Consider the following 50,191-nt stretch of genomic DNA (forward strand, 5'->3'; position numbering starts at 1 on the left):
ACTCATGACACTTAAATCGCTGTTTACCGTTATGAATGTGACCGTTTTTGACTGTTTTGGAGGAAGCACAGTTGGGACAACCAGGCATGAGAAAAAGAACAACGTCAGGTCTATCTCTATATCATTACATCTTTGGCACTACCTAAAAAGGAATTAATTTCCCCCACACTTAGCGGTTGATTTCGCTCCAATTCAAAATCTTCTGGCTCAGGTTTTCTTGTAGGTGGTTCCAGTAACCAGCGGCGGTGAGACTCTAATTTTTTGATTTGGGGATAACCGTATCCTGCATATGTATGTTTCACTTTTTTCGAGAGGAACATCTGCTTATGCTCTTTCAATATTTTGCCGATTTGAGTTATATGAACGTAGTCTTTAAACCACAAAAGCTCTAGAATATTGGGGTTGTTGTCAGCAGATAGTTCTAAAAACTTTTTTAGCTCATAAATGCTAGTATCTTTGGTAAGATACGTAAAATTTCCTGGTTCTTCTGCCCAACCTTTGTCCTTTTGTTCTATTTGCGAAAAGCCCAAATAATACGGTTTGGTGGCGATAAAAATGCCGCGATAGTCATAATCAGAGGTTTCAGTTGATAATCCGTAACCTCTGGAACCAGTTAAGGCAATAATAATAGTTCTATTTTCAACTTCTTGACGATTCATAGATTAATTACCGCTGGCTGATTGATAGTAATTATTGGAGACATCTTGTATGCGCTACGCCTGGTAAGGAAAATTGGTCGTGGTTGCATTGGTTTTGAGCAGGGATTGCGATCGCGCTAACCTGTTGAGCGTCGCTTCCATCACAGCTGTAGTTTGACCGGAAACAGTAAACACCAGCGCCTCGCGGTAGACTCGCTGCGCTGCATGGCGGCTGTAGTTCGCAGCACCCCTGGAAACGGTTACAGCAGCATGGGCGCATCGCACTGCTAAGTCAATTGCCCAAACTCGAATTTGCAAACGTTCTGTAAAAGGCTCAGGGGGATGCCTGATAGCAGTTCTACAGTCGTTAAGTTCCCGGTCGAGTGCCGCTAAAGCTTCGGTAATAAAGGCATTTTGCTTGGATTGAGAGGCACTTTCCAAGATATCAAGGCCTGCTCTGGCGCATCCCAAAGCAAAAAATCCGTGGTGGAGGACATTCTTTTTGTCGTTTTCGTGTATCCAACCCGCAGGCTTGAGAGAAACGATATGCGATCGCATCAAAAACCAACTTTTTAACGTTGCGGTGACAGTGTTGGTTGAAGTCATTGCTGCTAGTTCCATTGACTTACTGAATGTTATTGAACCTCTAGATTCCTGATACATTTCCGCAAAAGGCAAAACGCCGAATACAGCACCACCATCGGGGAGTGTTGCAGCAACAATAAACTCTTGAAATAAATTCCAACCTGTTACCCAAGGCACTTGTCCATCTAACAGATATCCCCCTTCGACTTGCAAAGCTTTCACAGTTGCTTCGCCCTGACGACGCAGTTGCGAGAATCCGACACCCACTAAAATCTCACCGTTGCTCATGCGGGGAAGATACTCTTGTTTTAGGGAAGAGTTTTCACTGGCGGCGACCATCCCAGCAGCGCTTTGATGTTGAGTTTGTAAGAACGCCAAAGCCCCAGAATATCTTGCTACTAGCTCTTGGAAAGTCCGAAAAGTCTCTTCACTGGCTTCCGCACCTTCCCACTGTCGGGGAACTCGCAACGCCAATAAGGAACGTTCTCCGAGTCCTTTTAATGCCTCTCGTAGTGCTTCTGGGTTGCTATCAATTTCTGCGGCTAATGGTGCAACTGATTTTTGCAGGTAAAACTCAGCAATGTCTAGAAGGTGTGGCTGTTTATCCATGCTTGTAAGTTAGCGACTTTGTGCCTACTTCGTCCACAATAATCTCAGGCGACTTTTAAAGCCACCACGTTCGGCGCGTCGTCTTTCTTGTTCTGCAAGAATTGAAGAAGTATTTATCTGATATTCTGTACATAATGTATCAATTACTTCGTAGAGATCAGCTAGTTCTTTCACTAAGTCTTGATGAGTGGCAACCGATGCTTCTTCTGCTTCTTCGATAAGTTTATTTCGTAAAGCCTGAAGGTACTCTGTCTGTGACATTACCTCGACTTCGCACTGCTTCCCTGCTTCGTGGATAATTTCGGGAATACGGTCTCGCACTAGCTTATTGTACTTTTGACGCATACAGGGTAATGATAACTATGAAAAACATTTTACTAGGAAAATATCTTACTCTAGATTATTTTTGCGCTTGTACTCAGACTTATCAAAAATACGCCACGCAAATCAATCCTTTCCCTCAAAATAGTGAACAAACGCTTCCTGCACTGCAAAGATTAAATGAATTTATTTTAAATCCAATTATTGATTTTTTCGGTATTGATAATTTTCAGCTAACGTATGGTTTTTGCTCTAAAAATTTGAAAAAATATCTAGAAAGCAAAGATCCAGTTACAGGTCTGAAAAATGGGCGTGTTGCTCCTGAACTAGATCAGCACATGGCGCATGAAGTGAATAAAAATGGTAAATATTATTGTAAACGGCCGGGTGCTGCTTGTGACTTTTTTATTTTGGGTTCACCTAGTAATGAAGTAGTAGATTGGATAGTCAGCGAAAAATTACCGTTTGATTCTTTATATTTTTATGGAGTAGATAGACCAATTCATATCAGTTATGGTTCTGAACACAAGAGAGACATAAGGACGTTCACGCCATCGGGACAACCGACACAAAAGGGAATTGAACATTGGGTTAAGGCAGCTAAGGAATTGCAAGGATAGCTTAAGAATCGAATAGAAATAAATACTTGAGGAGAGGCCCCTGCCTCGCGTTTGTGATTCGTAAAGTTGATGACACATAACCTAGTTATAGGTTATATATCACTCCATTTATGGAGGCGGTCGTCTTCAGAAAGACATTCCCAGGCAGTAGGTTCCCAACCCCCTTACCTAAAAAGAACTACGAGAAAATTTACTCCCATCCCCTTGTAGGTGTGGGGTTGGGGGAGAGGTTAGATTGGATTAAATCTAAGATAGAACCGCTATAATTGGCTTTTGTCTTTTGTCTTTTTTTACGATAAGATTGTACTAATTTTATCTGATAGGGATCGGCATCTTTGCGCCAATAAAGACGATAATTCTTAATTTCCGCACAATTTTTTTCTAGAATATGCTGCCAACCTTTAAGGTTTTTAATCGCACTAGGATCGTCTAAAAGTCCCCAATTTTCTTCTTGCTGAGTAAGCCTGAAAAATTTTTCGTAGTTTGGATAGTCGGGAGTGACTAAACTTTCTTTTCGGTGCAGAATTGGAGGGTCGTTGATTTTTTTATAATTCTTATGTCTGACGCTTAAATCTCTGAGATCAATCTGCATACTGGTGTGCAGAATTGGATGAGGTTCGGCGTCAAATTCGGGGTAAAATAAGTAAGATATTTTTGGTTGGTTGGTGTAAAACTTGATTAAGGTGGCTCCATCTAATCGGCCGATTGTGCGATTGGCGCAGCCTTCGTAGAGGCGCAACAAAGGGTCGAGTTCCGAAAAAGCGGATACGTGAACTAGAAAGGAACTGGGAAAAAGGGGGGCGTGTTTAAACCCTGTGGTATAGCCAACGACGCTTTGTTGGCAACAGTTAGCAATTACACCAGGGTCGCCTAAACTAAATAGCATTTCTTCAGCCATTTCCCAAGCTTCTTCGTAGGTGTCAAATAAACCTTTTATGTCATTTCGGATTTCTGAAGTAATGTGTTTGGATTTGTGCGATCGCGCAAATTTACTGAGTGCAAGATAAACTAAAAGGTCAAGGCGGCGTTTATGCGCGATCGCATCCCACTCTTTTTGGTCGGTAGCTTGTAAAATTACCTGAAATGCACGACGAAAATTACCAAATTCCGCCCTCAAATCTTCTAATTCTGCTACTTCACTTTTAACTGGCAAACGGCCGCGTTCGGTGACAAAAGTCATTAGCGGCGCTAACATTTCCTGATAATCTTCAAATCGCTTGATATTGGCGCGAACTCTGGGAGTAGTAGCGCGGGAACGAAAGCGCGAGGCGCGGTATGTTTCGGCAAGGCTTTCATCTCGAAAAACAAAGTAAATTCCCAGCGCAACTGGCACCGAATCGACACTGAGAACCTGGTCAATATAAGTTTTAAGTTCTTCCTGTTGGTAGTATTTCTGAAAAGTATGGCGGCGAGTTATCACCCCATCGCCATAAGCAACTTGTCCCGTTTCTCTATCATCAATTAAAACAAGTGCGGCAACAATTAAAACTTTTCCTGTTAGTTCCCACGCTTTTATTAACGCTTCTCGACGCTCATCTGTGCGTTCAATTACATTGATTACATAGCCGATATTGACGATATCTGCTGGGGTAAGAGGAGTATCAGGAGAATAATAAGGGTCCCAACCTGCGCTGGTGTAGCCTTTTTCTGAGATGTAGGTGATATCGCTACCATGACCGCAACCGTAATCAAAAAAAGTTGTATCTTGATTAAATAAGTCAGCTTCCATTGCGAGACGCACCGGACGAGAAATATTTTTGCGGATAATTGCGGCTTTGTGACGTTCTATTTTTGGCAGTTGAAAGGGCGATATTGGTGCTAGGCGAATAATTTGATGTCCCTGAATTTCGACACCATAGTTTTCTAAACATTGCAACCAACCCCGAAGAGTTCCAATCGAAGAAGTTTTGTTTAAAAGCCGCAGTTCTTCTTCCTGGCGGGTGAGGTTAGCGAATTCTTTGTAGTGGGGATAGTCTGGGGTAACAAAGGTTTCTTTACGGTGGAGAATGGGAGGATTATCGCTGGTGCTGTAGTCGCGATCGCTTATACTCCTATTTTGGACGTCAACCTGGATGCTGGCGTGTAACGCGGGATGGGCATCGGTATCAAATTCAGGGTAGAACAGGTAAGATATTTTAGTCGGCTGCTCTATGTTGAACTTGATAATGTTAGCGCCATCAATACGATTAAAAGTTCGCCTTGCATAGCCTTCGGAGAGTCTCAGCAGAGGATGAAGGTGCGAAAGTGCTGATACATGAACGTAGAGCGCTCCCGGCAAGAGTTTACCAATTTCACTGACTTGGCAGCAGTAAGCAATGATACCGGATGCGATCGCATCCAACAAAATTTCAGCAGCAGTTTCCCCAACTTGCTCGTAGTTGTCGCGCAAGGCATTAAGATCAGTTTCGACAGCGGCGGCGATGTTTTCGAGTTGGAAGCGATCGCTAAAATTGTGAAGGACGAGGTAAGTGAGGATGTATTCGCGCCAATGTGCTTGAGTCAAGCATAGAAACAGCAACGCATCCCACTTTTCAACAACTTTATTTCTCATGCTCTCACCATTTCCCCGAAAAACATGATACATACACTGTAAAATTAATGTGTTAATTAAGACCTTGAAGAATTATTAATTGCTCTTAGATCATCTTTTCAACTTGGGAATACGTAGAAAAGCTTATCAATTTATACTCACTTACTTGATATCTTTCTCTACCAGTCACAAAGATCCTGATTCAAAGTATAGAATTCCATAAAACAATCAATCAGTATTTTCTTCCACAATTAGTAAGGAACTTTAAAATGCAAATCCAAGCATTAGCAGCCCAGCAGCAAGGGGCAACTCTCCAGCCCTATCAATTCGCCGTCGAACCCCCACAAGCGCACGATTGCGTCATCAAAGTGTTAGCTTGCGGCATCTGTCACTCAGACCTGCATATGATTGATAACGACTGGGGATCATCCAAATATCCTCTAGTGCCTGGTCACGAAGTCATTGGCGAAGTAGTGGAAATTGGTTCGCAGGTGAATCATATCAAGACGGGAGACAGAGTAGGTGTTGGCTGGCAACGTTCCTCCTGTCTGCAATGCCGCGATTGTCTCAGAGGAAATGAAAATCTCTGCGACGAAAATCAAGGATTAATTGTCACCGGGCCTGGTGGCTTTGCTGACTATCTGATGGTGGATTCTCGCTTTGCCTTCCCGATTCCAGCAGGCATTGAGACAAAATTAGCAGGGCCCTTATTGTGCGCCGGAATCACAGTCTACTCCGCTTTACGCAGTGCGGGAATGACCTCCGGGCAAGAAATTGGCGTGATTGGCGTTGGTGGTTTGGGTCATTTGGCGGTGCAGTTTGCCAGCCGTTTAGGTAACAGCGTCACGGTCTTTACTACCTCAGACGACAAAGCTGAATTTGCCCATCAGCTAGGGGCGCGTCACACAGTTGTTGTCCCTGTTGGAACGCCACCAGCACCCACCCAGAAGCTAAACATTCTGCTGAGTACGGTTCCTGCTTCTCTTGATTGGGCAGCTTATCTGGAACACCTTGATTCTGATGGAACTTTAGTTTTGGTAGGCGTTCCCTCTGAACCGCTAAATGTGCCTATGGGGGCAATGCTAAATAAGCGTCGCCGGATTATGGCATCTCCAATTGGGGGACGGGCAATGATGCTGGAAATGCTTTCTGTGGCAGAGAAATATGGGATTCAACCGCTGGTTGAAGTGTTTCCTTTTGAACAAGCTAATGAAGCAATGCAAAAAGTGCGCGATAACAAGGTGCGTTACCGGGCTGTGCTTGCGAAGTAATAGAATTTAGAAGAGTTGTGAGTTATCGCAATTCTATTTAATTTCTAGAGACGTTGTATGCAACGTCTCTACATTTTTTAAACGAACCGCCGAGGCGCAGAGGACGCAGAGGAAGAGAAGGGAGAAGTTTAGCAATGAGTTATGATGGCTATAGGAGTTTTGAATTAATAAGTTACTAAGTCCTAATTTTAAAAATTTTCCAATTACGTTGCATTGAGTGCGTAGGGGTTTGTTCCTCTATTAAATTTTTAGTTACTAATTACCAATTACCTTGCCTTGAGTTACTATTGCCTACAGAAAAATATTTTTGCGCCTGAATATCTCAGCGCATTGCAGGGGCAGATTCTAGCTTGTCCGTATTTTGCGGTTAACAACTTAAACCGCGACTTTGTGGGAACTAAAGGATTTTCGATTGTATTTCAGCGCTCAGGTGTTGCGGAAGTTGAGAGACTTTTTCCCTTTTTTAACCCTTATTTAAGTGTGGCTTTGCGTTCGACGTGCAACGCCTTTTATCTCAATCCTTTGATGCTTAAAGAGGGTTCTCGTGTAGATCCGCATATCGACCGCAGCCTGCGCTCTTATTGCAAGACTATCGAACCGCCAGATAGAGTAAGTGTACTTTATATCCAGGTGCCACCGGATCTTGTTGGAGGGGAGTTAGTGCTACGCTCTTCAAAGCGAAATGTAGGACAAATCCGCCCTCAAGTTAATACTTTAGTAGATTTTCAGGGCGATTTAACTCACTCAGTTAATCAAGTTACAAGTCCAGGGTTTCGCCTGAGTTTGGTTTGCGAACAGTACAGTTTGTCTGAGAAGGAACTTGAAGATATTCCTGAGTTTACGATTGAATCGAGGGCGAAAAAAATGAAAAAAGAGAAATTATGAAGCTGCTAATATACGCCCACACCCTGAAGGGTGGCGCTATACAAGCAAAGCCTGTCTGTATAACCGCGACTTTAGTCGTTAGGTATTTTTACTAAACTCTAGAATTTGCTGGGCGGTAATTTGGGGTTGTTCGAGGTGGGGAACGTGACCGCAATTTTGGAGCCAGATTAGTTGAGATTGGGCGATCGCGTTCCTAAACTTCTCTGCATCTCCCGTCCCCAAAATCCTGTCAGAGTCACCCCACAAAATCAGCGTTTGCTTGTCAATTTTGGCAATTTTATCGCCCAAAAAGTTGTAACCGCCACTCTTGGTAAAGGCAATTAAAGCATCGTGCCAACCAGCAGAATCTAGGTGCAAAGCGGCACACAGTTGGGCATCGAGGGAGGCAAGAGTTTGATCGTGGTAAGCATTGCGTGAAATGCGATCGCGTACTTTCGGATTCCGCAAAAATGAAGTAGCTAGATAGGCGATGGGCGGAACTAAGAACCTGCCAATATTGGGCGCACTGGCAAAACCAGCGCTATCAATCAGCACCAACTTTTGCACAGCTTCCGGGTAGGTAAGAGTAAAATCTATCGCCGCCGCGCCTCCCATAGAAGCACCCACCAAAATTATTGGCTCTTTTATCAGCGTTTTCCAAAAATAGTAGAGATGGGTTTTAATGGCAGATGGGCTAAAGGGTAATTTGGTCAAGCGTTCCGTAAACCCGAAACCCAATAAATCCAGCGCCCACGTCTCATTTTGAGCCGCCAGCAGCGGTAAGAGGCGGCGAAACTCGAATACAGAGCTATCGAAGCCGTGAAGTAGCAATATCGGCGTGCCACCGCTACCCTGGTGGACGTAGGTAGTAGCGATCGCTTGTTGCCCAAGAGGAGTAGCGATCGCGTGACACTCAATGCTTTGAGCCAGCGCAATCGAGGTAGATTCAGAGAGTTGCGCGATCGCGGATGGTAGAGAACTGGTAAACATGAATTTTAGTTTACCGTGGAGAAGGGCGATCGAAAAGTCACCCTAGAAGAAATGGAGATCAAACCTTGAAAAATCAGTATTCGCAGAATTGGCAAACACTCGTAGCAGGGATTCTTGCAGCATTAGTGCTTCTCATTGGTCTCAATTCTTTTATTATCATCACCCCAGGCCAAGCCGGAGTAATCAGCATCCTCGGTAAAGCCCAAGATGGAGGTTTGTTAGAGGGAATCCACATCAAACCACCACTGATTTCAGTAGTAGACGTGTACGATCTGACAGTGCAAAAATTTGAAGTTCCGGCGCAAAGTTCCACCAAGGATCTTCAGGATTTATCCGCTAGATTCGCCATCAACTTCCGCCTCGACCCGATAAAGGTAGTTGAGGTAAGAAGGAAACAAGGAACCTTAGAGAATATCGTCTCGAAAATTATTGCGCCCCAGACTCAGGAATCCTTCAAAATTGCCGCCGCCCGGAGAACAGTTGAAGAAGCAATTACCAAAAGAAATGAACTGAAGGAAGACTTTGATACTGCCTTAGGGGAACGGTTAGATAAGTACGGAATTATTGTGCTAGATACCAGCGTAGTTGACCTAGCTTTCTCCCCAGAATTCTCTAGAGCAGTCGAAGAGAAACAAATCGCTGAACAGCGGGCGCAACGAGCCGTCTACGTAGCGCAGGAAGCTGAACAAGAAGCCCAAGCAGAAATCAATCGCGCCCAAGGTAAAGCGGAAGCTCAAAGACTCCTCGCTGAGACACTTAAGGCACAAGGAGGTGCATTAGTTCTTCAGAAAGAAGCAATTGAAGCTTGGAGACAGGGAGGTTCCCAAATGCCAAAAGTTTTGGTAACGGGTGGTAACTCTAATAGCAGTATTCCATTCCTTTTTAACCTGGGTAATCTTCAGGATACATCCGCCCCTCAGTAGATAGTGTTAAAAGATTGACACAATGTTTGAGTTTTTATCAGATCCCCCTGTTTAAAGGGGGAGGAGGGGATGTAGAGCCTTTTCGCTTAACGTCTTGATCCCTCCAACCCTCTTTTAAAGAGGGTTAAGAAAATTTGTAGGGTGGGAATTATCCACTCTGAAAAATGCTGAACAATTAAACTGAAATTATGAGCATCTTCACACTACAATCTGTTAAAAAAGACTTTGGCATCAAAGAAATCCTAAAAGATGCCAGTTTTAGCCTCGATCCCACAGATAAAGTTGGATTAATTGGCACCAACGGCTCTGGAAAATCTACGCTGTTGAAGATAATAGCTGGTTTAGAACCGATTGATGACGGCCAACTTTTAGTTAACTCTGGAGTGCGAATTGTTTACTTACCGCAACAACCAGATTTAAACGAAGATAATACAGTTTTAGAGCAGGTTTTTGCTGATAGCGGCGAACAAATGTCCCTCGTGCGGGAATATGAGGAACTGTCAGATAAACTGGCTCACAATCCAGAGGATAGCCAGCAGCTAATGTCGCGCTTCTCTGCTGTCATGCAACGCATGGATGCTACTGGTGCTTGGGAACTAGAAACGAACGCGAAAATCATCCTCACAAAACTAGGAATAGAAGACTTTAACGCTCAAGTTGGTAGTTTATCTGGCGGATATCGCAAACGCATTGCCTTAGCAGCCGCCTTGCTATCAGAACCCGATGTGTTGTTGATGGATGAACCGACCAACCATTTGGATGCTTTATCTGTTGAGTGGTTGCAGAGTTACTTAAATCGCTATCGAGGTGCAATTCTGTTAATTACTCACGATCGTTATTTTCTCGATCGCGTCACCAATCGTATCCTCGAAATCGATAGAGGAGAACTCTACACATACGCCGGAAACTATTCTTATTATCTGGAAAAGAAAGCTCTGAGTGAAGAATCTGCCATCAGCAGTCAACGCAAACATCAGGGCGTACTTCGTCGCGAATTAGAATGGCTAAAAAGAGGGCCAAAAGCGCGTAGCACCAAGCAGAAAGCCCGGATTGATCGCATCCACGATATGCAAAATCTGGAGTTTAAACAAGTTCAAGGAAAAGTTGATATTGCTACTCCTGGTCGTCGGATTGGCAAAAAAGTTATTCAGGTAAAAAATGTTTCTAAAGGCTACGATGGACGCACTCTAATTAAAGATTTTACCTACGAATTCAGTCCAGAAGACCGCATCGGCATTATTGGCGGCAATGGTGCAGGTAAATCTACTTTAATGGATATGATCACCGCACGCATTCAACCGGATTCAGGCAGCGTTGAAATAGGCACAACAATTCACATCGGCTACTTTGACCAGCACTCTGAAGAATTACTCGAAGCTTTGAACGAAAATCAGCGAGTAATCGACTACATAAAAGAAGTCGGGGAATACGTCAAAATTGCCGACGGAACTCAGATTACAGCCTCGCAAATGTTGGAGCGTTTCTTATTTCCTGGTAATCAACAATATGCCCCAATTAATAAGCTTTCCGGCGGTGAAAAACGTCGTTTATTTCTGTTGCGCGTTTTGATGAGCGCTCCCAATGTCTTAATTTTGGACGAACCGACAAACGACTTAGATGTGCAAACCCTCGCAGTGCTAGAAGACTATCTGGAAGATTTCAACGGATGCGTAATTGCAGTATCCCACGATCGCTACTTCCTCGACCGTACTGTAGAAACTATTTTTTCTTTTGAACCAGGGGGAAACCTACGTCTATATCCGGGCAATTACTCTATATATCTGGAGTTCAAGCAAGCAGAAGAAGAACTCGAAAAGGCTCAAGCTACTGCTAATAATAAGGACAAGCAAAAAGATACTCAATCCAAAGATTGGAAGTCACAGAGGCAAGCACCAGATAACGGCAAGCCGCGCAAGCTTTCATCAAAAGAGAAGCGCGAGTTTGAGATGCTTGAAGGTAAGATTGCCCAACTGGAATCTCAAAAATCTGAAGTTGAGAAAGAGCTTTATAATGCTCCTCCTGGCAAAATCACCCTGGTTCGGGAACTGTATGAAAAGGTGGAATCTTTAACTCAACAAATTGACGCTGCGACTGAACGTTGGATGGAATTAGCTGAGGTTGAGGCTTAACAGAATAGGAGAGGAATATTAACGTAACGCTAAACCTACACAGGATTTAGAATTAACTAACGAGCCGTTTTACGAACTATTCGGGAAAAGTGCGCTAATATTCATCACCTTCCTGAAACAGCACGCATTGTGAGAATCTATTAGCAGTTATATTACTCGCACACTGGAGGAACAATGACACCAGTAGAGATTCTTGTGTTACTGGTGATTGCCGCGATTTGCGGCAGTACTGGGCAAGCGTTGGTTGGTTACTCGGCAGGAGGTTGCCTACTTTCGATAGTAGTTGGAATTATCGGTGCATACATAGGACTCTGGGTTGCCAATGAGTTTGATCTTCCTGTGATATTTGCTCTCAATATCGGAGGTAAGCCCTTCCCCATTATCTGGTCAATTATTGGCTCAGCTATCTTTGCAGCCATTCTAGGTTTTGTAAATCGGTTAACTCAAAATAATCGGCGATGATTTGAGGAACTTAAAAACTTTTCTCAAAGAAGATTTAGATTAGCTGGTGCCGTAACTCTAAAAAAGCCTTCTTCACAGGAGGCTTTTTTATAAAATATGCTTCCTATTAGTTCAAACTTTACTGTTGCGTTAGCAGTTAAATCAAGATAAAGTTTTAGTAGAAGTCGGCTTTCTCTAATGCTCACTTAATTCTAAATCAAAAAATAAAATTGATATGACCTTGACTTGTCAACAACTTCAGCAAAAACATACTCAAGCGTGGCAAGAAGCTACGGTGCATCCCTTCCTCGTGCAATGCAAATTAGGAACTATTCAGCAGAAACAATTCAATACATGGTTGGTGCAAGATTATCTCTTTGTTGTGGATTTCACCCGAATGGTAGGGAGAATATTAGCTAACGCGCCTTCACAACATTTTGATGTAATTTTGGGCGGATTAGTAGCACTGAAAGATGAACTTAACTGGTTCAAGGAAAAAGCTGCTCTGCAAAAGCTAGATTTAGATACCCAAAAACAACTAACTTGCTCAGAATACTGTGACTACATGAACAGCCTTGCTGCAATGCCATACCCAGTTCAAGCGACTGCTTTTTGGGCAATTGAATTAGCATATAATCAAGGTTGGCAGTTGCCTGGGGTGATGCCAGAACCCTACACTGAATTTGCAGACAGATGGGGAAATCCTGGTTTTACAAACTATGTAAAACTTTTGGAACAACAAGCTGATCAGGGGCTACAAACTGCATCAGAAAGCATTCAACATCAAGCAGAAGAAGCATTTCTAAAAGTAGCAAGATTGGAAAAAGATTTTTGGCAGATGGCGTTTAATGCAGCATAGGAAAATCCCCGACGGCGTAGGAGCGAGTTGTTTTTCCCCGCTCCTACCCAGCATTCACGGAGTTTGTTTGGCTTTGATAATATCTATAAAAATTAGATATAAAGCCTGCTGAGCCAGGCTTAGAAGGCAAAAGCGCCAAATAGGCTGAGCGCACTGAACGCATTTTTGCTAATCGATATAATCGCTTGTAATATCAAGTTCGTCAGGGTTGTTTGAAGCGATTGGGCGCTCTCCGGCTATAGAAATCGTCTCATCAACGTGAAGATTAGTAGAGGCGATTGGGCGGTGTCCATCTACATCAATAGTGCCTTGAACCTGAATATCATCGGCAACAATTGGACGCTTCCCATCCATATCGACTGTTTCAAGAACCTGAAGATTACTAGGATCAACCGGACGGTGTCCATCTATGTCAATAGTGTTTTGATCCTGAATACTACTAGAAGCAATTGGGCGGTGTCCATCTATGTCGATGGTGTTTTTAACCTGCATATCATCAGAAGCAACTGGACGCTTCCCATCTATGTCAATTGTTTTAGGAGTTTGTTTGTCTTTGCCATCACTAGCAATATTTTTCTCCTCATGATTTGCAGTATTATCCGTACTCATTTTATGACTCCTTTTTTTCTTCTGTGCTAACGCTACAACTGGCTGAAAGCTGCTGAGCATTGATTGTATCATACAATTTGTACTGTAAGTATTAGTAAAAAATGATAGCTATGATTTTAGAAAGTCCTTTATATACTACAAACTATGGCGCTGCTTATATTGGCGATTCGCTAAAATTACTAGATTGCATTGAACCTGATTCAATTGACTTAGTAATTACTTCTCCCCCATTTGCGCTGCTACGCGAAAAGAGTTATGGCAATGTTGATCAAGAAGCTTATATAGATTGGCTGTTTGCTTTCTGTAAAAAGGTGTATCGCATTCTAGCACCGCAGGGAAGTTTTGTACTCGATCTTGGTGGAGCATACCAAAGTAAACGTCCAGTGCGATCGCTATATAACTATCGTATCTTAATTAAACTATGCGACGAGCTGGATTTTCGTCTAGCTGAAGAGTTTTTTTGGTACAATCCTTCCAAGTTACCTTCGCCGATTGAATGGGTTAATAAACGTAAAATTCGAGCTAAAGATGCTGTTAATACTGTTTGGTGGTTGTCTAAAACTGACAATCCTAAAGCTAATGTGAGTAAGGTTCTGGTTCCTTACTCCGAACGAATGAAAAAGCTGCACGAAAATCCTGAAAAGTATTACAAACCAAAAGAACGTCCATCAGGTCACGATATTGGAACAAGTTTTGCTACTAATAATGGTGGTGCTATACCTTCCAATTTGTTGCAAATTCCCAACACTGAAAGCAATTCTCGATACATTCAGCTATGTAAGGCGGTGGGAATTCCTGCACATCCGGCGCGCTTCCCTCAAAAACTACCGCTATTTTTTATCAACTTTTTAACAGAACCAGGAGATACAGTTTTGGATATTTTCGCCGGATCTAATACTACTGGATTTGCTGCTGAAACTGTGCAACGCCGCTGGATTGCCTTTGAGCAAAATCCGTCTTATTTAGCTGCTTCTGCTTTTCGATTTCTAGATGCTAATGAAAATAATGATGCAGCTGCAAAACTATTTGAAAAGCTTCTGACAAGACAAGAAACCATTAATATTAGACGTTCAGTTCAGCTTAATCTCGGAATATGAAGTTGTAAAGTTCAGTAAATCTAAATAGGAAGTTTAGTTTGTACTGGTGGGTTTGTGTCTTTAGTGTATACAAGCTCACCCTGCCTAACCAATCTCATCGGTATTTTGGGATTATTGATTGATTCTTGTTTCTCAAGCTTTGCTTCCCAGTCTTTAAATTTTACTTCGAGTATAGATGGAGTAACTTTATGAATTTCCATCAACTCTATTCCTTCATATATAGCAATATACCATCCTTTTACAGCTCGATACTTTTTAAGAATATCCTTGTTTAAATGGTGGTGAGTCGTAACACCTGCATTTTTATTAAGTGAGCGATTTAGTGTTTTTAATTCATACTCATTGCCTTCAGCATCAATTGCATCATTTCCTTCACGACCTGGAGATATACGTAACCCTAGAAGAATCAGTACCTGTAATACCTTTCCTCCATTGTCTTGAAAAATATCAGTAATACCATATTCATTGGCTAGGTGCTGCATCTCCCGGATGCCCTCAAACGCAGACTGTAAGCGGTCAAGATTTGATTCGCGTTCATTCTCTGTGGTAATTGGTTCTTCAACAGGCTCGACAAGGGCGGGAGAAACTGGTGCAGCTATCAGCGTAGTGATGAGGTCAGTGTTATCGTCGGGCTGATCAATATTCATTAGATAAGGGACTGACACACTGAGCGCATCAGCAAGGTCTAAAATTACCTCAAATGATGGCGAACGCTCACCACGTTCCAAAAAGCTAACGTGTTCGGTCGTCTTGCCTATAAGTTCGGCTAACTGTTCTTGGGTTATATCTTTCTGTGTTCGCAGGTCACGTATTCTATTCGCAAAGCGTTGTCGAGCCGCTTCGTGATCCATAAGACCTCATACGATGGCAAAACGAACTCAATGTTCGTTTTGCCATCGTATGAGGCAGTATTCCGGAAGTACACGAACTGAAAGTACGAGTTGGTAAGCAAAGATGTAGCGGTGTCCGAGTGTTCGCTAGATTGACTGAGGGGGAGATATTATCTGTCAACATAGAAAAAGAAATATTTAATACTAAAGTTATCACCAAAGTCTGACACAATGCTAAATTTTACAACTGAAAACCTTTACCTCACCTGCACCGAATTTCTTGAACAAAGTCCTGAAAAACGGTTAGTGATACTCAAAGAGCTTGGTATAGCGCGTTACGCCGATTTCTTAACCCAAATGCCATTAACTGAGGCAAATGTAGCTTGTGTAATGCGTTTTTTCAAAGATACAAGTTGGGTCAAATTTCCTAATCTTAGGGGAGCAGATTTATCTGGCTTAAATTTGGACGGTGTTAACTTTATCCGGGGAGATTTGTCAGGAGCAAATTTAAGGGGAAGTCGTTTATTAGAAGCCGATTTGTTGTTTGCCAATTTTACTGGCGCAGACTTGAGAGATGCAGATTTGAGGGGTGCAACTCTGAATGAAACTATATGGACAAATGCTTTAGTAGAGGGGTGCAACTTTGGCACAGGGATTGGGTTAACAAACGAACAGCGCAGAGATTTAAAAATTTGCGGTGCTAGTTTCACCAATTAAAGTAATGGTAAGGAAGGAAACTAAACCCGATATAAATATTGGTGTCTTAACGTTTACTCGCTCCGCGAAACTATAATTATTCTTAACTGAAAGTACGCGCTCGCGCTTATTGTCGCCTTAGCTTCAAATCAATTCTGCTTGTTCAAAAATCTGTCTTGTTGTTAGTTCTAACCCTGGAAGCAGTATATCCACAATCGGCATAGTATCTGTGTAGGCTTGAATTCTTCCATCTGGTAAAAATACCCTAATATTCATAGGTTCAGGATCTACAACCCACACTCTGGAAATACCAGCCGCAAAATAATCTTTAGCCTTATCTTCAAATTGTTTGATAGTTTGATCTGGCGAAATAATTTCTATTACCCATTCAGGAATGGCAGGACAAGCTTCATTACGCTTCCAACTTGCGGGTAAGCGTTCATAGGAAATGTACGTTAAATCGGGTACAGGTGCCCAATCCTGACCATTACGCTGCAACAGCACTGCCCATTCTTGAACGATTCGTCCGCGTCCTCTACACCACGCACCGATGAGAACCCATAAAGCTGATTGTAAAGTCGAATGGAAATATTTTGGAGACACTTTAGGTACTGCTTGACCATCTACAAACTCATATATTACATCTCCTTCTGGTAAAGCCAAAAATTCCTGTAATGTGAGTTTGGTTCCCTTGCTTACATTGACCATCAGCTACCTCGATTGGTGAGTAATAAATTTACGATACTAAAAGCTAATTCTGTAATTTATTTTTAAGTTATTTCGCTTTTAATCCCTGTCTGTACTTTCCAAAGACTGGCATAAATTCCCCGTTCAGCTAATAGTTGTTCGTGTCGTCCTTCTTCTACTAATTTGCCGTGTTCCATCACATAAATACAATCAGCATTGCGGACAGTGGAGAGACGATGCGCGATCGCGATCGTGGTGCGATTGGCGGTAATTCGTTCTAGCGATCGCTGAATGGCTGCTTCTGTCTCATTGTCTACGGCGGAGGTAGCCTCATCGAGAATCAGAATCGGTGGATTTTTCAACACCGCACGCGCGATCGCAATCCGCTGTCTTTGTCCGCCAGATAATTTCTGGCCTCGCTCACCTACAATTGTGTTGTAGCTTTCGGGAAGCTGCATGACAAAATCGTGCGCCTCGGCAATTTTAGCAGCTTCTATTACTTCAGCTTCAGTAGCATCGGGACTACCGTAGGCGATATTTTCTGCTACTGTACCATGAAATAAGAAGACATCTTGGCTCACTAACCCGATGCAAGAGCGCAAATCTCTAAATTTTAAATCACGCAATTCAATCCCATCTAAGGTAATAGTTCCCGATTGAATTTCGTACAATCTCAGTAACAGTTTTACCAGGGTACTCTTACCCGAACCAGTAGAACCGACAATGGCAATTGTCTTCCCCGCCGGAATGTGTAAAGAGAGATTTTTAATAACTGGATTTCGCCCATTGTAAGCAAAAGTGACATTCTGTAATTCCACTTCGCCGCGCACTGAGGCAACGGGTAAGGAAACGTGTCCAGAATGAATCGCAATCGGTGTATCAAGCAGATTCATGACTCGATTTGTGGAAGCCATTGCTCGTTGATACTGATCGAGAGTTTCACCCAATCTTGTTAAAGGCCAAAGTAATCGTTGTGTTAGGAATACTAATACACTGTAAGTACCTACAGAAAGTCTGCCATTCGCGGCATCCATACCGCCGATTAGCAACGTTGCCGTAAAGCCGATTAAGATAATAATGCGAATCAAAGGAACAAAGGCAGAACTGAGAGCGATCGCTTTCCTGTTACTTTGCCGATAACCCTCACTTTCTTCTGCTATTCTGTTAGTTTCATATTTCTCTGTGACAAAACTTTTAATCGTTGTTATCCCGCTCAAATTATTCGATAAACGACTGTTGAGCAAACTTACCTTTTCCCGAACATCAGCATAGCGAGGAGCAAGGCGATGCTGAAAAGCAATCGAACCCCAGAGGATAAAAGGTATTGGCAACATTGCCATCCAAGCTACACTAGGAGCCAAAATAAAGAAGGCACCGCCAATAATTACAACTGTTGTGGCAACCTGGATCAGATCGTTAGCTCCAGCATCCAAAAAACGCTCTAATTGATTGATATCGTCGCTGAGGATAGACATCAAACCGCCAGTGCTGCGTTCTTCAAAATAGGCTAATTCCAGTTCCTGAATATGGCTGTAAGCATCAAGGCGCAAGTCATGCTGAATATTCTGAGCCAAATTGCGCCAAAGCAGAGCATAAGCATACTCAAAAATAGATTCCAGCCCCCAAATAATGAAGCTGAGAAAGGTAATTACTACAAGTTGCCCAAAGACATCTTTTATCCCGAATTTAGCAATCAGAGAAGTATCTTTTTGAACTACCACATCCACTGCTAAACCGATTAATGCGGGTGGTGCTAAGTCAAAAAGTTTATTGAGAATTGAACAGACAGTCGCTTGCCTAATAGCATCGCGATAGTTGTGTCCATATTCAAACAGACGCTTGAAGGGATGCGTCTTAGGCGACCGATTTAGGGATTGTTTACGAGCCAAGGTGATACTTCGCTAGATAGTTAAGGCTGACTTTAACCACTTTAGCAATTATCCAGCTGACAGCTTATGCAACGCTGATAGGTATGAATACCAGTTGTGTTTATCGGCGCAACATTTGAATTGTTGGAACTGCCTATAGGCAAGTCTTTCAAAATCCAAAATGCGAAATGGTATAAGTCTTTACTCTTCTATTTGCGCGATCGCATCCGCTGGCGACACATTACTATAGATAACAGACATAATTCCAGGCAGGTATTCATCCATCATCGTCACGTTGGCATAAACCAGCTGTTTGATGAGTGCTGAACTGAGGCGATCGCCTTCAACATCTATACTTGTTTTGTAGCGAATTTCCCCATCTGCAAAGTCTAGCTCAAAGTTACCAACGATGGTGCCAGAATTTGCTCTAGTGATGAACTCTGCGATCGCCATTCGCTTGTTTTCTGGCGCGTTTACTGGGCAAACTGAGTAAAAGACAAATTGCTCTTGTTTCTCTCTTACCTTGGCGTAGCAAGTCAATTTGCCATTTTCACCCTGGAAAGCCATCTGTAAAACTGGCTGTCCTTTAATTTGGTAAAAAGGCCATTCATCCTCTTTGAAGAAATTGACCATTTCCTCAAAGATTTGTCCGCTAGAAGTTGCAACCCCGGCGATCGCATCTATAGTAACATCAGCCATTTCTTGGAAGAAATCGACAATTCCCTCAAGGATGTCATTCGTAGCATTTTGAGTCATCTCCGACAGATTGACTTCTGTCCACTCTTTGAAGAAGTTCGCGATCGCATTCCCAATTTCTTCGCTGGAAGTTTCACCCTTTGCCAGAGCAGATGGATTAATATAAGCCCAGAATGTACTGTAGCCAGTTTCGGCTGATTCCTGTTGCTGCTTAACAGATAACCCCAACCAATTCTCGGTATATAGTAGCGGGTGGTCTGGCTGTTCTTGGCTAAGATTTAGGATATAATTTGCCGCTTCGTTAACATCTGCGGCGTGTTCTACTAGATGCGGTAGTGAATCGGGTTTTAAACTAATTTCGATTTTGATATCTAGTTCGGCTTCGAATTTCCCAGCAGAGAAAGAGCCGCGCACTTCCGGCTTAAGATTGAATAAAGCGTCGGTGTCGATGCGTTGGTAGAGTTGTGGGTTGACTATTAAGGTGAGACGACACTCGATGAGTTGGTCGTCTTGTTTGGTTAAGGAGAGAGCGATCGCATGGAGAGTTAGGGGGGATTGGGTGCGATCATATAGTGTTAACTCGCTGTCCACTTGATGATTTTCAGTATTGGTAGTCATGCAGAGTTATCCCTGGACTGAGAGACTTTTCGCCTGTGGGGAAGGAGTGCGGTCGCCTACGCTAATTCTAAAGCCAATTAGCCCGTACATCATAGGATCTACAGTCAAACACTATCAGCAAGATAACTGATTTGCGCCTGTAATAGAGATGCCAGTTCTTCAAGACCGCTTTTGTTAAGATTTATCCGTGCAAGTGACTTGTCTCTTGGATTGAAGGATGGGTCTTGGAGGGATTGTAGTGGGAATTGAGTAATACTAAAAAATAAGTGAGAAGCAGGCTGAGACCGTCCAGTGCTGAAGGTCAAAATGGTAACTACAGAATCCTTCTCCTTATGAGCCAAGGGGTCATCAACCTGATAATAGAATTCTTGTCTGCTGTCTGAGAACCACTCCCCTTGAAAACGAAGCTCTACCAAGTTAGAGTACCCAAGTTGTTTAAACATATTTGGTCTACTTGGATGCCTTGGTTGTATCGTATCTACATATTTCAAAAGCAGGTCAACCAGTGCGACCAATTGTTGCTTGCCTAAATAAAGAAAATTAGCTTCATCAGTTAGCGGATTAAAGGCTTCAAATTCTAATGCCTCAGGCTCAATATGGCAGATTTGAAACGTTATTACATTTGGGTACTCTTGATTTCGTAGAAAAACTAGCAATGACCAAGGACCGTCATAAGCAACTTCATTCCAGGGTTGAAGCACTTTATCGAAGAAGTCGTTTTCCTCAACCATAGCAATGTCCAAAGGCACTTTGTAGCGAATATGTGCCTCTTCAGCCGACAACTTATGCCATACTGTCATTGTTTTCCCTCTTTTTGCAAAAAATGAACCATAAATATCTACAATTTAGTCAATTTTAAATTGCCCTCTGATTGTTCCAGGATATTTACTTCAGTCAAATTAAGTTACTAGGGAGTTTCTTTTGGAATATTGATATTAAACAATCTTGATGCTCTTACCATAATTTTTAGTTGTAAACTTCCATCTTTGCTCTTTTATCAAATTCTCATTATCCGTTATCATTTGTGCAGGTATAGCATTTCTTCCTGCTTGTTGGTAAGCAGCTAACCTTCGATTGTCAAGTGTGTATGTCTGCCCATCTTCTAAGTTTTTAGGGTCACCTATATGACCATACTTTGGCATCGATCCCCAATTGTTCATATATGCTTGTTTTTCAAATATCCTAATGGGTTCTGCTGGAATATCCCAAGTTGGCTCTGCTGTTAGTTGTTCTATATTTTCTCTAACTGTGTAGCCTTTACCTTGATTAGTATAGGTTTCTTGCGTGAATCTAATACGATTTGGGTTTGGCCCTGGCAAAGGCCCAGATTTGTCTTCTTTTTTTTCTTCTCCCTTCTTTATATTCTCGGGACTGGCAATATATTTGTAATCCCAAGTATTCGCACTATCAACTACTGTAATTGACTTGAAGACTGAATGTTCTCCCTTGACTTTCGCAGCGACTTTCTCCGCATCTTCCCGTGTTATCTTGCCGTCTTTAATATACTTCGTTTCCTCCTCATCAATCTGCTTCAAACCGTTAGCCACCTTAGCATCGTGTTCCGGGCCTTCTTCCTTATTACCCTTCTTATCCTTACCAAACCCAAGCTTACCGCCAATCTTCTTAGCAAAAGTCACAGCCTGAGCAATCACCCAATCAATAGCCTTCTCAATCGGCTGGCGCACCTTCTGAACGATCGCCTGAATCTTCTCGCTGATGCCGCCCAAGCCCAACAGACTCGCCATAAAGCTGATAACTACAGGCAGCGCCTTAGACAGAGCATTCTCCACTAACTTCGCCGCACCACCCACAGCACCACTGGCGATCGCCGTCACCGACTCCATCACCGCATTCACCAACTCAGCAATCTGACTGCCGCGCTCAATGAAGAACATGATGATGTCATAAATCGCCTTGCACGCCTTAACAAACGCACTAGCCGGGTTCAACAAACTCAGAACCCACATCACCCCACCCTTGATAATCCCATCCACAACAAAATTCTGGATGTTATCAATCACCATCACCTTCAGGTCGCCAATCTGATCCTGAATGAACTGCCACAGCCCCGCAATTCCTTCGTTCTTCAAGATTACGAACATCTCAAAGTTTGATTCCAAGAAGTTGACGGCCTTCTCTCCCATTCTCTTCACAGCTCGTGGACGGATATTCTCATAGACCGTCCCCAGAACCTGCGTCACCAGGCTAAAGATGCCTTTCATGTCTAAGCTTTCTGGCATAGAAATGCCCGCCCCAGCGATCGCGCCTGTCAGCCAGCCCAGCAGCCCCTTCTTGAGATGCTCCTCAATATTGCCCATGAAGTTCTCGAAGCCTTGCTTCAGTCCAGAAACCAGATTCCCCAAGAAACCAATCGGGTCTTTGATAATGTTCTCAATCGCACCCGCCGCTTTTGCCAACACGCCCATCAGCAGGTTCTTCAGCTCCGCGATGGTCTTAATCACTCCACCCACAGCATCGAGCGCTTTGTCCATCCAAGTGCGATTGGATGCCTTCATCTCTGCTAGTTGGGCATCGAGTTGTTGGAGATTCTCGTTGTACTTCTGTGCCAAAGAATCAACCAACTCATTCTGCTTGTTATCTACACTACTCTCTAGCTCATCAAACTTACTTTGAATGTCCTGCGCCGCTTCCTGCCCCACTTGCCTGAGATTTTCCGGCAGCTTGAAGACATAATCATGGATTTGTTGTTTACCCTCAGTAATTTTTTGTTTAGCCTGGTTTAACTGCGTTGCAACATGGTTGGCAATGTCGTTGATGGTTTTGTCCATCTCTGCGAGATACAATTCCCGCCCTTTTTTGAAGAACTCAGTCACCTCCGACGGCACGCCAAGCAATTTATCTTTTATCCAACGTCCAGCCCCAAACAAGCCGTCGTATCGTTCCTTGTAGTCTTCCATGTAGGGGGCCACGAAAGTCTCAAACTTTTGCTTAGCAGCAGCTGCACCCGCATCGAATTTACCGATGACCTCATTGTCCAAATTGTTGAGAATGGTTTCGACTTCTGACTTAGTTGTTTCGTAGAAACCATTAATTTTGGTGGCAACGTTAGCCCGTTCCTGCTCCTCCTTTGTTTTGGTTTCACTTTGAGAGCCAAGCACCTGAGCCAAAACCTGCTCTTTGCTGCCGTGCATTCCTTGCAGCTGCGTTTGCGCTGTCGCCTGTGCCTCGGCTTGCGCCTGCTTCAGTATTCCCTGCTCTTGCTGGCGATATTCTTGGGGCGCTGTAACAGCGTTAGTTTGGGCATCCTTCTTGGCTTTTAATGCCCCCTGGAATTGTGACTCATTTGACGAAGCCAGTTGTTCTTCGGTGACATTCGCCTCAATCATCTGCTGGTCGAGCGATTGACTACTTTCTTGCAAAGAAACCTCAGATGCAGGCTTAGGCTTGGGTGCAGCCTTTTCTGCGCCAATATCAGACGGTGGGCTACCCGCCTTTTCGGGTGTTAGTGGCGTGACAGGTTTGGGCGCGATACCGCTAGTGTCGGGCTGTTCCTTGGCTTTCTCTTCGATGGGGCCAGAAGCTTGCTTCTTCTCCTCTGTCAGCTTCGACGACAATTCACCTTTTACACAGTCGATTTTATTGTCGTTTTTGAAGTTGTCGGCTTCTTCAAGAGTTTGGGGAGTAACAGCAGCGATTTTCTGCATCAGCGCTGCTTTGAATGTAGCAGCGTTAAATTGACCAGGCTGCTGCTGGTTCATCTCCTGAACCTGCTTGTCCTGCGCTTTACTCTCTACCTCGTTACCTGGAGGTACGGCAGCAGCTTGCGCCTCTGCTGATTTAGCCCCTGCTGGCTGATGCTGTTTTTGCTTTTGTGCGACACTCTTGGTGCGATTGGCGACTGCCTTAAAGCCAGGGTCGTTTTCGGGGGAAGTGCTGCCACTCCCCCCATCCATACCAGAAGGTGCGATCGCTCCACCGTCTGAAACTACTGGCTTGATACCCTCTGACGAGGCCACAGCAGCGCCGCCCTCACTGGAAGTGCTGCCACTCCCCCCATCCATGCCCTCACTCGCGATCGCTCCACCGTCTGAAACTGCTTGCTTGATACCCTCTGGCGAGGCCACAGCAGCGCCGCCCTCGCTGGAAGTGCTGCCACTCCCCCCATTCATGCCCTCACTCGCGATCGCTCCACCGTCTGAAACTGCTTGCTTGATACCCTCTGGTGAGGCCACAGCGCCGCCCTCACTGGAAGTGCTGCCACTTCCCCCATTCATGCCCTCACTCGTAATCCCCGCACCGTCTGAAACTGGTTGCTTGATACCCTCTGGCGAGGCCACAGCAGCGCCGCCCTCACTACTTCCGGCTGGTATCGATGGCGCACCAGCACCACCACCTGCTGGTTTCTCGATAGTCTTAGCTGGTGTTGCAATGCTCTTAGCCTGTTGCCCTGTTTGTGTTACATCAGCCGTAGGTGAGAAAGGGGCAGCCTGCGGCGCTAGTTCGGCTTCTTTACCTACTGGTTGTTCTTGCCGATTCTCCTTCAGATGTATCGATGGTTGGCTGAAGTCTACTTTGGCTTGCAGTTTGTTTCCCTTGTGCGGCTGGTTGCTGAAAGTCTTAACCGGAAGCCCACCACCCTGCTGAATAGTGTGAGTCAACTCATGTGCCGTCAACTCATCCTTACCTGGAGATTTCCCTTCGGCAAAGTAAATATTGCTACCGTGAGCAAACGCCTGCGCCCCTAACTCCTTATTCATCTGGATAGCATTGCTATCGGTATGCGTCCGCACAGAACTCAAATCAGCTCCAAAGCGCGGCTCCATGAACGATCGCACTTCCTCCGATAACGGGCTACCTCCACCTTTACTACTGGACAGACGGCTCTCTAAGTGGCGGCTCGCGTCATTGCTGGCAGCTATTGACCGTTGCAGTAAGGAGTTGGTTTGAATCGGTTGTTGCTGCTGCTGGCGTTTATCGGGAGCGGTGATTCTTTTAATTAAGGCGTTTGGTTCAGGAAATGCGGCTTGTGTCTGGGAGGAACGCTGAATGTTGCGATCGCTAACCTTCCCGAAAAGCTTGCTTTGTACCTGTGGGACAGCAGGTTCCGGCATTGCCATCACTTGCGCTGCCATAGAGTCAGCTTCCTGCTCGTATTTATCCCCCGGTTTGCCAATGACGAGTTTCGGCTGCACAACGGGCGGTGCGCCGGATACCTTCACCCGGCTGAAGTCAAAACCGCAGCGTCTTTCTGTCTCCAGTTGGGATAAGTCTGGTGGTGGTGGCGGGTCGGGCGTGGCTAGTGCTGTGGCGACACCCGATGATGCTGTCGTCTGTGTGGTTTCCTCTGCAAACGGGCGCGATCGCATCAACTCAGGCTGGGTCTCCCTAGAAGCGGGAAGTGGTGTTGATGCAGCTTTGCTCTGGGGTAGCGCTATTTCACTCATGGGTTTTGTTTTTGATGTACTGGCGCGATCGCGCCAATATGACATCCAAGTATGGTTTTCTCTTCCCTTTGGTAGATCCCCTCTCCGCCTTTCACCACTTTTACTACTTAGAAAACTTTTGGCATCTCTATAAGGATATATTTTTCAGAGGATTGTGGCAGAATAACACAAGTTTTCAGCTGTCAACTTTTTAATAAACAAAAAGAAACGCAACACCCATTGTCTAAAATTAATGAGTTTCCCAACTAAATTGGTGATGTATCAACCGCAGGAGCGATCGCTCTATGGATGGACTAGACGAACAGCTGCGAACTTTGGTCAAACAAGCCTGTGAACATCCTCCAGGTAGCCCAGAACGCCAGAAAAACTTAACGAAAGTCATTCGCCTAGCTACAAAAAAGCTTTGGAAAGAACATACACATTACTATGAAGATGCTCTGCAACAAACATGGGTATATTTTTGCCACAATATCTGCGAAGCAACTACAGGGCAAGTGTATGACCCCACCAAGGGTAGTGTCGTCACTTGGCTAAATACCTATCTAAAGCGGCGACTGCAAGATTTTTATATAGATACTCAAAAGCAACAAGCCAGAACAGCTCCGGGCCAGATAAAATCAGCAAGATCCGGCGAAACTAACGATATTATTGACCCAGTAGACATCTTGGAAGCCGATCCAGATGTTCCTCCCATGCTGGACGATGTAAGAACATGGGCCGAAGCAGATTCCACAGGCGAACTGCGCCGCATTTGCATAGAAGGTTATCCTAAAATTACTGCCCAAATCTTAATATTGCGGCGTTTGCCCCCAGAAGCAAGCTGGAAAAAGCTTTCAGCAGAATTTGGTCTACCAGTTTCGACATTGAGTAGTTTTTACCAACGCCAGTGCATTCCTCGGTTGCGTAAATTTGGCGAATCGGAGGGATATATATGAAGGAGGGTTACGAATGTAAGCTTACCCCGACAATCAAGGTACGGGGCTTTAGCCTCAGATTTGAGATATCGAAAAGAGGGGCAATTGACCCTCCATCTGACAACTCATCCCCGGACTTTCAGGATGGATTACGGACATCCCCAAGATGGCAATATTATTTGCCGCATTTGCATCAGCATCATGCTCAAATCCACAATGCCCACACTTAAACGCCTTGCCATTCCGATAGGACTTCCCCTGAACTGGGTGAATATGTCCGCATCGGGAACAGGTTTGACTGGTGTAGGCGGGTGGCACAAAAACAACCGAGACACCTGCAATATTGGCTTTGTATCCCACGAACAAGCGCAGTTGATAAAATGCCCAATTATTGGTTCTGCGTCGTTCCGTCTTGCTACGTGGCTTTTGATTGAGACTTTCCCTAATGTTGGTCAAGTCTTCAAAAGCCAAGCTTGCATTCAGTTGCTTTGCTTCTTGAACAAGCTGTTTAGAAATATTGTGATTCAGCCACTTTTGAAACCTTTGTTCTCTCCCGGAAAGCCTTCTGAGAAGTCTGCGAGAATTCCGAGTGCGTTTGGATTGAACATTAGCCCTGACGAAGCTGTATCGGTCACGAGTGGCTTGAATTTGCGCGCCCTCCCACGAGTTCCCTGTGGAAGTAGTGGCAATATCTCTTCTGCCCAAGTCCACCCCAATTACCTTGGGAGTTTTCCCGGTAGGGTCAGCGGGCAGGTCAACACAAATATTGATGTAGTAGTCACCCTGTTTTGTCTTGCTGAGTGTAGCTGCTGTTGGGGATTGCCCTCTAAGCAAAGCCAACTGGTAGTTACCAATACTCAGCTTGAATTTAACCCGACCACACATCAAAGTAACGCCAACCGTCTGCAACTCCTCAATATAGTGAAAAGTTCGCACATCCAAATTGATGGAAGTGGGTCTAAATTTGTGGATTTGCTTAACGGTTTTGGCGTTGCCAATTACACGCCGAATTGCTTGACAAACATGGTTGGCTTTCAGTCCTGTAGCTTCTCGCACTGGTTTGTAGACCTTGTGGTGAAGCTTAGTTGTATTCCAGCAATTCTCGCGTTTGGCAGTATCCAATATCTGGTTACAGGCATCAGCAAATCCCTGCAAAGTGCGGTCTATTTCAGAGCGCAACTCTACAGGGACTTGAAGCTTGCATTTAACCGATATTGTCTGCATCGAGGTGGGTCAAAAACTCATCCCATTGTAACACGTAAAGCCGTCGTAGAAGGACGGGGTTTCAGACCTAAGAGTTTTGATGAGTTACATCAGAAAATAATATTATGAGTTACACCACTAATGAGAGAGAATTTGCTCTACCTCTGCCCATAACCCAAGCAGCACGTAGAACAGCGCAGCAGTTTGCTAATTCTATGCCAACACCTGATAAAGCAAAGCAAGTTCGTTTGAACACGCTAGCTGTGTGTGTGGTGAATGACTACTTACAGATGATGGGGATTTCTTGCGATCCAACAGCCAGCGATAGTTGGAACCCAGTTGTCCGAATGTGCGCTGATGTGGCAGATTTAGACGTGACAGGGGTAGGTCGCTTGGAATGTCGTCCTCTATCAATGCGATCGCTTACTTGCGATATTCCCCCCGAAGTTTGGTCAGACCGAATTGGCTATGTAGTAGTTGAGATAAATGAATCATTGCACTCAGCATCTGTGCTGGGATTTACCGAAACCGCAGATGTAGAGGAGTTACCTGTTAGCCAACTCCGACCAGTGGAAGATTTAATCGATCGCTTGAGTCAACTGGCGCAACCCGTCGCCGCACCTGCTTCTGGCAAGATGGTGAAATTGAGTCAGTGGCTTCAGAATGTTATTGATGCAGGTTGGGAAACGGTGGAATCTGTCTTACACCCACAACAATCAACTTTAGCCTTTAGTTTTAGAAGCAGGGAGATTGCAGTAACTACCCAAGACGATCTAGATACTGGCATTAGACGAGCTAAGATGATTGACTTGGGGATGCAGTTAGCGGGGAATGCGATCGCGCTAGTTGTAGAACTCAGTCCAGAATCTGAACAGAAGTATAATATCCTCGTCCAGTTGCATCCTGCTGGCTCCTCAATTTATTTACCACCATCAGTGCAACTGGTGATACTAGATGAATCTAAAGCAATTTTCTTAGAAGCAGAAGCTAGAACTGCCGATAATTACATCCAATTAGAGTTTAGCGGAGAACCGGGCGAAAGGTTTAGCATTAAGGTAGCTCTGGGTGATGCGACGCAAGAGGAGAATTTTGTTATTTAGCTTAATGGCTAATTCTTCATTAGCCGTTAGCAATGAACAATGAACAATTAGCAATGAGCAAGTTAGTTGTCCTTAAGTTAGGGGATGGTAGCTTTGATAATGGATTTCCAGTCACATTGCAGATTGGAGACGATGGATCTCGCCCATTTACCGAAATCATCGGCAAGTTACCTCCAGCACCAGAAATTCCCCAACATTACAATATCTGGAGATTAGCTTATCGTCGCTTGGGAGCTAATTATAGGTTAGAAGCCAAACCCGGACAACTGACCAATGTTTCCAAGATTGAGGACTGCACTCTGGCGGCAAATGTGTTGCGCCTCCGCTTGAATCTTTGGCTGAATTCCGAGTCATTTCGCGAGATTAGAGAGAAACTGTTAGAACAATTGATGCCCTCCGACAAAGTACGGGTGATTGTTCAAACTGAAGACTTATGCTTGCGGAGATTACCCTGGCATCTCTGGGATTTATGCGATCGCTACCCCAAAGCAGAAATTGCCTTAAGTGCGCCCGCCTACGAACGTGTAGAACACCAATCGCCACCCAAAAACGGAGTCAAAATCTTAGCAATTATCGGTAATAGTGCTGGAATTAATACTCAGGCAGATCGCAGATTATTAGAACATATACCCAACGTCCAAATTACCTTTCTTGTAGAACCGCAACCCGAAGAACTAACCGAACAGCTTTGGAAACAAGGCTGGGACATTCTCTTTTTCGCCGGACATAGTTGCAGTCAAGGCGATGGAGAAACAGGTCGAATGTATATTAATCAAACTGATAGTTTAACAATTGACCAACTAAAATATGCTTTAAAAAAAGCTGCTGGTAGTGGCTTAAAAATTGCTATATTCAATTCTTGTGATGGATTAGGATTAGCACGAAATCTGGCATCATTGCAAATTCCGCAAATTATTGTAATGCGGGAACCAGTGCCAGACGTAGTAGCACAAGAATTTTTGAAATCTTTTATAGAAGCCTTTGCCCGTGGCGAATCATTCTATTTAGCAGTCCGGGAAGCACGGGAAAGATTGCAAGGACTAGAGGCAAAATTTCCTTGCGCTACCTGGTTGCCGCTAATTTGTCAAAATCCCGCTTTTGTGCCTCCTACTTGGGAAGAACTGTGCGGTCAAAACAAATCTGTTAAATCGAATTCCCAAATCTTAATAAACCTCCGTGCAGCGTTTCTTACCAGCATGGTAGTAACCTTATCCATAATGGGAATTCGGTATTTAGGAATACTTCAGAAATTAGAACTAAAAGCTTATGACCAAATACTGCGGCTGCAACCACAAGAAAAATCAGATCCGCGCCTGTTAGTAGTCACAGTTACAGAAGCAGATATTCAAGCTCAAGATCCAGCAAAAAGACGCGGTTCTTCCCTATCGGATGTCTCACTCAATAAACTTTTGCAAAAGCTATCCGAGTATCAACCGCGAGCAATTGGCTTAGATATTTATCGCGACTTTCCTGTAGATTCAACTCAGAAAGATTTAGCAACTCGTTTGGAGAAAAACGAGCGCTTGATAGCAATTTGCAAAGTTAGTGCGCCAGAAGTTGCTAACTTTGGAATTAAACCTCCGCCGGAAATTCCCCAAGAACGCTTAGGTTTTAGTGACTTTATAGTTGACGATGATGGCGTTGTCCGTCGCCATCTATTAATTATGAGTCCAGATCCGGCATCGCCGTGTACTACACCCTACGCTTTAAGCGTACAATTAGCATTCCGTTACCTGGACGCAGAAGGCATCTCGCCTAAATTCACCCCAAAAGGAAACTTACAGATCGGCAATGTTGTTTTCAAGCCCTTAGAACCCCATACTGGCGGCTACCAACAAGTAGATGCTTGGGGGCATCAAGTGCTACTTAATTATCGCTCGCACCGCTCCCCCCAAGATATTGCCAAACAAGTCACGCTTACAGATGTCCTTAAAGGTCAGATAGATCCCAATTCAGTCAAAGATCGAATCGTGCTAATCGGTACTACCGCCCAAAGTTTTCCTGATGAATGGGCAACACCCTATAGTACAGGTCAGTGGTATGAGGGGAAAATGCCGGGAGTGCTGGTTCACGCGCAGATGGTGAGTCAAATCCTCAGCGCTGTTCTAGATAAGCGAAGTTTATTATGGGTTTTGCCCCACTGGGGTGAAGTTTTGTGGATTTGGGGTTGGTCTGCAATTGGTGGAGTGCTGGCTTGGCGTATAAGGTTGGGACTAAATTTGGCGATCGCAATCGCAATCGCGATCGCGTGTTTATGCGGATTATGCTTTGCTTTGTTGGTAGAAACCACTTGTTGGTTGCCACTCGTTCCCCCAGCCTTAGCCTTGGTTGCAACGAGTGCAAGTGTGGCATACACAACATCTAAAACTCGACAACAGCAAAATACATCTAAATTTTAGTCATGAATCGCTTACAATTACCCCGCCAAAAACTAATACTGACGAGCGCATTTGCTCTTTTTCTCGTCAGTAATACCTTCTACATTACGCACTCACCAGCACAACCTCCGGTAAGATCATTAATTTCAGCAGTGCGCTTCGTCCCGCCCAGAGTACCACCAGAAGGACAGCGAGATGCACCCAAAGGACGACCACGAGGTGGGGGAACTCGTGGCGGCGACAGACTATCTCTGACTGCCTTGGTGCCTGTTACAGAGGAAACTTTGGCGGCTCGAATAGCCGGAAACCAAGCTAGACTTTCAAACGAGAAATCTGTTTTAGCATTAACAGTTGCTGAATATCCCGCTTTGTGGTTTTACGTTCCTTTTGCCTTAAGTGGCGATCGCCCGATAACGTTTGTGTTACAGGAATATCAGGGTAAAGAGCATCAGGGTAAAGAAATTTACAAAACCACTTTCAGCGTCTCCCAAGCCCAACCCGGTTTGGTAAAATTCCGTCTTCCGGCGAATGCAGCACCTTTAGAAATTGGCAAAATGTACCATTGGTTCTTCGCAATTTCTAGTGATGCGGAGGAATCTGTCTATGTTGACGGGTTTATTCAAAGGATTGCACCTCCTGAGACTCTGGCAACTCAGTTACAGCAAAGTACGCCACGCGATCGCGCGGCGCTTTATGCTGCTAATGGCATTTGGCATGATGCGCTAGATACACTCGCCCAACTCCGCAGTGCTAATCCCCAAGATGCCAAACTCACCACTGATTGGGAAAATCTATTTAAGGCTATTGGTTTAAATGCGATCGCTAAAGAACCCATCGTTCAATGTTGTATGCCAAATTGAAGGGATTGGGGATTGGGGATTGGGGATTGGGGATTGGGGATTGGGGATTGGGGATTGGGAAGAATCTTAGCCAGTTCCTAGTCCCCAGTCCCTAGCCCCCAGCCCCTAGTCCCCAGCCCCCTTAAATTACCGAATATCCTCATAGAACTTCTTGAGGTATGTTCCAGAAACACCCAATCCCCAGAGAAAGCCGATATAAAGATATATAGCTGTAGCCTTGAGCGATCCCCATTTTGCCACGCGGCGATCGCTACTTTGCACAACTCGGTTTACTTGACGAATTTTGCCGCGTTGCACCAGCTTCAGGCACAAGTCAGCTTCTTCTAAAATGGGTATGGCAGGATCAAACCCACCAGATTCTAAAAAATCAGCGTGACGACAAAACATCACCTGATCGCCAAATAATAATCGCAACCCTTTAAAAAACAAATGCGGTCGAAAAATTAGCGGCGCGTAGTAAGTTTTCAGGTAATTGTGCAGGGAAACTCCCCAACGTGTTGTTTGTTCGCCTGTCATCAGGGAAATAAACCCACCGCCAGCAACAGTTTTGTCCGCTAAAGTTTGTTCAATCACTGCTACCAGATCATCTGGTACAGAGGTATCTGCGTGTAGAAAGCAAAGAATATCCCCCGTTGCTGCTGCTGCGCCTTGGTTCATCTGCACCGAACGCCCGCGTGTGTCGGATGAGATGACACGTATTGTAGATGAACTGAAGCGATGCGCGATCGCAACTGTCTCATCTTCACTTCCGCCATCGACTATCAGCACTTCCTTTGCAGTCGGTTCCAATACACTCAACTGGCGCAAAGTGCGTTCCAGACACTTCGCCTCATTCAGAGTAGGAATAATAATCGATACGCGAGACATTACCTAGCCGGAAAGAATAATTTTACTGAGACTTGTCCCCCAATTTACCCTTGGGGTTGGGGGGTCAAAACGTTAATACAGTGGGCATCCATTCAAAGTTATACAGCTGCGATGGCATTCGCTTGCTGTCTTTGTTGAGCCAATTCTACCAGACGACGAATCCGCTCCTCAGTCCGCGGGTGACTACGAAAAAAAAACTGCACTCTCACTTTTTCTCCGTGTAGCTTTCACTTTCTCGTCCCCAGTCAGAGACTGGGGATGCTTATTGGGAAGTTCTTTTGCCTCAATGAATAAGAAAGCTCTCAAATTGAGACACCGCGCTTACGCGCCGCTTCGCTAACAAAAACAAGCATTCCCAGCCAGAGACTGGGAACGAGGAAAAACGAGGAAAAACCTAACCTACAATTTTTCTACCTGCGGATTATCGGCTGTTCAACAGCGTCTCGGTACTGTTGAACTTCTTCGGTGTAGGCGATGGGCAAAACGCATTCGACGTTTTCATGGGGACGGGGAATAATCACCCAGGATTCCAGCGCCCCACCATAAACCTTCTCTATTGCCGCAATACCAGCCTCCATAGAGGTTTTAACCTCAGAAACATCCCCGCGAATGTTGACTGTAAAGCGAGCGCTACCGACTCTTATATAGCCAACTAGGGTGACTCGTCCAGCTTTAACCATTGCATCTGCCGCTGCTAGTACAGCAGGAAAACCTTTGGTTTCTATCGATCCAACTGCCTGTGGCATTGGCAATCTCCTAACTATGAATTAATGAAGTTATCTGGCGTAAGTATTAATTGTACGAATTTTCGCTACACCTTTTGACGGAAACGCCCACTTTCTTTGCTTTCCAGCCTTTTGACTAGCATTTTGTGGGCATTGCCTAGCCTAATTTCAAGCCCTGCACGTAGCGGGGGGCTGGTTAAGTTTAAAAGAAATCAACACCAGCAGATGCACCATAGACAAGAACAGTTACATTAAATACCTGCCTTGATTAAGACCATTAACCGAATTTGATTTGGTTGGCGTTCTCCAGGCTTAGGCCTGGAGAACGAGTTTAATAATGGCTTCCAGATTTGCGGTGATGCACTGCTGTAACGCCTTCTTGCTGTAGCAGCTTGCCATTTTCTACTACGGAGTAGATTAACCAGTGGTCGCCACATTCCATCCGGTTTCTGACGGAACATTCCAGATAGGCGAGAGCATCGCTGAGAATAGGACAACCATTTTCCGATTCTTGCGTGGCGACACCAGCAAATCTGTCTTCACCGGGGCCAAAAGGTTTAAGAAAATGCTTCATTAAACCCAGATGTTTGCCTTCTGGCAAGATATTTAACACAAAGTTTCCGCCAGAGTGCATTAGCGATTCTATAGCTCGGTCTTTGGCGACAGCAACAGTTAAACCAGGTGGATTGAAGGTTGCTTGAGAAACCCAAGAAGCTAACATTGCTCCACTGAGTTCGCCTTGTTTGGTGGTGACGACACAAACAGAACCAACCAAACGCCCTACCGCTTGTTCAATTCGAGCAGTTTGCGAGTCACCAGTTTGCTGTTTGGGTACTCTTGCTTTTTTAGCTTTTTTCAAAGCTTGAGCAAAGTCTGTACCAACTTCTTCGCAGTATTTGAGCGTTACATCTGTGGGTTTAAATTTGACGCGGATGGGGTCGAAGCCAAATTGATAACCAGCATCTTTTAATTTACCTTCAATTAAATCAATTGCTTCGCCACTCCAACCAAAGGAACCAAAAACACCAGCAAGTTGAGTTTTGGTGGCGGTGGAGAGGACAATTCCCAGTGCAGTTTGAATCGGGGTGGGAGCATGACCGCCGAGGGTGGGAGAACCCATGATAAACCCGGCGGATTTTTCCACAGCTTCTTGAATTTCAGCGGGTTCGGCAAATTCGCAGTTGATAGATTCGACAGCAACACCAGCTTTAGTGATACCAGTAGCGATCGCTTGCGCTACTGTCGCCGTATTCCCATAAGCTGAAGCATAGATTAGCGCTACGCTCGTTTCAGTAGCTCTTTGCTTTTCGCTCCATTGTCGATAAGCCTGAGTCAGGGGTATCAAACTGTAGCGTACCAAAGGGCCATGACCAGTAGCATAGAGTCTGGCGGGAAAATCTCTTAGTTTATCCAGTGCTGTCTCCACATGACGAGCGTGGGGAGCCATGAGAGAATCGAAATAGTAGCGTCGATCCTCACTAAACACCGTCCACCCTTCGTCAAACACTTGATCGCCGCAAATGTGCGCCCCGAATAGCTTATCTGTATACAGAATTTCCGTTTGCGGGTCGTGGGTGCAAAGCTCATCAGGCCAACGGGGGCTGGGTGTGGGGATAAATTGTAAGTGATGACCATTGCCTAAATCTAGGCTTTCTTCCCCCCGCATCACGGCAATTTTTAACCCGTGTTCTTGCAAGGTGTCATTGAAGGTGTTTTTGAACAATTCCCGTAAAAGTTTCGCCCCTGGATTTGAACAAACAAAGGTAATCTGAGGAGCTAGTTTTAGTAAAGCATTGAGGGTGACTAAGCGGTTGGGATTAACGTGTCCCAAAATTACATAATCCAGCTTTTTAACATCAATGCGCTGTTGCAAAGCTGAGAGAAAAATTTCTGTGAACGATTCTCCCGGCGGGTCAAAAAGCGCTATTTTATCCGCTTGAATCAAATAGGAATTAGCTGTTGTGCCTCGCTGTAAGGCATATTCTACTTCAAACTTGAGTCTTTCCCAAGTGCGCGATCGCAACACGGTTGTATCTGCACCAATCGGGAGAACTTGAACATCGCGGGGTTTGGTGGTTGTCATGGGTTATGAGTTAAACGCAAAGGTTCGCAAAGGTTTACGCAAAGGTACGCAAAGAGATCCTCTGCGAACCTCTGCGATTACCTTTGCGTATCTTGGCGTTAATAATAATTTCCGACTTTGCGATGGTGAACTGCTGTGAGTGCGTCCGGTTTGGAAACGCGACCAGATTGCACGGTGCTGTAAACTATCCAGTGATCGCTACAATCCATGCGGCTTGCAACTTCGCATTCCATGTAGGCTAATGCGTCTGTGAGAATTGGGGAACCGTTCTCAGCTGGTTGGGTTTTTATCCCCGCAAAGCGATCTGCACCGGGCGGGAAACGCTTGAGAAAGTGTTTCATTAGTCCCTGGTAGTTGCCTTCTTCTAACACGTTGAGAACGAAGCGATCGCCTACTTGCATCAATGACTCAATAGCACGATCTTTGGCTACGGCAATTGTAAAGCCGAGTGGTTGGAAACTGGCTTGAGAAACCCAAGATGCTAGCATCGCCCCTGTTACTTCACTTTTTTTGGCGGTGATGATGTATAATCCACCGCTAATGCGTCCCAGCGCTTTTTCGAGGTCGTTATCGAGGGATTTTTTCTGCTTGATGTTGCGATCGCGTGTTAGTAATTGTCCTAAGTCTGTACCCGCTTCTTCGCACAGTTGGTAGGTGAGTTCGTTGGGTGTGTCTTTAATCCGAATCGCGGGAAAGGCTACTGTTAAGCCCAATTCCCTAAATTTACTCACTAGCGGATCGACTGGTTCATCATCTCCGCCGTAAGACTCGAAAATCCCGACAGTTTGTTTGTCTTTGGCGGCTGCTAAAACTGTACCGATAGCGGTTTGGGCGGTGGCGGATGCGGCTGGGGGTGTAGCAATAACTAAGCCAGAGGAACGTCCCACCAGTTCTTGCACTTCCTGCGGATCGGCTGATTTTAAATCTACCATCTCGACTGCGACACCAGTTTTGGTGATGCCTTTGGCAAGAGATTGGGAGAGGCGATCGCTATATCCGTAATCGGAGACGTAAAATACAGCTACGGTGGTTTCGCCTTTGGTTTGGGCTTGACTCCACTGGCGATAACGTCTGGTCAGTTCTACAACATTATGGTGTAATAATGGGCCGTGTCCGGTAGCAATGGTGCTAATTTCCGGCAGTTCTCCCATCCGCTTTAGGGCAGATAGCACCGAACGGGCATTGGGAGCCATTAAACATTCGTAGTAAAACTGATAATCGGCTTCGATGGCGGCTAAGTCTTCGTCAAAGGTGCTATCTGAACAATAGTGCATCCCAAACGCATCGCAGGTATAAAGGGTTTGGGTTTTGTGGTCGAATGTGAATATGGTGTCAGGCCAGTGCAAGTTGGGTGCGATGACGAATTCTAGTTCGTGTCCGTTGCCTAAGTCTAGCTTGTCTCCATTTTTGACGATGCGCCGTTCAAATGGCTGATGGATGAAATCTTCTAAAAATTGAATTGCGACTTTTGAACCGACGACGGTTGCTTGGGGTGCCAATGCCAACACATCTTTGACTAATCCGCTATGATCTGGCTCGGTGTGGCTGATAATTAGGTAATCAATTTCTTTGGTATCGATGATACCTGTCAGGGTGTCGAGATACAGTTGCCGGAATTTTTCGTGGGAGGTGTCAACTAAGGCTGTTTTCTGTCCCCGAATTATGAATGAATTGTAGGTGGTGCCGTTTTGCAGTCCAAATTCTATGTCGAAGCGATCGCGATCCCAGTCAAGCGATCGTATCGTTGTCGTATCGGCTGTGATTTCTTCTGTCTGTATGGTTAACCGCTTTTGGGTTCGGTCTGTGAGTAGTACCATTCTCTGACCTCCTTATAAATAACCCATAGGTATTTTTTCTTCTTTCATTTTGACACGAGCCGCGTTGTAAAGTTTTATTAAAAAACCTATGAGTGAGTTAAGAGTTCTAAAAGTGTCGAACCACAAAGGCGTAGAGGACACAGAGAAACAGAGGAAACTTCTGGCTGAGTAATAAAGTATGACGGATAGGCGCAGGAAATGGGCAAAGGCGATTTGGCAAGCTATCAAGCTTAGAGAAAACATCTGGATAGCTTTGATGGTAGGGAATTCGCGGTTGCACTGGGCTTGGTTTATGGGCAAAACGTTTTGCGATGCCTGGGATACGCAATATCTGCCAGCATCTGTGGTGGAACAGCTGAATCAGCCTTGGGGTGGGGGTGAGTGGAGACAAATTTTGCCGTCGAGTTTAATTAGGCAGTTGGAAGCTGTTAAGAAGGAGGTTGGTGATGGATTTGGGTATCGCGATCGCGCTTTGCCTGTTTATCTGGCTTCCGTCGTACCGGAGCAAACGGCATTTTGGCAAAATTATCCTAATGTTCGCCTCATTACTTTAGACCAGTTGCCACTTGAGGAACTTTATCCGACGCTGGGAATCGACCGGGCTTTAGCTGTGTTGGGTGCTGCTGAAGTTTGGGGTTTCCCAGTGTTGGTTATTGATGCTGGAACTGCGTTAACTTTCACGGGTGCGGATGCTAATCTTCGGCTGGTAGGTGGGGCAATTTTGCCAGGTTTGAGGTTGCAGCTAAATTCTCTGGCTCAAAAAACTGCCGCCTTGCCAAAAATTGAATTACCTGATACATTAGCGCCCCGTTTTGCTCGGAATACACCCCAGGCGATTCAGAGTGGTGTGATTTACACGGTGTTGGCTGGGATAAAAGACTTTATCCAAGCTTGGTGGAAGGATTTCCCAGAAAGTAAGATTATTTTAACTGGAGGCGATCGCGCAATTCTCCTCTCCTATCTCCAAACCCAATTTCCAGAAATCGGGAATCATGTAATTACTGACCCCAATATAATTTTTTTAGGAATGCGGTCAGTAGTCAGTAGCTACTGACTACTAACAAAAGCTCGAATATACTGAGCTACCACATCTGGCAATGCTTGCGGTAAATCATGTCCAGCATTGCTGATGATTTCCAGTTGCGCTTGTGGGGATAAATCAGCGTAGGCTTGACTTTGGGCGATGCGATCGCGTGAATCTTGTCCGCCTTGCAAAATCAAAACTGGAATTTTCAGCCAATCCAATCGTTCCTTTAATAATTCTGCTTGAATTTCAGCGCGGCGGCGTTGATACAACAACTTAGCAGCAGTGGGAGACTGTAACGGCTGTTGCTGTCTTTGGGTATTTTTCCCGGTTTTCTTGTGCCTACCCAGGCGACTTGTGAGACGAGAAAGCGATCGCATACACCAAGATACCGCCCTCGACAACTTCGTTAACAACGGGGGAGTTATCTTATATTTCTCAGCTTCCACCCCAAAAGGCGCTACTAGCACCAAGCCGCGAACCTGCTCTAAATATTTCAGCGCAAAGCTTGCCGCAATCCATCCGCCCAGCGAGTGACCAACTAAATAAACCTCCCGCTGTCTCAACGCCTCCAATAAATCAGCCAGACATTCAACCTCTAAATCAATCGAGTAGTGGACATTAGGGCGTTCTGACTCACCAAAACCCAATAAATCTGGCGCGAAGCAGTGGTAATCTTCACTCAAATGCTCGATGACCGATAGCCATTGACTGCTATCGTCAGCTGAGCCGTGTAAAAACACAATTGCCGTCCCTTGACCGACTTCATGCCAGAAGATTTGTCCTTGAGACAGTTTAATTCGAGAATTGCGTAACGGTATCATCCTATTTAGATTTTAGATTTTAGATATTAGATTTGGGATAGATTTAAAATCCGAAATCCCAAATCCCAAATCTAAAATTCTGTTAAGCGAGGGTTGTTAAGCCGTTCAAGTAGTCCTGTAACTGCTTATCGTGGTCATGGGAGAGTTTCCCTTCTGGCAAACTCTCCTTAGAGAAAGCTTGTACTTCACTAACTTCCAGCGTATCCTGAGCCTGCATTGATCCCTGAACTTCTGCTTCAACTGCTACACAAATCGAATGAAGTCTGGGATCGCGGTCTGGTGCTGAATATACCCCAACTAAGCGGCGGATTTTCACTAACTCCAGTCCCGTTTCTTCAGTCAACTCTCGCCCTGCGGCTGTGGCAATGTCTTCACCCCAATCGACAATACCCCCAGGTAAACCCCATTGTCCCGTGTCTCGCCGCCGAATGAACACAATCCGACCATCCGGTAAAATCGGGATGATGGTGGTGCCGATGATGGGATGGCGGAAGATGATCCCCAGCACTGTTTGAACAAATCGCCATGACCGACGCATTGGTTAAGTTCTTAGCTTTGTTTATTGAGTTAGGGACAAGCAAAAAGCTTGAAAAGTTTCAAAGTACATAGATCCGGTTAATCAAATGAGTTGCCCCTAAGTGGTAATTTTTGATGCTATAGCTGTGCCAGAATTTCCGCTGCGTGAGATTCCGGTTTGACTTTGAGATAAGTCTTCTCAATCGTACCATCTGGACTAATTACAAAGGTGCTGCGCTCAATTCCCATAAATTCTTTGCCCATGAATTTTTTTAGCTTGTAGCACCCGTAAACGGTAGCAACTTTCCCTTCTGGGTCGCATAGCAACAAAAAAGGTAGCTTCAGCTTGGTGGCAAATTTGGTATGAGATTTAGCATCGTCTGTACTGATGCCCAGAACTACGATATCGCGTGCCTGGTAGTCTGGGTAAGCGTCTCGAAAGCCGCAAGCTTCTTTAGTGCAGCCAGGAGTATTATCGCGGGGATAAAAATATAGCACGACTCGCCGCCCTCGGAAGTCTGAAAGATGTATAAGGTTGCCCATGCTATCCGACAAGTGAAAGTCAGGAGCAATATCACCAGGTTTGAGTGTCATTAACGTTGTTTAGTTGGCTGCGTGCAGACTGTTATGATAGAGGATAAGGATGTAAGTTCGGTAACGTCAATCAGCAACCTGCCGCCTTTTGGCTAGCCTGTTTTGGTATTTATTCCACAGGTTTGAATGCCGAGACTTCCAATACTAAAAAAATGGTGTTGGGGAATAAGCTGTCTTAATTCGCGTTGCCTTTGTACGTTATGAGATGTTTTTAGAAGCTTTTGTTTCTTAAGCATCTCTAGCTGAATCCTGTAAGTCAACTGTTCGGATGGATTTTGTTGGATGACTATTTGCGTCGGGAACTCTTACCAGGTCACTCAAGAAGACCTTAAACAAGTCTTTGCGTATGCGGTCAAAAGTTTGATCGTACCTACTGACCGGGAGACAGGGAAAATACGGGGTTTTGCTTTCGTGGAGATGGTGGAAGTTCCTCAAGAAGATGCGGCTATCTCGAAGGGATGGGGCGTCTGATGGGAGGGAATAAAGCCAAACCGAAGGAAAATTCTCGACCCACACGCGATCGCGGCAGGTTGTAAGGTTATCATAGGTTGTTCGTTGGTTGTTCGTTGTAAGTGCGGCAAGGTTTTTATTTAGCAAGCGGCAACGCAACCAAAGCTGCATGACATAATGAATTGCCTTAAATAGGCGTTTAAGGCACTGTTTTAGTAGTTTATCAAAGAGGTGAACATGGCGAAGCGCCGTAACCCCAAGAAAGAAAAGGCGCAGCGTAATCAAGCATACGCCCGCAAGTTTCGTAAGCGTCAAACTACGGGTCGTTTCTCTAAATTCCGGCGTCAAAGAGCGCCTGGAGAGAGAAACAATGAAGAAGAGGATAGCGACAAAATGGGCGCTATGAGCGGAATGGGCGCAATGGGCGGCGGAATGGGCGCAATGTCCTAGTTTCGCTGCGTAGAGCCTGACAACTAAAGTCTAGGGCTATGCAGATTAAGCCTGCCTACCTAGACCAAAGACCGCACAAGCGGTCTTTGGTCTAGCATCAAAGCTAAGGCGCTGTGGGGTATTGTTTAGTCACCACTCAGCTGAGATTGGGCAGCTTGAAGTGCTTGTCGCACTTGGTCGAAGCCAGTACCGCCGTAACTATTGCGGGCAGCAACGACTTGTGAAGGTGCGATCGCATCATAGATGTCTGACTCAAAAGCTGGGTGCAATTCTTTCCACTCTTCTAAGCTCAAATCTTTGAGCAATTTCCCAGCGGCGAGGGAAGTTTTTACAACTTTGCCGACAAGGTTGTAAGCTTCCCGGAACGGGACACCCCGCGCCGCTAAGTAGTCGGCAACGTCTGTGGCGTTGGAGAAATCCTCAGCGACAGCTTGGGCAAGGCGGGAGGTGCGAAACTCTAGCCCCTCGCTCAACAGAATGGTCATTGCTTCCAAGCAGCCTTTAACTGTCTTCACGCTGTCAAAAAGGGCTTCTTTGTCGTCTTGCAAATCTTTGTTGTAAGCCAAGGGTAGCCCCTTCATCAGCACCAGCATTCCTTGAAGATGCCCAAAAACACGACCTGTTTTACCCCGCACCAGTTCTGGTACGTCGGGGTTTTTCTTTTGGGGCATGATGCTGCTGCCAGTGGCGCAGGTGTCTAGTAGGGTGACAAAGCCAAATTCCTGAGATGACCAAAGGATAATTTCCTCAGCGAGTCGGCTGAGGTGAACCATGATTATGCTGGAGGCAGACAAAAATTCAATGGCAAAGTCGCGATCGCTCACTCCATCCATGCTATTTGCATAGACACCATCAAAATTCAACAGTTCGGCTGTGTAGTGCCTGTCAATGGGGAAAGTAGTACCCGCTAAAGCGCCACTCCCCAGAGGCGAAATATTGACTCGCTTATAGATTTCTCCTAGCCGCTCCCAGTCCCGCTGTACCATCTGAAAATAAGCTAACAGGTGATGGGCTAAACTTACTGGTTGGGCGCGTTGTAGGTGCGTATAACCGGGAATCAGAGTTTCTACATTGTCTGCGGCCAGGTTGAAGAGGACTCCCTGAAATTCGCGCAACTGGCTGCGAATTTGGGTAATTTGGTCGCGCAGGTAGAGGCGCGTATCGGTGCCTACCTGGTCATTACGCGATCGCGCCGTGTGCAGCTTTTTGCCAGCATCACCTACCAATTGGGTCAGGCGGTGTTCTACAGCGAAGTGTATATCCTCGGCATCAATGCCTGGGTTAAACTCTCCTAGCCTGTACTCTTGGCGGATCTCTTCTAAGCCAGCGACCAGTTGCTCTCCCTCTTCTTTTGAGATGATGCCAGTTTTGGCAAGCATTTTAGCGTGAGCGATAGAACCTGTAATGTCATATTCGATAAGTTCAATGTCAAAGCCGATACTGGCGTTGAAGCGAGCGATCGCGGGATGCAACGCTGATTCAAAACGCTGGCTCCAGGTTTTTTGTTGAGTCACGAGCTTGTTGTTTACCTTGGAAACTAGACAAGAAAGTTAGGAGGCGAGGAGTGAGGAGTTGTTCCAGACGCGATGTATCGCATCTTGACTTTTGAGTTTTGAATTAATAACTCCTCACTCTTAACTCCTCACTCCCTAGAACAACCCGTAGAAGCAGGTTGCAAAAAAGTATGAAGGATGAAGCATCAAAGATGAAGTATGAAAGATTACTTTTTCATCCCGATCTAGAGCGGTATCAGCGCCCTTTCTTGCATCTTTAAACCTTCACGCCGCCAATGACTAAGCTGTAATTCCTCGAATCACGTAGCCTAAAAACAGCCCTATCAACAGCGCCCACACTTGCCCTGACTTAATGAAGTAGTTAAAGGCACGTTGTATTTGACCCAAAACATCTGGATCTCGTATGTTCTGAGCCAAGAAGGGCGAATTTAGTGGTGAGTGCGAAAGCCACAATGATACAGCATCGTGTCCGTGGGTCAAGTTGGGTAGCCAACTGATTATGTCTTGCATTCCGTAGAGTTCCATCACGCTGATTTCCTCACAACCAATGAATGTTGGCTGGTGTCGTTAAATATCTGTTCAGGATTTTATTAACATAAAGCGGATGACTTGGCTAGTCCGAAAGCGTGGGAACGTTGAAACGTTTCAACTTGACAACTGAGTTTTGACCTGCATCACTACCAGAGTCATATCATCGCCGTTACGGTTGGATGAACCGATAAACTGCTGGACTCGCTCAAACAGGTAATCTAGAATTGCTTGGGGACTATGGCAATGCTGACAAGCCCACTGGAAGGCGCGACTGAGGTTTTCTTCGTCGAAGCGATCGCCATTTTGATTCGCCGCATCCGTAAACCCATCTGTGTAATAAATAATCGTGTCCCCAGGACACAGATGTACCTGGGCATCCTCGTACTGAGAATCGGCATCCAGTCCGATCAGCATTCCCCAGGTATCTAGGCGCTTGATGGTACGGGTTGATGCCTGCCACAACAGGGGAGGATTATGCGCCGCGTTACTGTAAGACAGGATGCGGGTTTGCGGGTCATACTCGGAATAAAATAGGGTGACAAACCGATGGGAATTTTCCAGATCGGCGTACATTACCCGATTTAAGTGTTGCAGAATCTTGGCTGGTGTGTGCCTGTTTAGCACCTCAGTTCGCAGCATCCCCCGCGTCATGGTCATGATCAAGCCCGCTGGGACTCCTTTGCCCATGACATCACCAATCACGACGCTCCACGGCACACAAAGCCCTTGGACGGTATCTATCTCGGAGTCGCTGTTCTTTTTCGGTCGCAGTTGGTCGTAGTTGGCAGGGATGAAGTCGTAGTAATCTCCACCGACTCGGCTAGCCGTTTGGCACTTTGCCGCTAATTCGACACCTTGGATATCAGGACATTGACGCGGTAGCAGGTGTCGTTGAATATCGGCACCAATTTCTAATTCTCGATCTAAGCGTTCTTTTTGGCGTAACTCGACGGTAAGTTCATCGTTAGCGATCGCTACTCCGGTTTGATCTGCTACTAACCGGACTAACTTCTGTCGCGTGTCTGTCCAAATGTATTTCGGATCGCGACTGAACACATACAAACGTCCCCGTTCGGCATTCTTCACCAAAATGGGCGTGCCAAACAGTTTAATGTCTGACCCCAGGTAACGGCTCAATTGTTCGTCTACAGATATCGGCACAGCGGCGAACTTGCCTGTGTCGTCACTTTGGGCCATCGCTGCTTTTGCCAGCGAGTTACTGATCTGACGAGTTGCCAGCTGTAGCGTCTTGCGAATATCCTGACACGCTTGCCCCTCCTGGCAGTGTAGGCGCTCCAGGCGCACTTGACCGTTAGGCATAAATCTGATCAGAATGCCGCCATCGGCATCTGTCACCCGTGTTGCCATCAGTGGAATTAGCTCCAAAAACTGATTTAAGTTGTTGAAGCTACGCAGGGCAAAACCTAAAGACGAGAGCAAGTCTTGAATCTTGCGCTGTTCTTTATGCAAACGTGCCACCAGTTCTTTGAGGGCAAAAACTGGTGTTGTGTCGTTAGCGGCACCACTACTGGTGCTGTCGGTTGAGGGAGATGGCTGGCGGGGAAGAGGCACAGCAGTCATAGCGTCAGGCATTAAATGTCATTGTTATTAGTCATCAGTCATTAGCCATCAGTGAAAAGAAGAAGAAAGGGTAATCTCATTTTTGATTTTTGATTATAAAAACCTTACCCGTCGGCAATTTCAAAGCTTCAATTTTTGCCCCAATCGTCATCAAATAGTGTAAATCTACCTTTTGGTACAGCTTATTTTTGAGAGAAATTCAGCGCTTAAACATTTCGGGTAAAGGTAGTTTGTTCTACTGTTCTAGAAAATCTTGATTGCAGCTAGCTTTTCTGGCGCGACCTTGGAGGCAAAGGTATAGTTACTGTTTGTACTTGAGCTGAGATGATAGCGCTTATTTGCTCTTGTGCCAATCACCTAAGGAGTTTATTTTAGATTTTCTAAAGATGAGGAAAATTTTTGGTTCTGGCGCTTTGTGATTGCTATTTTCAAGATAGATGCAGAGATTCGCCGTAGCTTTCGCCGTAGTAAACCTGCTCGATATCAAAGCGCCCACCATACCCTTTAAAAGGTTCTGAGGCATAGCCCAAGGGTACCAGACAGCAAACATCTACCTCTGCGGGGATGTTGAAAGCTTCTTTTACCTGAGCTGCCACAAACCCTTCCATTGGACAGCTATCAATACCAAAGCTCTTGGCGACGATGAGAATATGCGCTACGGCTAACATGGTGTGGCGGTTTGTCCAAGTTTCGATGCTGCCAAAGGAGGGGTGGTTTTCAAAGAAGGCGGGAATTTGCGATCGCATATAATTTGCGAAGTCATCAGTCATCGCCCCGGCTTTGCTACCCAGTTCGATGACGGATTCGATGTATTCTAGTTTGGCGACGCGGCGATCGCCACAACAAATCAATACTACTGGCGCTTCGCCAACCTGACGCTGGTTAAAGGCGCACGCTTTCAGCTTTTCTTTATTTTCTTGCTGTTGGACAACAATAAACCGCCAAGGCTGCAAATTGTAGCCGGATGGGGCGCGTACTCCTAAACGCAAAATTTCTTCCAGAATCACTTCTGGAATCGGGTCGGGTCGGAAAGCTCTGGCTCCACGACGCTGCTCAATGGCATCTTTTAAACCTGTGGAGGGTTTCATGTCAATTGTCATTTTTTCTCCTGTTGTTTTTTGTCAATTTTAGATTAGGCGATCCGAGAATCATTAATTCAAAATCGCTTACCCTAAACCTAGTTCGCGTTTAAGCAAGTTAATCGACTTGGTGCCGATATAGTTTTCGCTGCAAAATAGCTGGGGTGGGCGGATAATATCTTCCCTAGCAGTTGCAACTGCCGCTTTCACTGTAGCGAAACTTGCCTGATCGGCCATAACTATTTGGGCGCTGCGGACGATGGCGTTAATTTTGTAGGCATCTTTTTCCTGAGCTGTCATTACCAGCAAATCATCTCCACGCAGGCTGTGGATAATAATTTCTACGACTCCCAGGATACCGGAGCTGAGGCTAACTACACCAAGACAGCTGTCTTTGGGGAGTTTTTGAATCAACTGGAGTTCTTGGGCGTAGTCGTAGATATCAACGGGGATAACGCGCACTGACCGGGGGGCAGCGATCGCTTCCGCATCTCCGATAAAATAGCGACTTGTGACTACTGTACCGGAGTGGGTTTGATCCAGAGCTTGGGAAAGTTCTTCCATCGGCACCAGTTGCACTGGTATCCCTAAAGATTTTTCCAGTTCCTGAACCATCAACTCGCCAGCGCCCATGTCTCGTGAAGGAACTGTCACCAGCACCCGCGCACCGGAACGCAAGCGCCAGTCAATTTCTGAGAGGAACAGTTCTCTAGCTTGGTTGAGCGAACAACCCTGGTTAAGCAACTCGTCAAGGCTTTGCTGAACCAGTTTGTAGGCTTGGGGGTATTGGGCGAGGATGGGCGATCGCAAGTTTGTCCCGCCCTCGTGACCTTGGGCGCGGACATAAATGCCCGATCCAGCTTGAGATTCCACCAGTCCGGTTTCTTCTAGCTGTCGGTATACTTTGCTGATGGTGTTGCGGTGCAACCCCGTCTGCATTGCTAGCTGTCGTGTGCTGGGCAACCGATGACCGGGAGGAAACTGCCGGGATGCGATCGCAAACTGCATTTGGTCAAACAGCTGTTTTGATGCTGGTATTTCACTGTCTGGTTGAATATGAAATTGTACCATTCCAGAGCCTCCAAAGACTCCGATAAAGAGGTTAAAGGGAGCATATCTGTAATAGCACAATTGCTACCCTTCTTATCCCTCCGGGTAGATGTCTGAGTCAGTATAGCTCGTTGTAGCTGGGAAAAAATCTTTCTTTTGAGTCTACCAATGCCGAACTCATTCCATCACACTTTTCTTACTTTTCCCTAACTATTTATTACAAACTACAACTATAAATTATTCACGAAAAGCTCGTGTTTTCAACAAGAGAATCTCATCTATCTCTCAAGATAATTAAGAGAATATTAAGTTTTAATCTATTTTAAATTTTTAATCAAATAATTAATAATATAAAGTTATTCTGAGAATATCTATAAGTTTAGAAAAAAGTTTAAAAATATTTAAAGTGCTTAAAAAGCTAAAAATAATGGGCAATGTACTGGTAGATAAGATATTAGCACCATCTGCTAGAAAAATGGCAGAATAAAGGAAGAAATTCTGATGGCAGACAGAGAGATTCGTACAGATACGGTCAAGATCCACAATGGAGATGTAGAAATTGCGGCTTACCTGGCGATGCCAGTGGAAGGGACTTTTCCCGGAGTCGTGGTGCTGCAAGAAATCTTTGGGGTAAATGTCCACATCCGGGAGGTGACAGAAAGGATAGCGAAAGAGGGGTATGTAGCGATCGCGATCGCTCTTTTCCAACGCCTTGCCCCGGATTTTGAAACAGGTTACACCCCCCAAGACATTGAAATCGGCAGAGAGTACGCGATGCAAACCACCGCACCGCAGCTACTAGGGGACATCCAGGCAACAATTAATTACCTCAAAACCAGGAGCAACGTGAAACCAGCCTTTGGCTGCATCGGCTTCTGCTTTGGCGGACACGTAGCCTATCTCGCCGCCACCCTACCCGATATCAAAGCCACTGCTTCCTTCTACGGTGCTGGCATTACCACTCGCACTCCCGGCGGCGGAGATCCTACCGTCACGCGGACAAAAGACATTTTTGGCACAATTTATGCCTTTTTTGGCATGGAAGATGCCAGCATCCCTGCCGAACAGGTAGACCAAATTGAAGCAGAACTAGAGAAACACAAAATTCCTCATCGCGTCTTCCGTTACGATGGAGCAGATCACGGCTTTTTCTGCGACCATCGCGCCAGTTACAATAACGCCACAGCAGCAGATGCCTGGAAGCAGGTGCAGCAGCTATTTGAGCAACAACTGAAATCGGAACAATCGAGTTAAAAAACTTTTACTCGATTGTTAATACTTTTACACTTCACACTTTATCGGTCATGAATTCCAAATCGACCCCTTCTCAAGATGCAAAACCGTCTTTTTCAATGGATGATTTTGCCAAAGCCCTCGAACAACACGACTACCAGTTTCAAAGAGGACAGGTAGTGCGCGGCCGAGTGGAAAACCACGAAAGCAATGGCGCGTATGTTGATATTGGTGGCAAGTCTCTAGCTTTTGTCCCCTTGGAAGAGGCTTCATTGAGACGGGTAACAGACTTATCTGTAGTGTTGCCGTTGCAAGAAGAAAGAGATTTTCTGATTATCCGAGAGCAAGATGCCGATGGTCAAATGACGCTTTCGGTGCGGCAGATGGAAATCAAGCAAGCATGGGATAACCTTGCGGAAATGCTCGAAGGCGGCAAAACAGTGCAAGTACGAGTCAGTGGTGTGAATAAAGGGGGTGTCACGGTAGATGTCCAGGGGTTGCGGGGATTTATTCCGCGATCGCACCTGATTGACCGTGATAATCTAGATGCCTTAATTGGTGAAAAACTGACTGCCAGCTTTTTAGAAATTTCTCCCGACACCAACAAACTTGTACTTTCTCAACGGGAAGCCACTCGTTCTGCCAGCTTTAACCTACTAGAAGTAGGACAACTAATTGAAGGCAAAATTACTGGCATCAAGCCTTTTGGTGTGTTTGTTGATTTAGAGGGCGTAACAGGTTTACTGCACATCAAACAGGTAAGCCAAACTTTTGTAGAATCTCTTGAAAAAGTGTTTCAAGTGGGGCAGCTAATTAAGGCAATAATTATTGACCTGGATGAAGGAAAAGGTCGGGTTTCTTTGTCTACCCGAGTGTTAGAAAATCACCCCGGCGAAATGATGGAAAATATGACTGAGGTGATGGAATCAGCCGAAGCGCGTGCCGAACGTGCCAGGAAGAATCTCACGAGATAGGTCTTAGGAAGATAGGATGCGATCGCGTTTTTGATGAAGGAATGCGATCGCATTTTTGTCCTCTTCTCTTTTGGAGATAAGCTGGGGGATCTCAGGTCACAATGCGATCGCATAATAATCTAACGGTGTTTTCCCCGCACCCTGAAGCCAGCGTGCATCGGGTTTCCAAGCACCATTGACTTCTTCGCGGCGGCGGGTGTAAACGCTGAGTTGGTTGTCTTCAATTTTCAGCAGGTTGTACTGGAGGGGATAACCAGGCACCCACTCGCGGACGGGTGCGCCAAAGGTTCCGGCACAAATTCGGTCTAATTTTCGCCCGCTGGTACTCATGTCGTAGCGGAAGAGGCTGGTTTCGGCTTTGTGGATGTGTCCGTGCAGGAAGAGGCGGAAACCATTAACGGCTAGCTGTTCTAGGAATCCTTGGTCGGTGATGCGGTCTGAGTATGCACTATCGAGGGGATGATGCCAAACGGCGATTTTCAGGCAATTTTTGTAGTCTGGGTTGCGGCGAATTTGGGCGAGGGCGTTGCTGAGGGCATTCGTGTTGATGCTGGCGCGGGTTGTGTAATGGTGGTCGAGTTGCCAAGCGGAGTTTAGCCCCAAAATTAGCAGGTTTTGCTCTTTTAGGTGGTCTAGGGTGGCTTGCTGGTGGTATTCGAGGGGATAGGGTTTTTGTGTAATGGTTTTATAGAAAGAGCTAAAGTGGGCAAAGCGCTGTTTGTATTCGGCTTCGTCTCGGACTCGGATGACGCTTTCATCTACTTCGATGTAGTGACCCTCTTTGAGTTGTCCGTCGTAGTCGTCGCGGTCAGTGAGTTCGTAAGCTTTTTTTGCCAGTTTCCAGTTGAGGTCGTGGTTGCCGGGAACGAGGATAATTTGTTCTGGCTTTAGGGGGAAGTCTTGGCGGAGGTGGTGGAGAAATTGTTCGGCCGCTTTGGTCTACCTATTTTTTCGTTTTCCTTTAGGTTGATATGCAACACCTCGAAGAAATTGACCAAAATCCGTGTTCCTACTAATATCACAGTTAAGCTGTTCAGCATTTAAATAAAGTATAATCCGAAAGTAAATTTAGTCTAACAAGTGAAAGATGCCAGCGAAAAATTATCTCAATCAAGAGCAAGTAGAGAAACTACAAAAA

Annotated in this window: 42 protein-coding genes and 2 pseudogenes; 18 read left to right on the forward strand and 26 right to left on the reverse strand. The window is 45.3% G+C overall.

Going from position 1 to position 50,191, the window contains the following annotated elements; all coding sequences use genetic code 11:
* Positions 1-116: 116 nt before the first annotated feature.
* The 3 genes from H6F63_RS00685 to H6F63_RS00695 are packed head-to-tail and all read right to left on the reverse strand — an operon-like array spanning position 117 to position 2,177.
* Positions 117-659: a nucleotidyltransferase domain-containing protein gene (locus tag H6F63_RS00685; RefSeq protein WP_190634024.1), complete on the reverse strand. Its 543-nt coding sequence runs from the start codon at positions 657-659 to the stop codon at positions 117-119.
* Positions 660-713: 54 nt separating this feature from the next.
* Positions 714-1,832 (reverse strand): acyl-CoA dehydrogenase family protein, encoded by a 1,119-nt coding sequence (locus tag H6F63_RS00690; RefSeq protein WP_190634026.1) that lies wholly within the window; start codon positions 1,830-1,832, stop codon positions 714-716.
* Positions 1,833-1,856: 24 nt separating this feature from the next.
* On the reverse strand, positions 1,857-2,177 hold the full coding sequence (locus H6F63_RS00695; protein WP_190634028.1) for a nucleoside triphosphate pyrophosphohydrolase: 321 nt from the start codon (positions 2,175-2,177) through the stop codon (positions 1,857-1,859).
* Positions 2,178-2,194: 17 nt separating this feature from the next.
* On the opposite strand from H6F63_RS00695, the gene H6F63_RS00700 reads away from it, so the two are divergent.
* Positions 2,195-2,773 (forward strand): hypothetical protein, encoded by a 579-nt coding sequence (locus H6F63_RS00700; protein WP_190634029.1) that lies wholly within the window; start codon positions 2,195-2,197, stop codon positions 2,771-2,773.
* A gap of 190 nt (positions 2,774-2,963) precedes the next feature.
* On the opposite strand, the gene H6F63_RS00705 is transcribed toward H6F63_RS00700, so the two are convergent.
* On the reverse strand, positions 2,964-5,324 hold the full coding sequence (locus tag H6F63_RS00705) for a DNA phosphorothioation-associated putative methyltransferase (RefSeq protein WP_190634031.1): 2,361 nt from the start codon (positions 5,322-5,324) through the stop codon (positions 2,964-2,966).
* A gap of 248 nt (positions 5,325-5,572) precedes the next feature.
* On the opposite strand from H6F63_RS00705, the gene H6F63_RS00710 reads away from it, so the two are divergent.
* Together H6F63_RS00710 and H6F63_RS00715 are read left to right on the forward strand one after the other, a co-directional pair.
* Complete coding sequence (locus H6F63_RS00710) at positions 5,573-6,574, forward strand: NAD(P)-dependent alcohol dehydrogenase (RefSeq protein WP_190634034.1); 1,002 nt, start codon at positions 5,573-5,575, stop codon at positions 6,572-6,574.
* 276 nt (positions 6,575-6,850) lie between these two features.
* Positions 6,851-7,459, forward strand: a complete 609-nt coding sequence (locus tag H6F63_RS00715) for a 2OG-Fe(II) oxygenase (protein ID WP_190634036.1) — start codon at positions 6,851-6,853, stop codon at positions 7,457-7,459.
* 78 nt (positions 7,460-7,537) lie between these two features.
* Here the strand turns inward: H6F63_RS00715 and H6F63_RS00720 are convergent, their stop codons facing one another.
* Positions 7,538-8,428, reverse strand: coding sequence for an alpha/beta hydrolase (locus H6F63_RS00720; protein ID WP_190634038.1), 891 nt, complete (start codon positions 8,426-8,428; stop codon positions 7,538-7,540).
* A 65-nt stretch (positions 8,429-8,493) separates the two neighbouring features.
* On the opposite strand from H6F63_RS00720, the gene H6F63_RS00725 reads away from it, so the two are divergent.
* From H6F63_RS00725 to H6F63_RS00740, 4 genes are all read left to right on the forward strand, one after another.
* Positions 8,494-9,351 carry a prohibitin family protein gene (locus H6F63_RS00725; RefSeq protein WP_190426554.1) on the forward strand — a complete coding sequence of 286 codons (858 nt, stop codon included), beginning with the start codon at positions 8,494-8,496 and terminating at the stop codon, positions 9,349-9,351.
* A 188-nt stretch (positions 9,352-9,539) separates the two neighbouring features.
* Complete coding sequence (locus H6F63_RS00730; RefSeq protein WP_190634040.1) at positions 9,540-11,480, forward strand: ATP-binding cassette domain-containing protein; 1,941 nt, start codon at positions 9,540-9,542, stop codon at positions 11,478-11,480.
* Positions 11,481-11,654: 174 nt separating this feature from the next.
* Positions 11,655-11,942, forward strand: a complete 288-nt coding sequence (locus H6F63_RS00735; protein WP_190458599.1) for a hypothetical protein — start codon at positions 11,655-11,657, stop codon at positions 11,940-11,942.
* Positions 11,943-12,156: 214 nt separating this feature from the next.
* A complete protein-coding gene (locus H6F63_RS00740; protein ID WP_190634042.1) occupies positions 12,157-12,780 on the forward strand; it encodes a TenA family transcriptional regulator in 624 nt (207 codons plus the stop codon).
* A 168-nt stretch (positions 12,781-12,948) separates the two neighbouring features.
* On the opposite strand, the gene H6F63_RS00745 is transcribed toward H6F63_RS00740, so the two are convergent.
* The gene (locus H6F63_RS00745; protein ID WP_190426546.1) at positions 12,949-13,389 is read right to left on the reverse strand and encodes a hypothetical protein; all 441 of its coding nucleotides are present in this window, start codon (positions 13,387-13,389) and stop codon (positions 12,949-12,951) included.
* A 110-nt stretch (positions 13,390-13,499) separates the two neighbouring features.
* Here H6F63_RS00745 and H6F63_RS00750 point away from each other — a divergent pair, with 110 nt between their 5' ends.
* Positions 13,500-14,486 (forward strand): site-specific DNA-methyltransferase, encoded by a 987-nt coding sequence (locus H6F63_RS00750; RefSeq protein ID WP_190634078.1) that lies wholly within the window; start codon positions 13,500-13,502, stop codon positions 14,484-14,486.
* Between the two features lie 20 nt (positions 14,487-14,506).
* On the opposite strand, the gene H6F63_RS00755 is transcribed toward H6F63_RS00750, so the two are convergent.
* Positions 14,507-15,337: a helix-turn-helix domain-containing protein gene (locus H6F63_RS00755; RefSeq protein WP_190634045.1), complete on the reverse strand. Its 831-nt coding sequence runs from the start codon at positions 15,335-15,337 to the stop codon at positions 14,507-14,509.
* A gap of 210 nt (positions 15,338-15,547) precedes the next feature.
* Here H6F63_RS00755 and H6F63_RS00760 point away from each other — a divergent pair, with 210 nt between their 5' ends.
* Positions 15,548-16,033, forward strand: coding sequence for a pentapeptide repeat-containing protein (locus tag H6F63_RS00760; RefSeq protein ID WP_190634047.1), 486 nt, complete (start codon positions 15,548-15,550; stop codon positions 16,031-16,033).
* Between the two features lie 123 nt (positions 16,034-16,156).
* Here H6F63_RS00760 and H6F63_RS00765 read toward each other — a convergent pair whose 3' ends face one another.
* From H6F63_RS00765 to H6F63_RS00785, 5 genes are all read right to left on the reverse strand, one after another.
* A complete protein-coding gene (locus H6F63_RS00765; protein WP_190634049.1) occupies positions 16,157-16,720 on the reverse strand; it encodes a Uma2 family endonuclease in 564 nt (187 codons plus the stop codon).
* Between the two features lie 62 nt (positions 16,721-16,782).
* Positions 16,783-18,588, reverse strand: coding sequence for an ABC transporter ATP-binding protein (locus H6F63_RS00770; protein WP_199297487.1), 1,806 nt, complete (start codon positions 18,586-18,588; stop codon positions 16,783-16,785).
* Positions 18,589-18,768: 180 nt separating this feature from the next.
* Positions 18,769-19,881: a YbjN domain-containing protein gene (locus tag H6F63_RS00775; RefSeq protein ID WP_190634050.1), complete on the reverse strand. Its 1,113-nt coding sequence runs from the start codon at positions 19,879-19,881 to the stop codon at positions 18,769-18,771.
* 104 nt (positions 19,882-19,985) lie between these two features.
* Positions 19,986-20,681 carry a hypothetical protein gene (locus H6F63_RS00780; RefSeq protein ID WP_190634052.1) on the reverse strand — a complete coding sequence of 232 codons (696 nt, stop codon included), beginning with the start codon at positions 20,679-20,681 and terminating at the stop codon, positions 19,986-19,988.
* 135 nt (positions 20,682-20,816) lie between these two features.
* Complete coding sequence (locus H6F63_RS00785; RefSeq protein WP_199297489.1) at positions 20,817-25,331, reverse strand: DUF4157 domain-containing protein; 4,515 nt, start codon at positions 25,329-25,331, stop codon at positions 20,817-20,819.
* A 239-nt stretch (positions 25,332-25,570) separates the two neighbouring features.
* Here H6F63_RS00785 and H6F63_RS00790 point away from each other — a divergent pair, with 239 nt between their 5' ends.
* On the forward strand, positions 25,571-26,221 hold the full coding sequence (locus H6F63_RS00790) for a sigma-70 family RNA polymerase sigma factor (RefSeq protein WP_190634053.1): 651 nt from the start codon (positions 25,571-25,573) through the stop codon (positions 26,219-26,221).
* A 54-nt stretch (positions 26,222-26,275) separates the two neighbouring features.
* Here H6F63_RS00790 and H6F63_RS00795 read toward each other — a convergent pair whose 3' ends face one another.
* On the reverse strand, positions 26,276-27,424 hold the full coding sequence (locus H6F63_RS00795) for an RNA-guided endonuclease TnpB family protein (RefSeq protein WP_190634055.1): 1,149 nt from the start codon (positions 27,422-27,424) through the stop codon (positions 26,276-26,278).
* Between the two features lie 104 nt (positions 27,425-27,528).
* Between H6F63_RS00795 and H6F63_RS00800 the strand changes: the two genes are divergently transcribed.
* Genes H6F63_RS00800 through H6F63_RS00810 form a run of 3 tightly spaced genes read left to right on the forward strand, consistent with a single transcriptional unit; the run spans position 27,529 to position 31,741 of the window.
* Positions 27,529-28,503, forward strand: a complete 975-nt coding sequence (locus H6F63_RS00800; protein ID WP_190634057.1) for a DUF1822 family protein — start codon at positions 27,529-27,531, stop codon at positions 28,501-28,503.
* Between the two features lie 32 nt (positions 28,504-28,535).
* On the forward strand, positions 28,536-30,902 hold the full coding sequence (locus H6F63_RS00805; RefSeq protein WP_242019447.1) for a CHASE2 domain-containing protein: 2,367 nt from the start codon (positions 28,536-28,538) through the stop codon (positions 30,900-30,902).
* A 2-nt stretch (positions 30,903-30,904) separates the two neighbouring features.
* Complete coding sequence (locus H6F63_RS00810; protein ID WP_190634058.1) at positions 30,905-31,741, forward strand: DUF928 domain-containing protein; 837 nt, start codon at positions 30,905-30,907, stop codon at positions 31,739-31,741.
* A gap of 126 nt (positions 31,742-31,867) precedes the next feature.
* On the opposite strand, the gene H6F63_RS00815 is transcribed toward H6F63_RS00810, so the two are convergent.
* The 4 genes from H6F63_RS00815 to H6F63_RS00830 form a co-directional block, all read right to left on the reverse strand.
* Positions 31,868-32,608: a TIGR04283 family arsenosugar biosynthesis glycosyltransferase gene (locus tag H6F63_RS00815; protein ID WP_190426526.1), complete on the reverse strand. Its 741-nt coding sequence runs from the start codon at positions 32,606-32,608 to the stop codon at positions 31,868-31,870.
* 410 nt (positions 32,609-33,018) lie between these two features.
* Entirely contained in the window at positions 33,019-33,354 is a 336-nt protein-coding gene (locus H6F63_RS00820) for a BMC domain-containing protein (protein ID WP_190426522.1), read from the reverse strand.
* 310 nt (positions 33,355-33,664) lie between these two features.
* The gene (locus tag H6F63_RS00825) at positions 33,665-35,416 is read right to left on the reverse strand and encodes a diflavin flavoprotein (protein WP_190634060.1); all 1,752 of its coding nucleotides are present in this window, start codon (positions 35,414-35,416) and stop codon (positions 33,665-33,667) included.
* Between the two features lie 98 nt (positions 35,417-35,514).
* Entirely contained in the window at positions 35,515-37,233 is a 1,719-nt protein-coding gene (locus H6F63_RS00830; protein WP_190634062.1) for a diflavin flavoprotein, read from the reverse strand.
* A gap of 178 nt (positions 37,234-37,411) precedes the next feature.
* Between H6F63_RS00830 and H6F63_RS00835 the strand changes: the two genes are divergently transcribed.
* Complete coding sequence (locus H6F63_RS00835) at positions 37,412-38,287, forward strand: pantothenate kinase (RefSeq protein WP_190634063.1); 876 nt, start codon at positions 37,412-37,414, stop codon at positions 38,285-38,287.
* Here H6F63_RS00835 and H6F63_RS00840 read toward each other — a convergent pair.
* The 3 genes from H6F63_RS00840 to bcp all read right to left on the reverse strand — a co-directional run bounded on the left by H6F63_RS00840 (position 38,281) and on the right by bcp (position 40,191).
* Entirely contained in the window at positions 38,281-39,081 is an 801-nt protein-coding gene (locus H6F63_RS00840) for an alpha/beta hydrolase (protein WP_190634065.1), read from the reverse strand. The two genes, H6F63_RS00835 and H6F63_RS00840, sit on opposite strands and share 7 nt — an antisense overlap.
* A gap of 82 nt (positions 39,082-39,163) precedes the next feature.
* Entirely contained in the window at positions 39,164-39,619 is a 456-nt protein-coding gene (locus tag H6F63_RS00845; protein WP_190634067.1) for an NUDIX hydrolase, read from the reverse strand.
* A 116-nt stretch (positions 39,620-39,735) separates the two neighbouring features.
* Positions 39,736-40,191, reverse strand: coding sequence for a thioredoxin-dependent thiol peroxidase (gene bcp, locus H6F63_RS00850; protein WP_190634069.1), 456 nt, complete (start codon positions 40,189-40,191; stop codon positions 39,736-39,738).
* Between the two features lie 282 nt (positions 40,192-40,473).
* Between bcp and H6F63_RS00855 the strand changes: the two are divergent.
* Positions 40,474-40,727, forward strand: a pseudogene (locus H6F63_RS00855) (RNA-binding protein).
* A 151-nt stretch (positions 40,728-40,878) separates the two neighbouring features.
* Positions 40,879-41,091: a hypothetical protein gene (locus H6F63_RS00860; protein WP_190426596.1), complete on the forward strand. Its 213-nt coding sequence runs from the start codon at positions 40,879-40,881 to the stop codon at positions 41,089-41,091.
* A 125-nt stretch (positions 41,092-41,216) separates the two neighbouring features.
* Here H6F63_RS00860 and argH read toward each other — a convergent pair whose 3' ends face one another.
* The 5 genes from argH to H6F63_RS00885 all read right to left on the reverse strand — a co-directional run bounded on the left by argH (position 41,217) and on the right by H6F63_RS00885 (position 46,867).
* Positions 41,217-42,605, reverse strand: coding sequence for an argininosuccinate lyase (gene argH, locus H6F63_RS00865; protein ID WP_190634071.1), 1,389 nt, complete (start codon positions 42,603-42,605; stop codon positions 41,217-41,219).
* Positions 42,606-42,884: 279 nt separating this feature from the next.
* Positions 42,885-43,130, reverse strand: coding sequence for a hypothetical protein (locus tag H6F63_RS00870; protein ID WP_347276754.1), 246 nt, complete (start codon positions 43,128-43,130; stop codon positions 42,885-42,887).
* Between the two features lie 120 nt (positions 43,131-43,250).
* Positions 43,251-44,717, reverse strand: a complete 1,467-nt coding sequence (locus tag H6F63_RS00875; protein WP_190634073.1) for a PP2C family protein-serine/threonine phosphatase — start codon at positions 44,715-44,717, stop codon at positions 43,251-43,253.
* Positions 44,718-45,145: 428 nt separating this feature from the next.
* Positions 45,146-45,817, reverse strand: a complete 672-nt coding sequence (locus H6F63_RS00880; protein WP_190634075.1) for a nitroreductase family protein — start codon at positions 45,815-45,817, stop codon at positions 45,146-45,148.
* Between the two features lie 66 nt (positions 45,818-45,883).
* Positions 45,884-46,867, reverse strand: coding sequence for a GntR family transcriptional regulator (locus H6F63_RS00885; RefSeq protein ID WP_190426494.1), 984 nt, complete (start codon positions 46,865-46,867; stop codon positions 45,884-45,886).
* Positions 46,868-47,347: 480 nt separating this feature from the next.
* On the opposite strand from H6F63_RS00885, the gene H6F63_RS00890 reads away from it, so the two are divergent.
* Both H6F63_RS00890 and H6F63_RS00895 read left to right on the forward strand, forming a co-directional pair.
* Positions 47,348-48,100 (forward strand): dienelactone hydrolase family protein, encoded by a 753-nt coding sequence (locus H6F63_RS00890; protein WP_190634076.1) that lies wholly within the window; start codon positions 47,348-47,350, stop codon positions 48,098-48,100.
* Positions 48,101-48,150: 50 nt separating this feature from the next.
* Positions 48,151-49,053: a S1 RNA-binding domain-containing protein gene (locus H6F63_RS00895; RefSeq protein WP_190443568.1), complete on the forward strand. Its 903-nt coding sequence runs from the start codon at positions 48,151-48,153 to the stop codon at positions 49,051-49,053.
* 96 nt (positions 49,054-49,149) lie between these two features.
* Here H6F63_RS00895 and H6F63_RS00900 read toward each other — a convergent pair.
* Positions 49,150-49,938: pseudogene (locus H6F63_RS00900) on the reverse strand (metallophosphoesterase); the annotation flags it as partial.
* Between the last annotated feature and the right edge of the window lie 253 nt (positions 49,939-50,191).

The sequence above is a fragment of the Trichocoleus sp. FACHB-40 genome (assembly GCF_014695915.1).
Classification (GTDB): domain Bacteria; phylum Cyanobacteriota; class Cyanobacteriia; order Cyanobacteriales; family FACHB-T130; genus Funiculus; species Funiculus sociatus.

Excerpts from the sequence above, each read along its gene's own strand:
- H6F63_RS00685 (WP_190634024.1), bottom strand. The coding sequence starts at position 659 with ATGAATCGTCAAGAAGTTGAAAATAGAACTATTATTATTGCCTTAACT.
- H6F63_RS00690 (WP_190634026.1), bottom strand. The coding sequence starts at position 1,832 with ATGGATAAACAGCCACACCTTCTAGACATTGCTGAGTTTTACCTGCAA.
- H6F63_RS00695 (WP_190634028.1), bottom strand. The coding sequence starts at position 2,177 with ATGCGTCAAAAGTACAATAAGCTAGTGCGAGACCGTATTCCCGAAATT.
- H6F63_RS00700 (WP_190634029.1), top strand. The coding sequence starts at position 2,195 with ATGAAAAACATTTTACTAGGAAAATATCTTACTCTAGATTATTTTTGC.
- H6F63_RS00705 (WP_190634031.1), bottom strand. The coding sequence starts at position 5,324 with ATGAGAAATAAAGTTGTTGAAAAGTGGGATGCGTTGCTGTTTCTATGC.
- H6F63_RS00710 (WP_190634034.1), top strand. The coding sequence starts at position 5,573 with ATGCAAATCCAAGCATTAGCAGCCCAGCAGCAAGGGGCAACTCTCCAG.
- H6F63_RS00720 (WP_190634038.1), bottom strand. The coding sequence starts at position 8,428 with ATGTTTACCAGTTCTCTACCATCCGCGATCGCGCAACTCTCTGAATCT.
- H6F63_RS00730 (WP_190634040.1), top strand. The coding sequence starts at position 9,540 with ATGAGCATCTTCACACTACAATCTGTTAAAAAAGACTTTGGCATCAAA.
- H6F63_RS00735 (WP_190458599.1), top strand. The coding sequence starts at position 11,655 with ATGACACCAGTAGAGATTCTTGTGTTACTGGTGATTGCCGCGATTTGC.
- H6F63_RS00740 (WP_190634042.1), top strand. The coding sequence starts at position 12,157 with ATGACCTTGACTTGTCAACAACTTCAGCAAAAACATACTCAAGCGTGG.
- H6F63_RS00745 (WP_190426546.1), bottom strand. The coding sequence starts at position 13,389 with ATGAGTACGGATAATACTGCAAATCATGAGGAGAAAAATATTGCTAGT.
- H6F63_RS00750 (WP_190634078.1), top strand. The coding sequence starts at position 13,500 with ATGATTTTAGAAAGTCCTTTATATACTACAAACTATGGCGCTGCTTAT.
- H6F63_RS00755 (WP_190634045.1), bottom strand. The coding sequence starts at position 15,337 with ATGGATCACGAAGCGGCTCGACAACGCTTTGCGAATAGAATACGTGAC.
- H6F63_RS00760 (WP_190634047.1), top strand. The coding sequence starts at position 15,548 with ATGCTAAATTTTACAACTGAAAACCTTTACCTCACCTGCACCGAATTT.
- H6F63_RS00765 (WP_190634049.1), bottom strand. The coding sequence starts at position 16,720 with ATGGTCAATGTAAGCAAGGGAACCAAACTCACATTACAGGAATTTTTG.
- H6F63_RS00775 (WP_190634050.1), bottom strand. The coding sequence starts at position 19,881 with ATGACTACCAATACTGAAAATCATCAAGTGGACAGCGAGTTAACACTA.
- H6F63_RS00780 (WP_190634052.1), bottom strand. The coding sequence starts at position 20,681 with ATGACAGTATGGCATAAGTTGTCGGCTGAAGAGGCACATATTCGCTAC.
- H6F63_RS00785 (WP_199297489.1), bottom strand. The coding sequence starts at position 25,331 with ATGTCATATTGGCGCGATCGCGCCAGTACATCAAAAACAAAACCCATG.
- H6F63_RS00790 (WP_190634053.1), top strand. The coding sequence starts at position 25,571 with ATGGATGGACTAGACGAACAGCTGCGAACTTTGGTCAAACAAGCCTGT.
- H6F63_RS00795 (WP_190634055.1), bottom strand. The coding sequence starts at position 27,424 with ATGCAGACAATATCGGTTAAATGCAAGCTTCAAGTCCCTGTAGAGTTG.
- H6F63_RS00800 (WP_190634057.1), top strand. The coding sequence starts at position 27,529 with ATGAGTTACACCACTAATGAGAGAGAATTTGCTCTACCTCTGCCCATA.
- H6F63_RS00805 (WP_242019447.1), top strand. The coding sequence starts at position 28,536 with ATGAACAATGAACAATTAGCAATGAGCAAGTTAGTTGTCCTTAAGTTA.
- H6F63_RS00810 (WP_190634058.1), top strand. The coding sequence starts at position 30,905 with ATGAATCGCTTACAATTACCCCGCCAAAAACTAATACTGACGAGCGCA.
- H6F63_RS00815 (WP_190426526.1), bottom strand. The coding sequence starts at position 32,608 with ATGTCTCGCGTATCGATTATTATTCCTACTCTGAATGAGGCGAAGTGT.
- H6F63_RS00820 (WP_190426522.1), bottom strand. The coding sequence starts at position 33,354 with ATGCCACAGGCAGTTGGATCGATAGAAACCAAAGGTTTTCCTGCTGTA.
- H6F63_RS00825 (WP_190634060.1), bottom strand. The coding sequence starts at position 35,416 with ATGACAACCACCAAACCCCGCGATGTTCAAGTTCTCCCGATTGGTGCA.
- H6F63_RS00830 (WP_190634062.1), bottom strand. The coding sequence starts at position 37,233 with ATGGTACTACTCACAGACCGAACCCAAAAGCGGTTAACCATACAGACA.
- H6F63_RS00835 (WP_190634063.1), top strand. The coding sequence starts at position 37,412 with ATGACGGATAGGCGCAGGAAATGGGCAAAGGCGATTTGGCAAGCTATC.
- H6F63_RS00840 (WP_190634065.1), bottom strand. The coding sequence starts at position 39,081 with ATGATACCGTTACGCAATTCTCGAATTAAACTGTCTCAAGGACAAATC.
- H6F63_RS00845 (WP_190634067.1), bottom strand. The coding sequence starts at position 39,619 with ATGCGTCGGTCATGGCGATTTGTTCAAACAGTGCTGGGGATCATCTTC.
- bcp (WP_190634069.1), bottom strand. The coding sequence starts at position 40,191 with ATGACACTCAAACCTGGTGATATTGCTCCTGACTTTCACTTGTCGGAT.
- H6F63_RS00860 (WP_190426596.1), top strand. The coding sequence starts at position 40,879 with ATGGCGAAGCGCCGTAACCCCAAGAAAGAAAAGGCGCAGCGTAATCAA.
- H6F63_RS00870 (WP_347276754.1), bottom strand. The coding sequence starts at position 43,130 with ATGGAACTCTACGGAATGCAAGACATAATCAGTTGGCTACCCAACTTG.
- H6F63_RS00875 (WP_190634073.1), bottom strand. The coding sequence starts at position 44,717 with ATGACTGCTGTGCCTCTTCCCCGCCAGCCATCTCCCTCAACCGACAGC.
- H6F63_RS00880 (WP_190634075.1), bottom strand. The coding sequence starts at position 45,817 with ATGACAATTGACATGAAACCCTCCACAGGTTTAAAAGATGCCATTGAG.
- H6F63_RS00885 (WP_190426494.1), bottom strand. The coding sequence starts at position 46,867 with ATGGTACAATTTCATATTCAACCAGACAGTGAAATACCAGCATCAAAA.
- H6F63_RS00890 (WP_190634076.1), top strand. The coding sequence starts at position 47,348 with ATGGCAGACAGAGAGATTCGTACAGATACGGTCAAGATCCACAATGGA.
- H6F63_RS00895 (WP_190443568.1), top strand. The coding sequence starts at position 48,151 with ATGAATTCCAAATCGACCCCTTCTCAAGATGCAAAACCGTCTTTTTCA.